Genomic DNA, 56,907 nt, shown 5'->3' with positions numbered 1-56,907 from the left:
TGCTAAGAGAAACTTTTGATGGTTTGGTGATACGGCAGCTTCTGCTCTGACAAAATCCTTTCCGGGATATGGATGACTGCCCGCACGGTTGAGGTAAGCTAAGCGGGGAAAGTCTGAATGACTGCTGTGACTTCCTTTTTGCGCCTTGATATCGACACGGGCGATTTGCTTATCCCATTTGTTCTTACGGGTATTTGTTTTCTTGACACCAATGAACCACTTGTTCGCCATACCAGCATATTCCGAATTCAAAAACATATCCATTAATATTCAAGTGAACACTAATGAACATATTCTTGTCCTCTAGCTGAAGCTAGAGGATTTTTTAGGCTTTTTCACGGGGAAATGCCTTGTGCGCTCAGTTGTATGTACCTCCACTAAAGTTTCCCTTAGCTTCTGATACTTTTATCATACGCACAGTCAAAGAGTTCGCCATATTTTGCTTAACAGAACCCGAAAGCTCAGTCTCACAAAACGGGCAGGAATATATCCTAAGTTTCCCTAGTGCCGAGGCTCTAGGGCAGCGCCCAGTCCATGACTTGAAGCAGGGACGAACCCACGCTTGTGACGCTTTGATTGATGGACTATGCCATCACTAACTGTTTGTTTGCGTAACGGTCTTCAAGAATCAACTTAACATTCTTGTATGGCATGTATTTCGTTATTTCTTTGTCATCCACTCTTTGCAAAATATTTACCGCTGCGGCTGTATTTGCGTTCATTTCTCCACAATTTGGACAGACAGCCATTTCATGATGTGCGCCTTTTCTTTCACTGAAATGTGCACCACATCTTGGACAGAACTGAGACGTATATGCTGGATTAACGTCAATGGTTTGAATTCCCAGACTGCCGCATAAATACTCGATACGTTTATCCAGTCTTCCTTTAGTCCATGACGATAACTTCCGTCTCACTTTTGCTTCATAGCGGTTTGATGCTTTAGGCAACTTTTCCTTAGCAAAAGTCAGATCTTCCTTGACAAGAACATCTGGATCTTCTGCCACAAGCATCTGTCTAATGCTTGTGTTTATCACCCGCTCCATATTGCGTTGCTTTCTTTCGTGTTGGCGGTGGTAGAGCTTGTTGCCAAGATGGTGTTCTTCAAGACGAGCAATTTGGCGCTCAAGACTTCCAATGCGGTGTTTGATACGTTTCTTTGTCTTAGCTGAATAATCCTTGGCTAACTTTTCTTGCAAAGCAGACTTTTCTTCTCTTAATTCCTTAGCTGACTGTATGTACTCATTACGATTTGTATTGCGGTTATCGATCCGCTCAACTTCAGCACCTACCAGCTTGCTGAAATCTGCTCCATATTCTTGATCACTGCTGCATGAGATGAGAGTTGCCAATCCCTTGTCCATACCCAGTTTCTTCCGTGGCTTGCGGATCTCATGAGCAACAGCTTTAATAGCACGATGAACTTCCAGCCGCTTCTTGTCTCGATCAAGAATGAGCTGGATGTCGCCACGTTTCTTCTTGTTGGCATAGCAGTATGGCCCTGTCAGCTTAAACTGCTTTTTCTTTCTGCATTTTGCCGTCATGATTTCTAGGTAGCTTGAGCCATCTTTTTCAACAACTCTCCACATCATTTCGTCACAGAGCATGCATCGTGCAGCCGTTGAATGAGGGTAGGGTTTATGTTTTCTGGTGAGGCGTCTGATATATCCAAAGCAGTGCCGAAGCTTTTTTTCGGATAAAGCAGCTCTTAGTGCAGGATACTGGCTCTTTTCTTCATTTGGCTTTGCTTCATTCTCACGTCTCTGCAGAATGAGTTGCCAGTAATATGGGGAGGTGAAGACGTAATTGAGGTACTGGCGCTCAGCATTAGCCAGTGCATCGTTAGCTTGAACCATCCTTTTCAGTTTAAAGCCAAGATTTGACCACATGGAATTGAGATTCATGCACACGTCTTTAACCGCTTCTGTTACATGCCGGCCCTGAATTCCAAACTGCTCGCTCAGAAGCTTTTGCTTTGAGAGTCTGACCGTTCTTGAATCGGGAGATTTCAATCCTTGATCTTTATTCTTCTTATAGGCCTTTTTCCAGTCTTTGACCGCTTTGCGGGCTTTCTTGATTTCACCGTCATGCTCGCGGATTTTATCTCTAGGGCCATACCAGTTAGCAACATCAGTCATGTGATTGATGCCGCACAACTGTGAATAAAGGAAGTCTCTGCATTTGCCGTAAGCAGTGAACAGCTCATCCAATTCTTTTAGTTCGTCACCAGTTAACTTTACAGTATAAGCTCTGACTGTCTTAGTTTGGTTTCTTCTCTTTTTTCTGGTCATTTTTGGAAACGACTTTCTTTTTACGATCTTACGTTCGCGTCTAGCCGTATTATATCACAACAGCTCGTCCAAATACATTGATAACATGACCTAGAATATAAAAGACTACAAATAAGCATTAGTAGTCTTTTATTGCTATTTTTGACTATATATTTTTACAGCTGTTGACTTCCTAAGTTTGCGTGTGGCCTGCAGCGACATCACTCAAGTGTAAGATGGTCTCAGTCATATCACCAGTTTTACCGCGTACGACGTAGGTGTCTTCTTGCTTGTTTCTCAACTGAAGGCAATAAATGTAAGTTGAACCAACATTAGCTTTTTGAACGGCTGAATGATGGTGTGGATTCAGCTCTACTGTCTTCTTGAGCGAAATGCTCGTGGTTTCTTTAAATTTAACCATAAAAATTAGTCCTCCTATCATAAATTTGTACACTGGCTTCTGCCGGGTACAATGTAATTTTAGCACAAAAGTTTAGTTAAGGCAACAAGTGTTCGAGAAAACAGAATAAGTCACGATAAGGTGACTTATTAGTATAGATCAGTCGTCTTGCTTACTCTTTTGAGTCTTAGCTTTCTCAGCTTTTTTATACTTGCTTTCTTGCCAATTGATATCGAGTATGTTGATTCGATAGTTAGGATGGTTATCTTCTTCGATGTCCCAAAAAAATATATCGCTATCTTTTTTTCGTAAATTGCCCAAAAGGATATACGTTCCTGTATAGCCATGACCGGTGCCTTTTAAACGTGCATAGTATGGCTGGTCGGCATCCCAGAAAGGAAATCCATCACTGTCAGTGAATTGCCTAAGGCCATCGACCATGACGTAATCACCGTATTTATATTTCTTTTTAAGATTAGTGATTTTCTTGGTTTTGCTGTTAAATTTAAATGCGTATGTAGTTTCATCAATCATGGCTTTTTCGCCATTTGAATATTGAGAATGGTTGTTGATCTCTGAAACGTTTCTGGCTTTAATATAGGCTCCATGGCCAATGTAGTAAAAGTAGTGGCCATTGATTTTCTTATAAGGCAGCCAGTATTTTTTGTCAATTTCATAGGTATGATATTTTGTACTATGGAGGAAATAATAGCGGACGTCTTTGTCTGTCCGTTCAACCTTTTTTCTGGTTGTGTAGACGTAACTGCCCTTCTTTAGATAGCCGAGGGGACCATAAAGCCCGTTAAACCAAGGCATCCGGTTGCCATAACGGTCATAGACATAGCTGTTACAGTTTAACTGCAGTACGACTTGGCCTTTTAGGTAGGGCGTATCGTATGCGGCCTGCACAGTGTTTGCAATTAAAGCAGAAAAGCCTAGCGAAAAAGTTAAGGCAAACAGTGTGTTACGTAGCTGTTTGAGCATGATTATCACCCCTTTTGCAAAAAAACGCTTTCTTAATATAATTATAACGCAAGGGCGAAGAAAAAAGGCACGATAAGGTGACTTGCTTTCTTCAGATTAGTTATTGGCTTTCTCCCTAACATTTTGTGAGTGGAGAAAGTTTTTATTTCTTTTTTTCTTAGTATCGGTATAGTAATCTTCGAGTCTGTTAATATCTACTAAGTTAATCCGATAATTCGGATTACTTCCTTCTTCTGGATCTGAATAGAAAGTGTAGAGCTCCTTAGCTCTTAAAGCGGCAACATCGATATATGTTCCCGTAGTGCCGTGGCCTGTTCCTTTTAACCGAGCATAGACTGGTTGATCGGTGTCCCAGAATATAAAGCCATCACTGTCCGTAAATTGCCGCAGTCCATCTATTACTACGTATTTACCTGCTTTACATTTTTTGGTCAAATCTTTTATTTTCTTGGTTTTACTGTCAAATGTAAAAGGATAACCGGACATTTCAATCATGGCTTTTTCACCATTTGAATATTGGGGCAGATCGTTGATCAAAGAGACGTTTCTTGCCTTGATGTAGGCACCATAGCCGATGTAGTAGAAATAATGTCCGTTGATCTTTTTATATGGCAGCCAATACTTCTTACCTACGAAGCCATAATTGTATTTAGTAACGTGGTATTTGGTGAATAAGGTAAAGTAGCGGACGTCTTTGTCAGTCCGTTCAATTCTGTTTCTGGTTGTGTAGACGTAACTGTCCTTCTTTAGGTAGCCGAGAGGTCCGTAAAGCCCGTTAAACCAAGGCATCCGGTTGCCATAACGGTCATATACATAGCTGTTGCAGTTTAACTGCAGTACGACTTGCCGTTTGATATATTTGGGCGTGTATTTTGCTGAACTTGCTGCTGAAACTGTATTTTGAGTTGCCGCCAAAGTCGTAAAACTCAGTATGGCAGCTAAAGCAAACAGTGTGTTACGTAGCTTTTTAGGCATGGTTGTCACCTCTTTTATAAAAGCGCTTTCTTAATATAATTATAACGCAAGGGAGAAGAAAAAAGGCACTCATCGAATGATGAGTACCTTTAAAAAATCTGCTGTTTGAGATTACTTCAAGTCGCTTACGCTTTCAGCAACCTTAACCTTGCCGTTCAAGATTTGCTTGCGGGCTGCTTGAACCTTGCTCCAAGTCTTGGAGTCGATGTTGCCCTTGGTTACAGAAACACCATTGCCTTCAAGAGTGTAGACAAAGTGCTTGCCGCCTGGGAACTTGCCTTGGTATGCCTTTTCAGCAAGACGTTCAACAGCAACGTCCAGGCCCTTCAGAACTGAAGTCAGAACGAAGTTGCTCTTCTTGCCGTCCTTGGAAGTGTAGCTACCCAGGTTTGATTGGTCAACGTCAACACCGATGACCCAAACCTTCTTGGAAGCCTTGCGGTTCTTGTTGATGTCCTTGGCTTCAGTGAAGACCCCGTTACCAGCGTTGCCGGCTGCGTGGTAGATGATGTCCGCGCCGCTGGCGTACATTGATTGAGCGATTGACTTGGCCTTGTCAGTTGAAGTGAAGTTACCGATGTATTGATCGTCAACCTTGATCTTCTTGCCCAAAGCCTTGGCACCTGCTTCAACACCTTGCTTAAAGCCGGCTTCGAACAGTTCCAGGGTAGCTGACTTGGCACCACCGATGTAACCTACGTGGTTGGTCTTGGTAGTGTAAGCAGCAGCGACACCAGCAAGGTATGATGCTTGGTTGCTTTCGAAGGTAACTGAAGCAACGTTCTTTTGGCCGCTGATCACGTCGTCGATGATCACGAAGTTCTTCTTAGGGTTCTTCTTGGCAGCGGACTTGATGGCGCTGGTCAGTTGGTAGCCGACACCGAAGATGGTTTCAAAGCCGGAGCTGGCAGCTTCGTTGGCGTTAGGAGTAAAGTCGGCGGCTGATGAAGATTCAAAGTATTGGTAGCCACCCTTGCCTTGCTTCAGACCGTGCTTCTTACCGAAGGCCTTGAAACCATTCCAGGCAGCTTCGTTGAAGGAGTGGTCGTCAATGGCGTTGTTGTCAGTGATAAGCGCGATGCTGTGCTTGGTGGTCTTAGTACCAGTTGAAGATGATGACTTCTTGCCTTGGCAGGCAGTCAGCAGAACTGAAACTGAAACAGCAGCAGTAGCGATGGTTGCTAACTTTTTAAATTTAGAAACAGACACGTGATTTCCTCCGTTACAACACGAATGTTTGTGTGACAATCGCGAAAGATGTTTATTTTTATCTTAGTTTATTATAGTGTAAAAATAGAAAAAAGCAACAATATAAACGAAATTCCGAACTGTTTTTTGATAGCGGTTAACAAAAAAGCGAAACCTGGCTCTCGCAGGCTTCGCTTTCGCGGTTTATTTGAGCTTGAATTTAACCGTATTGTTGTTCCAAATTGAGGTCTTGTACTGCAGCTGCAACTTTTTGGCGGAAGTCTTTGCTTCGCCAACCAAATTTCTTAAAGATCAAGCTGTCTGTTAGGACAAAGTGATAGTGAAATCAAAATCGTGGTCTAAAGAATCATCACTAAAGTCTTGGCCACTCGCGTCAAATTTCACGCGGACACTGTTGACGTTTGAAATCTTTTCGACTGGGACAGTTACTGTTCCTTGCTTTGTTACGTTCTTTGAAATATCGCCATCCCAACTTTCAGTGGAATCTGCTCCGTGCTGTTCACCATTGGAGTAGATATATGTTCCTTGAGTCGGGTAAACTGAAACATCAGCTTTGGTCTTAATTACGTAATGAATCTGCATGAAACCTTGAATAGTAAATTTGCCATCGTTGGCACTATCATAATTGTAGGCCTTGGCTGTCTTGTACAAAGTAATGCTGTCGACAGATACGCTGCCGCCGGCCCAGCTGTTATTCGTATAGTTCGGCTTAAAGGTCTTTTCCGAAGAAATTTCGTAATTTTTATAGCTGACAGTCAGAGTTTTCTTAGCATTATTTTTCCCAGAAGACTTGTCGTCAGTAGTGCTCTTAGAAGAACTCTTTGATGAACTGGCTACAGAGGCTTCGTCACTGGAGTCGTCACTCGAAGAAGCGGCAGAGCCGAAGATGTAGCCGACAAAAAATACGAAAATGAAGGCGATGGTCACAGCCCACCATTGCTTGTAAAATGGCTTTTTATTGGACTTCATGGCAAGATCCCCCCGGCTCTAAGACTCAGAACTATTCAGCTTGTTGTTAACGCTTAAGAAGCCGAATCCCGACAACAGGGCGGCAAGAGCGCCGACAATACATGCTACGCCAATATCACCGAACATCATCAGCCCGATGGCAATACCAATAACGCCTAAAATGATTAACAGAATTCCAACTACTTTCATCTTATCCTCTCCTTAACCAAGTGACTTAATTGATGCTGAAAGCTGAAAGTCTGCTAGCACACATTCCATTTTTGCCTAAAGCGGCTCAAGCAGAATTCTCAGCTAAAAAAGTCTCCATCTTGCATGGGTCAGCATCCAGTTTAAGTGTAGACTTTTAAAGAGAAGGATTGGTGGGCAGGCAGCCCACTAATGGCCAAAAGATGAAATCGCTACCGATAAGGCGGCTAAAGCCGTGGTCAAAACCGTGGCCACAAGCAGGTAGCTGATGATGATCCCGCAGGCCCGGGTAAATTTGGACTTGGATGAATGGAAAAGGCACATGCTCTTGATATTGCGGTAGTTGCAGGCAAACAGGACGATCAAGAAAAGAACCATGAAAAAGGACAGGCGGAGCAGGAAACGGTCAGCCGCTGAGTCGCTCTTGGCGTCCATATTAAAGGAACTAAACAGCATCAATAAGTAGCCGCAAGCAGCTGTAAGCATGCGGGCGGGCTGATGGCCGCGGAAGCCTGGCAAAAGCCAGCTGGACCGACCTAAGCCAATAATCGCGTCCTTAAATTCCTGGGCGCTTTGGTAGCGTTTCTGGCTGTTGATATGGGTGGCTTTTTCAATGATTTCCCGTTCAGGCCCTTGATAAAGCTGAACGCTGGGCAGGCAGCCGGTATACAGAACGTTCATCAGCACCCCGACTGCATAGAAATCGCTGGCTGGCCCGCTCTGGCTGAAGCCGAACTGCTCCGGGGCCGCGTAGCCCAGTGACCCCAGGACGCGGGTGTCACGGGCGGCATCTTTCTGCATGTTCCGGGCGATATCGAAGTCGGCCAGGATCAGCTTTTTGCCATCATAAAAAATATTCTCCGGCTTGATGTCCCGGTGAATGATCGGCGGCGTCTGCTGGTGCAAGATCGCGAGTACGTCCAGCAGCTGGCAGATCAAGTCGTGGATCTGGGCAGAAGTGAGCTTGTGGGTCTCTAAGTACTGGTCGAGACGGGGAGAGTCGATGTATTCTTCAATGACGGTCAAGCGGTCGCTTTTTTCCAGGCAGACAATCTTGGGAATCGCGGTGTCCAGCTCAGCCAGCTGTTCATATAAAGGAGCGTACTCTAAAGGAAGGACCCGCTCGATGTAAGGGGTCGGGACCAGCTTTTCAACTTTGAAAATTGCTTTGTCGTCCGTTATCTTAATGGGAACTGGATTAACGTAATCGCTTATTTTTCCTTGCTTCATCTTATATAAAATCTTTCTGCCATAATGGTAACAATGGGGGTAAAAATGGAAACTGAAAAATTACTTGCTGCTTTGAAAGCAGATCATATTTCTAATGTACTAGATCAAGTGGCTGATTACAATTTTGCCGGCTACCTGAACAAGCTGATCGAAGACAAGGGGGTCAAGAAGAGTGAGCTCTTCAATGAGGCCATGATCGAACGCAGCTATGGCTATCAAATTTTGAAGGGGCGGCGCCTGCCATCAAGGAATAAGGTTTTGTCCCTGGCCCTCAGCTTGAAATTGTCTCTGGCTGAAACCAACCGACTGCTGTCTTTGAGCGATAATGGTGCGCTTTATGCCAACGTAAAACGGGACGCGGTCTTGATCTACTGTTTGGTTAGGGGGATGTCGGTGATCGATACTGACCAGCAGCTGGCAAATTACGGCTACCAGAGCTTGAACGAAGAAGAATAATAGAGTAGGATGGCGGATATTAGTTGTTGGAGGAGGAAAGGGTGAAAATGGAAGAGCTGGTATTGATTGCTTTAGCAGCTGTTTCAGCTTTGTTTGAGCTGACAAGTTTGGCTAGATTAATGCATGTGAGTTGGAAAATAGAAGACCTGCTGACGGCCGCGGGCTTGGGTGTCTTGACTTTTGAATTTATTCTGGCGAAAGAGGCAGACCAGCAGGTCGCCTTGTATCTGGCAAACATTGTTTTGCTGCTGTCGGCTTTTTACTTTTACCATCGGCAAAACTGGCAAATGCTTCTGTTTTATGGCTTGAGCGTGGCTTTGGGGAACCTGCTGCTTTTACAAGCGTTTCTCAAAGCTGGAAGGAGCTCTTTGCTGCTTATTCTGGCTTACGCGGTTTTGGCATTAGCGGCAGAAGGCTGGCGGCGGCTGAATGAAAAAAGGCATAAGCAGCCGGATTATCTGCTGAAAATATATCTGCTGTCTAGTCTTTTAGCTTGGGATTTCAGCTTGTGGCTGTTTGGCTGGTCAGAGGCCAGCCTTTTGATCTTGCTGCTTTTGCAGGGCTGCTTGACCCTGCTGGTGTTATTGGCCAATCAGCGGGACTATGAACGGCAGCTGGCTGACCAGGAAAGAGAGAACTTGCGCAGCTATCTGCAGAGTGTCAGAAAGAGCGAGGAAGAATTGCGGCGCTTTAAGCATGACTATCAAAACATGCTGCGCAGCTTGGAGCTTTCTTTAAAGAATGACCAGGCTTCAGCTGCCTTGGACAGCTTGAAAAAGTACTCTGATGACATTTTGGAAAGAGAAGAACTGTGGCAGTTCAAGGACGTTGACCGGATTGCTGACCTGCAGCTGCAGAGCTTGGTGATTGCCAAGCTGCAGGAACTCCGCCGCCAGCAAATCCGCTATGTTTTCGAAGCTCGGCAGATGATCGAAGTCCCAGCTGGAATTGACGTATATGACTTGATCAGAATCGTTGGGATTGCTTTTGACAATGCCATTGAGGAAAGCATTTTATACAAAGCTGGTGGACAGGTTCCTGTTGTTGAGATCATGTTTTACCGGGATCAGGAAAATTCTCTGGAATTTACCATAAAGAACAAGCTGCGTGACCAGCAAAAGGAAGATTTACCGGTTTTCAGCCAGGCAAACTTTACCAGCAAGCGGGGACACGCGGGTTTGGGGCTGAGCAATGTGCAGGAGCTGCAGAAGAAATACGCGAATTTGTTTGTTGAGTATCGAATTGAAGGAGACAAGTTCATTTTCGCGCTGACTATCGCGTGATTAGGGGGAAAGATGACTGAAATTCTGGTATGTGATGACGACCTGTTACAGGCTCGGTCTTTGGCAAAGACGGTCAAGCTGGCGGGAGAATTTTTAGCGGAGGATTACGGACAAAGCGTTTCTGTTTCAGCAATGGGATCTCCGCAAGAAGCTTTGGCTTACGCTGCTGACCGGCAGCTTCAGCGGGGAATCTATTTCTTGGATATTGAATTTGCCAAGTCAGAAATGGACGGCTTGGACTTGGCTGAAGCGCTCTTGCGTCTTGACCCACAGGGACAGATTGTTTTTGTAACCACGCATTCGGAGCTGGCCTTGCAGACTTTTCAGCGAAGAATCGGTACGCTGGACTATATCGTAAAAAATGCTGATTTGGATAGTCTGCAGGAGAGGGTTGTGGCAACTTTGCGCCTGGCACTGGAGAGGCTTACAAGGCTGAATTTGGTCAAAAAGCAGACTTTTACCTATAAAGTCGGCCGGCAGCTTAGAAATGTCAACACTGATGACGTCTACTACGTCGCGACGACGCCATTTCCACATAAGCTGCAGCTAGTCGCGAAAAATCTGCGGGCGGAGTTTGTCGGCAACCTTAAGCAGCTTGACCAGGAATGTGATTTTTTGCTGAAAATCTCCCAATCTTGCTTGATCAATCCTAAAAATATAGCTGAGGTAGACCTGCGCGCCAGGACTATCACTTTATTTGACGGGGAGAAGCTGAAATACGCGCGGAGCTGTGGCCGCCAGCTGCGGGAGCTGAAGCAGAATTGACCGATTATGACGGTTAAATGACTGGATTTGAATTTCTTGCCCCTCTTTTTTGCGCTGAAACTATAATTCTGATTAGGCCGAAAGGATAGTTCGGATGTAAAAGGGAGGAAAGAAATGAATAGCTTGTTTTGGGTAAATTTGTTGATCGGCTGCGGGATGCTGCTGAGCGGCTTTAAGCAGTTGCCGGTGACTTTTAGCTGGCGGAAATTGGCGGTGATTTTTCTGGCAAGCGGGAGTCTACTCCTGGTTGAAGGGATGCTGGTCAGAAAAGAGTTCGAAACGGCGCTGGTACTTTTTGTGATCGCGGCTCTCTATTTGCTGCTGGGCCTTGCCGGCTTGGTCATGATATTTGTTAAAAAGGACCGGCAAGCTTTCACCAGCGAAGATTGGCGCGATTTCGCGGCCGTCTTGATCATCAGCGCCTTGCTGGCCTTCTACTTTTTGCGGGATGCTGCTTTTGACTTATCCAGCATGCTGTTGCCAGAAGCAATGTTTCTCGCTGGCCTGCTCCTGGTCTCTTGGGCTGTTAAAGCCGGGAAAAATTAATAGATGGAAAAGTGCTGAGCCTCTGCCCAGCACTTTTTATATCCGTTTTATAAAAAAGATACCATTTGCACGAAAAAGGAGTATACTTTCAGTAAAGAATGAAAAGTTAAAGCAAGGTGAGTGAACAATGAAAAAAGAAATTCCAACCCTGCCCTTCAATTCCTCGCAAGGAATGATCATGCTGGCCGCCAGCATCTATAGCGTAGCCCTGTCCTTCATAGTCCAGGAGTATGTTTCCAGCCCCGCGGTCAACAGCTTGGTCAACAACATCAGCGTTGCCGTAAGCGTGGCCTTTGCCCTGGCTATCGGCAGCTTCGTTGACCAGCATGGTGCCTGGCGGATCCTTTTTTTCACCACCTTGCTTTCTGGAATAGCCTGCCTGCTTCCGCCGCTGATTTTTGACCTGGACAAGGCGGCCTTCATCGGCGTCTTGATTGTCGTCGACATTGTCATTTCCGTTATCAGCGAGTTCGACAACGCCGCCAGAACCGTCTATATCGTCCGCAAGGAGAACCGGGAGGCCATTCCTTTGGTGCAGCAGGGGATCAGCTCGCTGAACTCTATCGCCTCAATTGTCGGTTATCTGCTGGTTTTCGTGACCCTCAGCTTCGTGGCTTTGCCCAACTATCTCTACCTCTGCGCCGCCCTTTACCTGCTGGCCCTTTTAATCTGGCTGCGGGTGCCGGCTGACCAGGTTGTGGCTGATGCCCAACCCTCCTTCAGCTTTTCCATCTTGGCCCGCGACATCCGGGAATCAGTCAGCATCGTCTTTAAAAAAAGGCATTGCCTTGATCTTTGCCGCCGAAGTCCTTTTTACCTGCCGGAACCAACTGGTCATGAGCCTGGTAATTTTAAAAATCGGCCGCTATGATCCCAAGTTCAAGTCAATCCTGGTGATTGGCCTGGGCATCATCTTAGCCGTGGCTGTCGGTGCTGGCCTCAACCGGGCCGTGGTCAGCCTGCCTGCTGGCCACAAAAAGCTCTCTGTCCTTGCCTTGATCGTCCTTTCTGCAGGGGCAACCTACCTAAGCGGCGGGGCAGGCCGCCAGCTGTCTCCCTTTGTTTTCGGCCTCCTGCTTGGCAGCATTTTTGGTACCGACATCCCCGTCTACACCTACCTGGAAACCAGCCGGATCATGAAAACTCCCGCCGCCTACCAGGGACGGAGCACGGCCTTGCTCCGCTTCGTGGGCATCTTTTTGACCTTGATCATGGCCCTGGCCCTTAGCTTCTTTGAAGGCCGGGTAAAGAGCAGCGTGGCCCTCTACTTCTCAGCTGGCGCCATCATCCTCCTCGTCACCTTCTGCCTGGTATTGCTCCAGTCCAGCCGCGAAAAAAACGCCTAATACGCAAAAAATCTCTGAGCTGCTCGCTCAGAGATTTTTATTTGCTTACTTGCTTGGGTGGCTTGGTACAGAAACCTTGCCGGCCAGAATCTGGCTGCGGGCAGTTTGTGCCTGCTTCCAAACTGAGTCAGCCACGTAGCCCCGGGTCAGGTAGACACCGTTGTGCTTCAAGCCGTAAACCAGCTGTTTGCCACCTGGGAACTTGCCCTTGGCTGCCTTGGTGGCGATGTCCTTGACTGCCACGTTGACCCCAGTCATCACGCTGGTCAGGCAGAGGTTGGACTTCTTGCCGTCCTTGGACTTGTACTTGCCCAGGCTGGACTGGTCAGAGTCGACCCCGATGACCCAGACCTTCTTGCTGGAGTTGGCAGCCAGGCCTTCGTTGACTGACTTGGCTTCACTGAACAAGCCTTGGCCGGCTGAACCTGAAGCGTGGAAGATCACGTCCGCCTTCTTGGCAAACATAGCCTTGGCAATTGACTTTTCCTTGTCAGCAGCCGTAAATGAGCCGACGTATTGGTTCAAAACCGTGATCTTCTTGCCCATCTTCTTGGCCGTGTCTTGCACGCCCTTGGCAAAACCAGCATCAAACAAGTCGACGATGTCCCCGTGAACCCCGCCAATGAAGCCAACCACGTTGGTCTTGGTGGTCCGGGCCGCAACTACCCCGGCCATGTAGGAAGCATCCTGGGACTTGAAGTTGGCGGAAGCCACGTTCTTTTGCCCCTTGATCACGTCGTCGATAATGACGAAGTTCTTGTCAGTGTGCTTCTTGGCTGCTGAAGCAATCGCGCCCTTAAGTGAGTAGCCAACGCCAAAAATAGTCTTGTAGCCGGCCGCAACCGCCTGGTTGATGTTTGGCGTAAAGTCAGAAGCTGAACTTGATTCAAAGTATTGGTAGCCGTTGGTACCACGCTTTAAGCCTTGGGACTTGCCGTAAGCCACCATCCCTTCCCAGCCGGACTGGTTGAAGGAGTGGTCGTCAACCCCGGCAATGTCAGTGATCAAGGCCACGCTGGCTGAGCTCTTCTTGTTGGAGCCGCCGCCGTTTTGCTTGGCCCCTGAGCAGGCTGTCAAAGCAATCCCCGCTGCCAAAACAGTACCAGTGGCCAAAACTTGCTTGAATTTGATTTTCTTCACGATAAAATCCCCCTTAAATTTAACACGATTACGATCTTATCAATATTTGGTAGTTGTGTCAAAAGGGTACCCACTAGATAAAGTGTTGATTTGACGGGATTCCTGTTTTTGCCAAAATGCCCTCAAGATATATGGCTCTAAGCTGGAAGGGCATACTAGAAAAAATAAAAAATTACCTGGATTTTCCCAGGTAATTTTTAAAAAGTTAAAAAACGTTTAGCAGTTTGCAAATTGCCAAGGCAATGTAGCCGGCCACGATTAGGGCCATCACGGTAAAGTGGCGGAGCCGGTTCATGACGAACATCCCGGCAAATTCCCGCAAAACCGCGTTGGGCAGGTAGTAAGGGCGGGTGTAAGAGCCAATCCCGTTGGCGTCCAGCCCCGCCTGCTTGGCAAAAATTGCTGCCCGGAAGACGTGGTAGTTGCTGGTAAAGAAGCAGGCCTTGAAATTGTCATTGCCATAGTCGTTGTAGGCCACGATCTGGGAGAATTCCATGTTCTGCTCAGTATTTCTGGACTGGTCTTCCAGCAGGATCAGTTCCTTTGGGACTCCCCGCTTGATAGCGTAAGCGGCCATGGCTGCCGCTTCAGAGATTTTTTCATTCGGACCCTGGCCGCCGGACATGATGAACTTGGGCAAGGGCTGGCCCTTTTCCTGCTGGTGGTAGGCAAACTGGATGGCCCGGTTGATTCTGGCCGCCTGGATGTTGGAAATCTGGTCCCCATGGATCAGGCCCGCTCCCAAAACGATCAGGTAGTTCTGGTGGTAGCGGCGGGGAACGATCTGGTAGAGCAGGAGGTTGACCAGGAAGTTGTACATGACGGCTGCCAGGTAGACCGCGACCGTCGGGAAAATGTCCAGGATGAGGCGTAGGCCGGTCGGCGTGCTGCGGGTGAAGTGGCCGATGAAAATGAAGATCCAGAGGCCCAGCATGGCTACCGCCAGGATCAAGGTCAGCAGGTTGGGCAGGGTGTGGCTCTCATGCTTCAAGACCACGTAGGAGTTCCATAAAAGCAGGATCCAGGAGAAGGAGACGATGACGGCCACGGTGATTGCCAGGATCGCCAGGACCCAGAGGTAGACCTTGCGGAAGCTGGGCAGATTGGTGGCATAGACCAGGAAGGTGAACCAGGCCCCCAGCGAAGCGATGAAAAAGGTGAAAAAGACCCCGTTGATCAGGCGGCGCGGGTCGCTCAGCCAGGAGAAAATAAAGGTTACCGCGGCGATCGCCACCAAAATGGTGAAGTAGCTGAAAGCCCGGTTCTGGCTGAACAGAAAGAGCAGGGTATTTAATCTAGATGGCATTTTTTAGGTCCTCGTCCATATCATTTAGAAAATTGGTCAAACTTTATTATAATAGAGGATAAGAATTTTTTTGAGACAACAAGGTGACAAACGTGAAAAAAATTGGGCATTATCTCTTTTACCTGATCGAAATCGCAATCGTGTTCGCGCTGTACACGACCCTGCAGGAGTTTTACTTCTACCCGGACATCTTTGGCTTCGGATCGGCTGAGGCCTTTATTCTGGCCCTCTCGACCGTCCTGGTCTTCTGGTTCAGCTTCTGGCTCTATAAGGGGCAGCTGGATGACAAGAACGAATGGGGCTTCAGCCAGGACTTCCACTGGGATTGGCGGAAGCTGGCCACCTCAGTCGGGGGCTTCTTCTTGATGCAGCTGCTTTACATCCTCTTGATGAACCTGATCGGCGGCGGGGTCTCCGTCAACCAGCAGAACCTGGATGACCTCCAGCAGACGGCGGGCCCGACCTACAATATCATGGTGGTCCTGGTTGCCCCGGTTATGGAGGAAATCATCTTCAGAGGGATGTTCTTCAACCTCCTCTTCAACCATGCCGGCAAGGTTGCCAAGTGGGCTGGGATCCTGGTTTCCGGTTTCTTCTTTGCCTTTGCCCACAATCCCTTCTGGTCACCATATCTCCTGGTTTACTGGATGATGGGGTCAGTCTTGGCCTGGGTCTACATGACCACCAAGGACCTGCGCTACTCCATGGCCACCCACATCATGTGGAACATGCTCAGCTTGTTTGGCTAGGCAAAAAGAGAAAAGATAACTATAAAGATAAAGAGAAAACTATCTATATACATAAAAAGCAACGAAGCAAAGCTTCGCTGCTTTTTAGTTTTACGCTTCTTCTTTTTTGATGTAGTGGTTGAGCATGATTGGGGAGATAACCGTCGTCAAAATGATGACCAGAATCAAGCTGGAGTAGATGTCCTTTGGAAAAAGGTGGTGGGCAATCCCGATCTGAGCCACGATCAAGGCTACTTCCCCCCGGGAGACCATCCCAGCCCCGACGATGCTGCCTTCCAGGGGCTTAAGGCCAAAGGCTTCTGAAGAGTACTTGCCGGCCCAGTACTTGGACAGAACGCCCAGAATGGTCATAACTACGATGAAGAGGAAGTCCTTGCCGATGGAGGCAAAAGTCATCGACAGGCCAATGTTGACGAAGAAGGTTGGAATGAAGACTGAGTAGCCGATTGCGGAAACTGAGGAGTTGACTTCAGCTTCCTGCTTGGTCTGCCGGATGGCCAGGCCGCCGAAGAAGGCCCCGACTACGGCGCTCAAGCCGACTAATTCAGCAATGTAGGCCATGCCCAAAGACAGAATCAAAGAGGCGATGACCACGGAGTAGTTGACGTTGATTTTTTCCGCCAGCTGCATAAACTTCGGCGCGATGAACTTGTAGACCAGCCAGACGAAGACAAAGTAGAGGGCTTCAAAAAGCAGGTTCAAGAAGAAGTTGTCGGTCAAACCCGACTTGCCGCCTTCATGGCTGAAGGTGGTGAAGAGGCTGAGGACGATCACCGCCAGGATGTCATCGACCACCGCTGCCCCCAAAATCGCCGTTCCGGCCTTGGTCTGGAGTTTCCCGGTGTCACGCAGGACTTCTACTGAAATGGAGACGCTGGTGGCCGCGAAGACGATCCCGATGAAGAGGGCTTCCAGGAACTGCATCCCGAAGAGCATGGAGGCTCCGCCAATGAAAAGGATAGGGAGGATAACCCCGACCGTGGCCACCGTGAAGCTGATCTTAAAGTACTTCTTCAAGAGGTCCAGGTCGCTTTCCATCCCGGCTAAAAACATCAGCATGATGACCCCGATGTCGGAAAAAAGCGACATCGTTTCATTAGGGTGGATCCAGCCCAAAAGAGCCGGTCCCAGCAGGATCCCCGATAAGAGCTGCCCAATGACCGGGGGCCAGTTGAAGCGGGCAAAGACTTGCCCCAGCAGGGTCGTCATCAGCAAGACCAGTATCAGTTGTCCAATAAATTCCATATTGACCTCCGTTTCAAAAAAGGGCTGGCAAGCAAAAAAACTCCCAAGAAAAAGCTTCTTGACCCAAAGAAGCAAATTCTTGAAAGTTTTGAAACTCCAACCTCTGAAAGTGTTATGTTAACTAATAATACTTTAGCAAGAAATTGGAAAAAAGACAAATTTTACAAACCGGTCTGTTTTGGATTCTTCGGTTCGGTCTTGGCCAAAAGGGCTAAGCAGATGGCGATCATGTCGACCACTTCCTGCAAAACAGCGCCCCAGAAGGCTGGGATAAGACCCGTGAAGGCCACCAATTCCAAAAGGATAACGACTACGATGGCAGTGATGACGTCGACTTCGGCCACTTTCATGGTGTGCTTGGAAATGGCCACGGCATCATTGATCTTGCTCAAATCGTTGACCATGATGACCGCGTCGGCGCTTTCGCTGGCCGCGGTGGCACCCTTGGCCCCCATGGCAATGCCGACATCAGCAGCCGTCAAGCTTGGCGCGTCATTGATCCCGTCCCCGGTCATGACGACTGGGCGGTTTTCAGGCGCCACGTTCTTGATGGCTTCAATCTTTTGTGCTGGCAAAAGGCTGGCCCGGACATCATCGACGCCGGCCACGTCAGCAATCGCTTGGGCCACGTCCTTGTTGTCCCCGGTCAGCATCATGATGTGCTTTGCGCCTTGCTTGCGCAGGCGGGCCAAAGTTTGCGGAGTTTCTGGCCGCAACTGGTCCTTGAAGGTGATGCAGCCGGCGTACTTGCCGTCAACAGAAACGTAGACAGCAGTAGTCTTGGCCTTGTTTACGTTAGCGTCTGGCGCCACGTAGGAAAGCTTGCCGACCATGACGGTCTTGCCGTCAACGGTCCCGCTGACCCCGTTACCGGTTGATTCCTGCAGGTTGCTTACGGCTTGGATCATGGACTTGTCAGTCCCTTGAACCAGGGAGTTGGCGATAATGTGGCCGGACTGCTGTTCCAGGCTGGCCGCGTAGCTTTGGATGGTTTCCTTGTCAAAGCCATTTTCCGGCAGAACGTCTTGGATGACCAATTGGTTCTGGGTCAAAGTACCAGTCTTATCGAAGGCAAAAGTCTTGGCCTTGGCAAGTTGTTCCAAGGTTGGACCGGACTTGACGATGATGTGGTGCTTGGACATGGAGCTCATCCCCGCTACCAGAGCAACTGGAGCGGCGATCAAGAGCGGACATGGGGAAGCAACGACCATGACTTCCGCGAAACGGGTGAAGTCGCCGGCCGCAACCCAGGCAATGATCCCGATAGCTAAGGAAATGATGGTAAACGGCACGGCGTAGCGGTCGGCCATCTTGACGAACTTGGCCGGCTGGGCGGCGGAGGACTTAACCAGTTGTACGATAGACTGGTATTCAGAGTCCTTGGCCAGTTTCTTGACTTCCATGGTTACGGCAGTTTCACCATTAAGTGAACCGGACATCAGGTCATCGCCGACCGTTTTGTCAACTGGCACTGATTCACCAGTTAAGGATGACTGGTCAAAAGCAGAGCTGCCTTCGATGATAGTCCCATCAACTGGCACCTGCTGGCCTGGCTTGATCAAAACATGGTCGCCGATCTGCAGGTCGTCAACCTTGACTTCAACCACCTTGCCGTCAACCAATTTGCCAGCTACCCGCGGGTTCTTGTCCAAAAGGGCCCGCAGTTCACGGTCGGCTTGGCCGGTCGCGTAGTCTTCCAGGCTTTCGCCACCAGTAGACATGACCAGGATCATCCATTCAGCCCAGTAGTCCCGGGTAATCATCATGGAAATGACCGCGATCAGGGCCAGGACGTCGATGCCCCAGTGTCCTTCTTTCAAGTCATTAAACATTTCCTTGGCTAAGGAGAAGCTGACGTATGCACCAGCAATGTCGAACAGAACTTCCGCGATTCCTGGAATGTGCAGGACATTGTCAGTGATCAGCCCAATCGCCCCGAGAACCAGGACGACAATGAATTTCCATTGGCGTTTCATGATTTATTCCTCCCATTAAAAGTAAGGAGTGTGAACACACACACTTTTTTATCTTAAAAGACAATATATCTTATTAGATATATTTTAACACAAATTGGATGTCTTACACTGGAAATGCTTATGATTGTATTGTTAATTTTCTGCTTCAAGCTTGAGGACCTGCTTTTTGTCAATCGTGACATAGTGGTCGTCAAAAGTATGGGCCAGGTAGTTGAAGGCCTTAAACCATTCCCGCCGGGTGATCATCCCTTGAAAGACTCCCTGGTCGTCGACGACAGGGAGGAAGTTGTTGTCAACCAGCAGGTGAAGCTGGGTCTCCATGTCTTTTTCCGTAAAGTTGACGGAAACGAAGTCGGTTTCCATGACGTCCTTGACCTTGTACTTGTTTAAGGCCTTGACAGAAATGCCATCCAGGTCCAGCATCTTGTCGGTGATCATGGCCAGGCTCAAAAGGCCGGTGATCTGGCCTTTCTTGTTCAAGACGGGAATTTTGGCGTACTTGACCTTGGTTAAGATCAAGAAGGCATGGTAAAGGGGATTGTCTTCTTCAACGATGGCAATCTTGCTGGCCGGAATCAAAAAGGAACCGGACTTTTCCGCGATAACGCGTTGAATAGCTGCTGAAATCATCAACCTAATTCCTTATATTTTTTCTATGCTAAAAAACGTTTTGACATAATTTAAGTATAAGACTATTTGGGAAAAGAAAAAAGAAAAAGGCCTGCTCGCGCAGGCCTAATTGGTTTTCATCTACTTTGGAGGAGTAAGAATGAATGAAATAAAAAAGTGGGAGTATTTGTAACGAGTTCTACCAGCTCGTTACATTGTTTATCATACAGGGTAATTCTCAATAAAGGGTTTGGAATTCCTTAACAAAGAGTAAAGAATTGCTTGCGGATCTATAAAGAACGAAAAAGGCCTGTCAAGGCAACAAAAAAGCTCACGCAACGCACGTGAGCCGAAAGGGATAGATATGAATCGACTATGGAGTCAGTCGATATTTTTCATTTACTTTGGAGGAGTATGAATGAAAAACAAAAAGTTGAGTGTAGTAACAAGCTCTCGCTTGTTACAGCTATTATATTATACTGGAAATGTGAACAAAGTATGACGTTTGGCAAAAAAGTTCAAAAAAAGCCAAAAAAATTGCTTCGCCCCTGGCCAGGCTTGTTAAGATAGAGGGGAATTTTCTTTTTTAGTGGAAAAACTTGCAGAAAAGAGGCTGAAAGGAGGGCCAATGGGTAAAAAAGACAGAAAAAGCGGAAAAAAACTAGTCAGCCGGAAGAAGCATCACTTCCGCCGGAAGCTGCGCCTGCTGATTTTTAACCTTATCCTGCTGGCTGGTCTGGCGGCCTGGGGCTACTACTGGGCCTACCCGACTTACAGCAAGTGGCAGATGAAGCAGGCCATGCTGGCGGCCCGACCCAAGGTGACCAAGGCTAAGGACGGGACCAGCACCAGTCCGGCCTGGCACAAGCTGAGGGCCTACCGAAAGGCGATTAGGGACAATTACAGCTTTGTCTACCAGGCCGCCTACCAGACCCCGAAAAGGACGACGGTGGGCCAGGACGTGGTCATTCCAGGTTTGATCTCGACGCGGAGTTATGACTACCAGACTAAAAAGATCAGCGCGACTAACGCCATGACTCCCCAGGGGATCGCCGTGGTCTACAAGTATCTGCTGATCACGGCCTATGACGGCCAGCACCGGCATGCCTCGGTCATTTATGTTTTGGACAAAAAGACGGGGAAGTTTTTGAAAACGGTCCGCTTGCCCGGCCGCCAGCACTTGGGCGGGATTGCCTACGACCCTAAAGGGATGCAGATCTGGCTGACCGGGTCAAAGGACGGGCAGTCGGCCTTGATGTCTTTTTCCTTGGCCAAATTGATTGAATACGTGGCCAGCGCCAAGACCAGCGATCAACTTGTTTATGACCATGAGATTCCGATCAACTCAATCGCCAAGGCTTCAGCTCTGACTTATTACGATGACCAGCTCTTTGTCGGCTACTTCAATGAAAATGGCCACGGCAAGGTTGCCAGCTACAAGCTTGCCCGGTCCGGCCAGTACAAAAACACCATCACCACCAGCGAGATTTCCAGCATCAACGAGTCCGTTTCCTGGTCTGACCCGGACGGGACGGCCAGCATGAACAAGCAGATCCAGGGCCTGGCCATCTACGGGGATAAGATCTTCCTCAGCCAGTCATATGGCCGCAAGGATTCCAAGCTCTACATCTTCCCGATCACGGCCGTGAACAACCTGGACGAGTCAAACGCCGAGCAGGTGGTCAGGATGCCGCCATACTTAGAGCAGATCACGGTCTACAAGGGCCAGCTGCTCTGCCTTTTTGAATCGGCATCCAGCAAGTACGCCCGCCAGGATATCACGGTCATGGACCGGACCTTGTCGGTCAATATCGACGCCCTGCTGGACAATAATTAACAGACAGCAAATACAAATAAAGGAGACAATATTATACATGGATAGTAAACTTGCCAAAAAAATCATCATCGACGTGCGGATTTCCGGCTGGTCCTGCTTGCTTCCGGCAAGCGGCCTGCTCTACCTCTACCAGGTCACCCACTACGCCAGCTTCTTGTGGGGCCTGGCCCTGGTCGTTTTGTACGCGGCTTACGTGCTGGCGACCGCCAAGCTGGACAAGTGGCATTCGCCAAGCTACGTCTTGCGGATGAGCTTGATTGCCATGTTCTTCGTTGGCTTTCTGCCTTCGATTCCGCTGTTGTTTTGCTACAGCCAGGAGCGCAAGGCCGGGCTTAAATAGCTTTTTGCAAAAAAATAACGGGAAAATGTTGCTTTTTGTATTTTTTAATACTTTAAGAAATGGTAAAATGTCAGAAGACTGTGAACGAAATATGAATAATGTGTTACAGTTTACTGTAATCACGTAAGTGAGTTGTGTTGTTTCATTCTGTTGGGATAGCAGACCTGGTGAAAAAGAAGAGGAGATGAGCTTGATGGAAAACAAGACACCAGCCAGCCGGGGGAAGATCATCCGGTCCTTTATTCTGCGAACCTTGCTTTACAGCCTCATTTTATTAGGCTTGGTTTATCTGTATGAATATTGTGGCTTGGGTTCAACCGGCTTTATTTACAATGAATTTTAGGAAAGTTGAGTGGAAATGGAAATGAGAAATATTGTCAAGACGATCGATGAGATCGCGCAAAGAGAACCAGACCGGGTAGTTTACGACTACCTGGGTCAAAAGAACACCTACGCTGACTTGCTCAAGCGGGCTAACGCCTGGGCCGCCTTGTTAAAGGAAAAGGCAGCGGCCAAGGTACCCGTCATGATTTGGGGCGGGCAGACTTTTGACATGCTGGCTTGCTTTTTAGGTTGTGTAAAGAGCGGGCACTGCTACGTGCCAATCGCTGACTATTCAAACGCTGAAAGAATCGACCTGGTCAGAGAAGTCTCTGCTTCCCCGGTCTTGATCGCCATCAGCGAATTGCCAGAAGTTGACTTGGGCGACTTGACCCTGCTGATGCCAGACGACGTTCCAGAAGAAGGGCAAGCTGACGAAGCAGACTACGTCAAGGGCGACGAAAACTTCTACATCATTTGTACTTCCGGGACGACCGGTAAGCCCAAGGGGGTTCAGATCAGCCACGACAACCTGGTCAGCTTCGTTGACTGGGAACTGAAGGACTTTGACCTGCCAGAGCATCCGCGCTTCTTGGCCCAGGCCCCTTACTCCTTTGACCTGTCAGTCATGAGCATCTACCCGGCCCTGTTGAGTGGCGGGGAACTGGTCGTTTTGCCGCACGAAGTGACGGAAAACTTTGCCCAGCTCTTCAAAGCCCTGCCGGAAACCGACGTAAACGTCTGGGTATCAACTCCGTCCTTTGCTCAAATGTGCTTCCTGGACCGGACTTTTGCTTCCAGCCACCACGCCGGCCTCAGCCACTTCCTCTTCTGCGGGGAAGAACTGCCCCGCAAGGAAGTTGAAATGCTCAAGAAGCGCTTCCCGGACAGCCGGATTTTTAACACCTACGGGCCAACTGAAGCCACCGTGGCGGTCACCCAAGTGGAGATCACCCCGGAAATTCTGGAAAAATACGACCGCCTGCCAATCGGCTACGTCAAGGAAGACACGGAAATCACTATTGACCTCAAACAGGGTGATGACGGCAAGAGCGGGGAAATGATCATTGCCGGTCCGTCAGTCTCCAAGGCCTACATCAACAACCCGGAAAAGACTGAAGAAGCCTTCTACCAGGAAAACGGCGTGCAGCACTACCGGACCGGGGACGTGGGCTACTTTGATGGGAACCTGCTCTTCTACAAGGGCCGGATCGGTTTCCAGATCAAGTTCAACGGCTACCGGATCGAACTGGAAGAAATCAACTTCTACATGAACCAGAACCCTTTGGTCCGCCACGCGGTTGCCGCCCCGATCTACAAGCCTGACCACACGATCAAGCAATTGGTGGCCGTGATCGAATTAAACGACGGGGTCAGCCGCAAGTACGATGAAGGGGAAATCACCAAGCAGATCAGAGACGGCCTGACCAAGGACGTAATGCCGTACATGATCCCGCAGCGCTACCTTTACCAAGAGGCCCTGCCGATCTCCCAGAACGGGAAGGTCGACATCAAGGCGGTCATCAAGGAGGTTAACCAGGCGTGATAAATCTGCAACCATATGAAAACCCGCAGTACTTTGTCTACCTGCTGGTCGCGCTTTTGCCTCTGATCATCGGCCTTTACTTCGGCAAGCGCTACAAGTGGTACGAAGCTCTGGTGTCTTTGGCTTTCATCTTCCTCATCTTCGACGCGGACAAGTGGCAGCAGGGGGTAACCTTGATCTGCTACATCGTCTACCAGTTCCTGGTGACTTTTGCCTACCAGCACTACAGGCAGAAGACGGGGAAGGCCAACAAGACCTGGGTCTTCTGCCTGGCCGTGATCCTGGCCATCCTGCCTTTGGCGGCGGTCAAAATCTGGCCGGTTGTTCCTCACAAGCAGGGGATTGACCTCGGCTTCTTAGGGATTTCCTATCTGACCTTTAAGACGGTCCAGGTGGTCATGGAGCTGCGCGACGGGACGATTAAGCAGGTGGATCCGGTAATGTACGCCCGCTTCCTCCTGTTCTTCCCGACCATCTCCAGCGGCCCGATCGACCGCTACCGCCGCTTCGTCAAGGACTATGACAAGGCGCCGAGCCGGGAAGACTACATCAAGGATCTGTCCTACGCGGTCAGATACCTCTTCCAGGGCTTCTTGTACAAGTTCCTTTTGGGCTGGTTCTTCGGGACCTACTGCCTGCCATACCTTGAGCAGCAGGCCATCCTAGCCGGGCGGATGCATCCCCTGCACCTGTCCTGGTGGCTCTTAGGGGTCATGTACTGCTACTCAATGTACCTGTTCTTTGACTTCGCGGGCTACTCCCTCTTCGCCGTGTCGATTTCCTACTTTATGGGCATCCACACGCCGATGAACTTCAACAAGCCTTTCGCGGCCCACAACATCAAGGAATTCTGGAACCGCTGGCACATGACTCTGTCCTTCTGGTTCAGAGACTTCATCTTCATGCGCTTCACCTTCTTCGCGATGAAGAAGCGCTTGATCAAGAACCGGAACCGGCTTTCCCAGGTGGCCTACCTGGTCAACTTCATGGTGATGGCGGTCTGGCATGGTCTGACCTGGTACTACATCGTCTACGGTCTTTACCACGCCCTGGCCATCATCATCAATGACATCTGGCTCCGCTTCAAGAAGAAGCACAAGCTGGTCAAGCACAACAAGTTCACTGAAGCAGTGGCGATTTTCGTGACCTTCCACGTGGTCTGCCTCAGCTTCTTGATCTTCTCAGGCTTTTTGAACAACCTGTGGTTCAATGTGCCGCTGGGCAAGTAATTTTTTAAAAAATCAACAGAAAACAAAACAGAAAAAGAAACAGATCTAGAGAAATAGATTGAAAAAGAAAGAGGAAAATCATGGATATTCAAAAGCAAATCGTTGACATTTTAGCTGAAGCAACTGGTGAAGACTTCTCAGACAACATGGACCAAGAACTCTACGAGAGCGGGATCATGGACTCCATGTCCACTGTGCAGATGCTCTTGACTCTGCAGGAAACCTTCGACATCACCGTTCCGGTTTCTGAATTCAACCGCGACGACTGGAACACCCCAAACAAGCTGGTTGAACAGGTGAAGAAACTGCAAGATGAAGAATAAGACAAAACTTTGGCTGATCTTTGGGCCAGTCATCTGCGCGGCACTCTTGCTGATCGGGATCTTCTCCCTGCCTTGGGAGCGGACCTTTTCAGCGGGCAGCCTCTTCCAGGCAGCCGCTTCGCAGACCACGACGGTCTTCAAGGGCAAGGCCATGCGGCAGAAGGCCTATAAGCAGGGCTACGTGCCTTTCTATGGGTCAAGTGAATTGTCGCGTTTTGACAACATGCACCCGACTGTCCTGGCCACCAAGTACAAGCGCTCCTACACGCCTTTCCTGCTTGGGGGAGCGGGCAGCCAGTCTCTGGCCCAGTACTTGGGGATGCAGGACGCGCCAAGCAAGAAAGCCGTGGTGATTATTTCGCCGCAGTGGTTTACTGCCCAGGGGCAGAACCCGGACGCCTTCGGTCTTTACTACTCGCCTCTGCACGCCAGCGACTTTATTTTGAACGCCAAGGACACGGAAGCTGACCGCTACGCGGCCCGCCGTCTGTTGCAGATGCCGAGCGTGAAGAGCGAGCACGTGATCAACCACGCCCTTTTGGAAATCGCGGCTGGGGTAGGGATCTCTAAGAATGAGCGCTACTACCTCCGCTGGCGGCGGCGGATGTATTCCAATGAAGACAGCTTTTTCACTTCCCTGCAATTGCGCGACCGCTTGCCAAAGATCGAGCAGCAGGGGAAGAAGTTGCCGGATACTTACTCTTACGCGGGCTTGAAGAAGGCCTCAGAGAAGGAAGCCAAGAAGAATACCAAGGGCAATCCTTTTGGCATCCGGACCGGTTTTTACAAAAAGCGCCTGAACGCCAAGCTGCTCAAGAAACTGAAGGGGAGCCAGAAGAAGTTCAACTATGTTGAATCTCCGGAATACTCCGACTTCGAGCTGCTTTTAAACCAGTTCGCCAAGGACAAGACCCAGGTCCTCTTCATTATTCCGCCGGTTAACGCCAAGTGGCAGAAGTACACTGGCTTGTCACAGAAGATGTACAACACGGCCACGACTAAGATCAAGCACCAGCTGATCAGTCAGGGCTTTGACAACATCTACGACCTGTCCAAGGACGGCAAGAAGAAGTACTTCATGGAAGACACCATCCACCTGGGCTGGAACGGCTGGCTGGCCGTTGACCAGGCTGTCAAGCCGTTTATGGAGCAGAAGTACACGGAACCTGAGTACGCGATCAACGACTACTACTTGACCCAGGCCTGGCGGAAAAAGAAAAAGCTGCCGACGGTGGCTTTAACTAACAAAGACGTCCTGGCAAAACTAAAAAAATAAGCTTTCGGGCTGAAAAGATTGTCCGAAAGCCAGTTTGAGTATATAATCTATCTTGTGTCAAATGCTTAGGCTGTTTTCTCCGGTAGCGAAAGCAGCCCTTAATATGTGGTTTGCTTTGGCACGCACTGTGTGAGCCTGATTCCAATGTTGGTGGAATTGGGCTTTTTTGTTTGCTATTCAAGCCAGTCGTAGCGGCTGAAGAACTGTTCCAGCTGGTAGTCGCTGCCGTTTTCGCTGTCCTTGAGCAGCTGGGCGATCCGTTTTTTACCCAGCTTTTTGACCAGCAGATTCTTGATGGCCTGGTTGATGATGGCGTCCTTGTCTGTCCCGCTTTCCTCCTGGTAGGATTCAAGCAGGATGGCCAGGTCGTCGTCCAGGTTGAATTTGACTTTAGTCATGTGGCTTACCTCCTCACTGCTTTTAGGCAAATTATAACATTCTTAAGCATTTTCCCGCCTTTTTGGCAAAGAAAATTGACTTGGATCAATTTTTGCTGAGAAAAAACTTGCTATACTTAAACTATCAAAAAATAAGTGAGTTCGATGGGGAGGTAACAAATATGGTTAAAATGACTTTCAGCCCGGAAGCTGGGGAATTTTTGCAAAAGAAGCGGGGAGACAAGACAGTCTTGCTCCTGGCCTTGAATGACGGGTCAAACAAGTACTCGCTGCAAGGCGGGACTTGCACGATCGGGGCCAACTTCCAGTTCGTCGCTTTGGACCAGGCTGACCCGGACTACCAAATCAAGATCGACAACGCTTTGGGTTTGGACCTGTACACGGGCCAGGCGGAAATGGGCTTCTTAGATGACAGCTTGAGCGTTGGCGAACAGTACGGGATGCTGTCCTTGAGCGACGGCAGCGGCCTGATCGACAGCGCGGTCGGCGTCAACGTTTACGTGCCAAGTGAACTTACCGCTGAACAGATTCAAAACGGCGCCAGCTGCTAAAGAACGTTAAAAAACATGACTTCGGAACTTGCCGGGGTCATGTTTTTTGATTTGGTCAGATTAATTTTTTCTAGGCAGGTTGGTGTCGTTTTCGGCTTCCTTGATGGCGATTTCGTTGGCGCGGAGAATTTTGATCCGCTTCTCCAAAGTTTCCCTGGTGTAGTCAATTACCAGTTTGGTGAAGGGGGCTTCGTTGCCGTTTTCCTGGTAGTCGCTTAAGGCTAGCATGTACTGCTCCCGGGAATTAGCGTCGGGCTGGATGTTGATTACCGGGTAGCCGCTCTCTGTCAAAGCAAAGTTCATCAAAAGGCGGGCGGTCCGGCCATTGCCATCTGAGAAGGGATGAATGCTGACAAATTTCCGGTGCAGGTCAGCCGCGTACTGGACGGGATGCTCTGCTTTTATCGCGGTTCGGGCCCAGTCGATCAGGTCAGCCATGGCTTTATCTTTTTCCAAAGTAGCTAGCCGGTTCAAGTCTCTGACTACGGCCTGGGTCAAGGGTTCCTTTTGCGTAGCCAAGTCGATCATGTAGTCGTAGGCTTGGCTCAAATTTACGGCTTCAAGGGTTTCGGTCAAAGATTTGCCATGGATGGTAATGCCGGCATTGATGATGGAGTCGGTCTCATACCTGGTAAGCGTGCTGCCTTCAAGAGCGTTTGAGGTCCAGACGTGTTCCAAGCGGATGTCTTGGTTCAGCAGGTCAACTTGTTCTTTGCTCAAGGGCCGGTATTTGGCCATGTCATTTTTTAAAGCTGTCAGCTCAGCCAGTTCTTTAGGAAAAAGTTCAGTCATGCTTGTCCCCTTCTGTTTTTACTGGAATTAAGTCATTCTACCATCATTTTAACCGAAATACGGGGTCATGTTTTTTGTTTTTGCTTGACAGAAGCTGGGAGAGGGATTATTATGACAACATGTCATATGACAAGTTGTCATATTTTTGCATAAGGAGACGGATAGATGACTGTTCTTGAATTAAAAGACGTCAAAAAGTACTACAAGATGCCGGGCGGGGGCCAGTACGAGGCCCTGCGCGGGGTCAATGCGAAATTTGACGCCGGGGAAATGGTCGCCATCGTCGGGGAATCAGGGTCAGGCAAGTCAACCTTGATGAACACGATCGGGGGCCTGGACTCTGACTTTGAAGGGGCCATTTTATACGAAGGGAAGAACCTGCGGGATTTTTCCCAGAAGGAAATGGTCAACTACCATAAGAAATCAATCGGTTTTATTTTTCAAAACTTTAACTTGATCCCTCACCTGGACTTGATCGACAACGTGTCAATCGCCATGACCCTGTCCAACGCGGATGAAAAAACGCGGCGCGACCGGGCAGAAGAACTTTTAACCCAGGTGGGCTTGAAGGATCACATGCACAAGAAGCCAGACCAACTGTCCGGCGGGCAGAAGCAGCGGGTGGCCATTGCCCGGGCTTTGGCCAATGACCCGGACGTGATCATCGCTGATGAACCGACTGGGGCCCTGGACGCGGACACGACTGACGTGATCTTAAACATGATCAGAGACATCGCGGCTTCGGGCAAGCTGGTCTTGATGGTGACCCACTCAGACAAGGTGGCCAGCCACTGCAGCCGGGTTCTGCGGATCGACCAGGGGCAGATCGTCAGTGACCAGGAGCAAAAGCCACTTGACCACCACCTGGAGCAGAGAACTGAAGTCAAGATCCAGCAGATGAGCCTCTTTAAGGCGATCTCTTTGGCTTTTAAGAACATGAAGGCCAAGTTTGGCCGCAACGCCCTGGTTTCAACCGGGATGGGGATCGGGATCATGTCCGTGATTCTCATGCTCAGCCTGGGCAAAGGGGTTACCTCTTACGTCAGCGGGCAGATGAACACCTACTCTAACCCTTTGGTCGCGGAAATCCAGAAGACTTCCAGCCAGAAGATGCGCCAGCAGGGGATGCAGGCCCAGCAGACAGGGGACAGGGCAGCTTTGGCCAAGCAGCAGCAAAGCAATATGGCCTCTTTGTCCGGGACCAGCAGCGCTTCGGCTTTTAGCAAGAAGGATTTGAAGAAGCTGGAGAAGATTTCCCATGTCAAAAAGCTGCAGAAGGGCTACAGCGCGATTTCCCTGGGGACTAACCAGCTGAAATATGGCAAGAAGACGGCCAGCATGATCTACCTTAAGACGGTCAATGACGGGATCGCCAAGTCAGAGATCAAGAAGGGCCGCCTGCCTAAGGCTGGAAAGAACGAAGTCATGATTGACAGCGGCAGCGCCGACAACTTGAGCAAGAATATTTTAGGCAAGAAGGTCAAGGCGACTTTGCAAATCGGAACCAAGACCATCACCAAGACGGTCAAGGTAGTCGGGATCTATGAAGCTTCCGGCTCCGGCCAGGTCAGCACCCTGCTTTTGCCTTACAGTGATCTGAAGAAGATTTTCAAAGACAATGGCTTGACCTTGAAGCCAAACGTGGTCTACTTGACGGCAACTGACAAGCAGTACACTTCTTCCATCAAGCAGGCAGCCAAGGACAAGGGCTTTGCCGGCTCAATGCAGGAGCAGATGACGGAAATGTTTGACAGCATCTTGAGCGTTTTGACTTATGTTCTGACGGCTATCGCGGCAGTTTCTTTGCTGGTTTCAGCTATCATGATTCTGGTTGTCTTGAACATCTCTGTAGTCGAACGGACCCAGGAAATCGGGGTCATGAAGGCCCTGGGTGCCCGGCGCAAGGACATCCGGCGGATCTTCTCCAGCGAAGCCTTTTTGCTGGGCCTGGCTTCCGGGATTGTCGGCATTGCTTTGACCTGGCTTTTGGCCCAAGGGATCAACAGCTTCACCCAGTCAGCCTTTAAGGCGGCCGTGGTCAGCTTGACTCCGCAATACGCCTTGACTGGTTTGATCATCAGCATCGTCATCAGCATGATCGCCGGGATCCTGCCAGCCAACCACGCTTCCAAGCTGGATCCCGTTGAAGCTTTGCGGAAGGAGTAAAAAATGCCCAGCCAGACTTTTTTCAACCTGCCTAAGGAAAAGCAGGACCGGATTATGGCAGCGGCCCGGGAGGAATTTTTCACCCACAGCTTCGATGAAGCTTCAATCAACCGCTTGATCAAGGCGGCGGGGATTCCCCGGGGGAGCTTTTACCAGTATTTTGACGACAAGGAAGACGTGTACTTTTACCTGGGTGACCAGATTCAGCGGAAAATGCTGGCGGAAAGCCACCAGCAGCTGAAGGATTATGATTATGACCCGATAAAAATGGCCCGGGAAGTCCTGCCTTTGTGGCTTAAGGAAATTTTTTACGGGGAAAACAAGATGTTTTTCTACCGGCGGATTGACTTGCTCTACCAGCAGCATCTGCCGCATCCGCAGGCAGGAAATCATCCTATGGACCCGCTTGACTGTCTCAGCGAGGAAGAACTGGAGAAGATGGCGGAAAAAGTCAATCTGCAGGACCAAGGGGATTTGAAGTTCCTCCTGCACGCCCTGCTTTTAACGATGATCAGCTGTATTACTGAAGGAGCAGCGGATTACAAGGCCGGCAGGAAGGTTGACTTAGACAAATTGAAGCAGCAGCTTGACCGCCGGATCAGCTATCTGGAAAATGGCTTTAAGAAGAAAGCAGATTAAAATAAGAGCAAGAACTAAGAACCGTGGATTTAATCCGCGGTTTTTCTTTTTTACCAGGAAATAACATTTTTTTGAAAAAGTTTTCTGGTAAAAATGACCTAAAAGCGAACTAAGAAGCAGCTTTTGCTGGTATAACCAAGATAAAATTAAACAAAAGCAAAAAGAAAGAAAAAACAAAAATGACAACGAAGCCGTGTGTTCACATAATAAACCGAATAAACTAGCCGATTTGACGAAAGGATAAAAAGAAGGTAAAGTATTATTTGTCTTGAAACGAGCCAAGTGCTTGAAGCAAGACAAAAAATAAATATCAAAAGCTTGTTGACAAGAATCAAACAAGCGAGTAAGATATAAAACGTTGCGTCACTTGACGCAAGTTGGTACTTTGAAAACTGAACAAAGTTTCGCAGTGTGCGGGTCAAACATTGTTTGATCCAAGCAAATAAGCGAAGTCAATTCGCAAGCAAATAATCTGGAGCAGATTAAAAAGAGCTCAATTTTCAAATTGAGAGTTTGATCCTGGCTCAGGACGAACGCTGGCGGCGTGCCTAATACATGCAAGTCGAGCGAGCTGAATTCAAAGATTCCTTCGGGATGATTTGTTGGACGCTAGCGGCGGATGGGTGAGTAACACGTGGGCAATCTGCCCTAAAGACTGGGATACCACTTGGAAACAGGTGCTAATACCGGATAACAACATGAATCGCATGATTCAAGTTTGAAAGGCGGCTTTTAGCTGTCACTTTAGGATGAGCCCGCGGCGCATTAGCTAGTTGGTGGGGTAAAGGCCTACCAAGGCAATGATGCGTAGCCGAGTTGAGAGACTGATCGGCCACATTGGGACTGAGACACGGCCCAAACTCCTACGGGAGGCAGCAGTAGGGAATCTTCCACAATGGACGCAAGTCTGATGGAGCAACGCCGCGTGAGTGAAGAAGGTTTTCGGATCGTAAAGCTCTGTTGTTGGTGAAGAAGGATAGAGGCAGTAACTGGTCTTTATTTGACGGTAATCAACCAGAAAGTCACGGCTAACTACGTGCCAGCAGCCGCGGTAATACGTAGGTGGCAAGCGTTGTCCGGATTTATTGGGCGTAAAGCGAGCGCAGGCGGAATGATAAGTCTGATGTGAAAGCCCACGGCTCAACCGTGGAACTGCATCGGAAACTGTCATTCTTGAGTGCAGAAGAGGAGAGTGGAACTCCATGTGTAGCGGTGGAATGCGTAGATATATGGAAGAACACCAGTGGCGAAGGCGGCTCTCTGGTCTGCAACTGACGCTGAGGCTCGAAAGCATGGGTAGCGAACAGGATTAGATACCCTGGTAGTCCATGCCGTAAACGATGAGCGCTAGGTGTTGGGGACTTTCCGGTTCTCAGTGCCGCAGCAAACGCATTAAGCGCTCCGCCTGGGGAGTACGACCGCAAGGTTGAAACTCAAAGGAATTGACGGGGGCCCGCACAAGCGGTGGAGCATGTGGTTTAATTCGAAGCAACGCGAAGAACCTTACCAGGTCTTGACATCCTGCGCTACACCTAGAGATAGGTGGTTCTCTTCGGAGACGCAGAGACAGGTGGTGCATGGCTGTCGTCAGCTCGTGTCGTGAGATGTTGGGTTAAGTCCCGCAACGAGCGCAACCCTTGTCTTTAGTTGCCATCATTAAGTTGGGCACTCTAGAGAGACTGCCGGTGACAAACCGGAGGAAGGTGGGGATGACGTCAAGTCATCATGCCCCTTATGACCTGGGCTACACACGTGCTACAATGGGCAGTACAACGAGAAGCGAACCCGTGAGGGTAAGCGGATCTCTTAAAGCTGTTCTCAGTTCGGACTGCAGGCTGCAACTCGCCTGCACGAAGCTGGAATCGCTAGTAATCGCGGATCAGCACGCCGCGGTGAATACGTTCCCGGGCCTTGTACACACCGCCCGTCACACCATGGAAGTCTGCAATGCCCAAAGTCGGTGGGATAACCATTTTGGAGTCAGCCGCCTAAGGCAGGGCAGATGACTGGGGTGAAGTCGTAACAAGGTAGCCGTAGGAGAACCTGCGGCTGGATCACCTCCTTTCTAAGGAAAACAGATGGATGGAGAGCAGAAATGCTAAGAGAAATCCATCAGTTACGGAAGCACACTGCAAAAGAAACTTTGTTCAGTTTTGAGAGTACCAACAATAAGAACTTGGGCCTGTAGCTCAGCTGGTTAGAGCGCACGCTTGATAAGCGTGAGGTCGATGGTTCAAGTCCATCCAGGCCCATTGAAATGCAAAGAAAAGTCTTTACATTTCGGCCAAGATGGAGTAACATCTTAAAAGTTGATATTTACGGGGGCATAGCTCAGCTGGGAGAGCACCTGCTTTGCAAGCAGGAGGTCATCGGTTCGATCCCGTTTGCCTCCATTGGCCGCAAGGCCAAGTTTGTACGTTGAAAACTGAATATCTTAATTCCAAGAAAAAACCGAGAATCATTGAGATCAATGAAAACATTGCAAAGCGACCGAGAGAGTTCGAAAGAACAAAACTTGCAAGGTCAAGTGAAGAAGGGCGCACGGTGAATGCCTTGGCACTGGAAGCCGATGAAGGACGCGACTAACCGCGAAAGTCTTCGGGGAGCCGTAAGTAGGCTTTGATCCGGAGGTCTCCGAATGGGGGAACCCAGCATGTGCAGACATGCTATTCTTGTGTGAATACATAGCACAAGAAAGGAACACGCAGTGAACTGAAACATCTAAGTAGCTGCAGGAAGAGAAAGAAATATCGATTTCCCAAGTAGCGGCGAGCGAACAGGAAAGAGCCCAAACCGGCAGATTTATCTGCCGGGGTTGTAGGACTGAGACATGGCACTTCAGAGGATAGCAGAAGCGTTTGGGAAGACGCGCCAGAGAGGGTGAGAGCCCCGTAAGCGAAATCCAAAGAAGGCCTATCAGTATCCTGAGTAGGGCGGGACACGTGAAATCCCGTTTGAATCCGCGAGGACCATCTCGCAAGGCTAAATACTAACCAGTGACCGATAGTGAACCAGTACCGTGAGGGAAAGGTGAAAAGAACCCCGGGAGGGGAGTGAAAGAGAACCTGAAACCGTGTGCCTACAAGTAGTCAAAGCCCGTTAAGGGGTAATGGCGTGCCTTTTGTAGAATGAACCGGCGAGTTGCGTTAGTCAGCAAGGTTAAGTCAGAAAAGACGGAGCCGCAGCGAAAGCGAGTCTGAAGAGGGCGAGCAGTTGGCTGACGCAGACCCGAAACCAAGTGACCTACCCATGACCAGGTTGAAGGCGCGGTAAAACGCGCTGGAGGACCGAACCCACGTAAGTTGAAAATTGCGGGGATGAGTTGTGGGTAGCGGTGAAATTCCAAACGAACTTGGAGATAGCTGGTTCTCTCCGAAATAGCTTTAGGGCTAGCCTCGCAAAGAGGATGCTGGAGGTAGAGCTCTGTTTGGACTAGGGGCCCGTCAAGGGTTACTGAATTCAGATAAACTGCGAATTCCAGACATTTATGTGCGGGAGTCAGACTGCGAGTGATAAGATCCGTAGTCGAAAGGGAAACAGCCCAGATCACCAGTTAAGGTCCCAAAATTCATGCTAAGTGGAAAAGGATGTGGAGTTGCGCAGACAACTAGGACGTTGGCTCAGAAGCAGCCATCATTCAAAGAGTGCGTAATAGCTCACTAGTCGAGTGACGCCGCGCCGAAAATTTACCGGGGCTAAGCATGATACCGAAACTGTGGATGTGCGCAAGCACGTGGTAGGAGAGCGTTCTAGCGGCGGTGAAGCATGACCGAGAGGACATGTGGAGCTTCTAGAAGTGAGAATGCCGGTATGAGTAACGAAAGACAGGTGAGAATCCTGTCCGCCGCAAGACTAAGGTTTCCTGGGGCAGGCTCGTCCGCCCAGGGTAAGTCGGGACCTAAGGCGAGGCCGAGAGGCGTAGTCGATGGACAACAGGTTGAGATTCCTGTACTGCACCGAATCGTTATGAGCGATGGAGGGACGCAGGAGGCTAGCAGCGCGTGGTGCTGGATACCACGTTCAAGCGTCAAGTCTGAGAGCGAGTCAAATGCTTGCTTTCATAAGGACAAGGCGTGATGAGGAGCGAAATTAAAGTAGCGAAGGCTGCGACGTCACACTGCCGAGAAAAGCTTCTAGCCAGAGACGGTGCACCCGTACCGCAAACCGACACAGGTAGTCGAGGAGAGTATCCTCAGGTGAGCGAGAGAACTCTCGTTAAGGAACTCGGCAAAATGGCCCCGTAACTTCGGGAGAAGGGGCGCTGGTCGCAAGATCAGCCGCAGTGAAAAGGCCCAAGCAACTGTTTATCAAAAACACAGGCATCTGCAAAATCGTAAGATGAAGTATAGGTGCTGACACCTGCCCGGTGCTGGAAGGTTAAGAGGAGAGCTTAGCGCAAGCGAAGGTTTGAATTGAAGCCCCAGTAAACGGCGGCCGTAACTATAACGGTCCTAAGGTAGCGAAATTCCTTGTCGGGTAAGTTCCGACCTGCACGAAAGGTGTAATGATTTGGGCACTGTCTCAACGAGAGACTCGGTGAAATTATAATACCCGTGAAGATGCGGGTTACCCGCGACAGGACGGAAAGACCCCATGGAGCTTTACTGCAGTTTAATATTGGGTATCTGTCAAGCATGTACAGGATAGGTAGGAGCCGGAGAAGATAGGACGCCAGTCTTATCTGAGGCGCTGTTGGGATACTACCCTTGCTTGACGGATGCTCTAACTCAGGCCTGTGATCCAGACCGAGGACAGTGTTTGACGGGCAGTTTGACTGGGGCGGTCGCCTCCTAAAGTGTAACGGAGGCGCCCAAAGGTTCCCTCAGAATGGTTGGAAATCATTCGCAGAGTGTAAAGGTAAAAGGGAGCTTGACTGCGAGAGAGACAACTCGAGCAGGTACGAAAGTAGGGCTTAGTGATCTGGTGGTACCGCATGGAAGGGCCATCACTCAACGGATAAAAGCTACCCTGGGGATAACAGGCTTATCTCCCCCAAGAGTTCACATCGACGGGGAGGTTTGGCACCTCGATGTCGGCTCGTCGCATCCTGGGGCTGAAGTCGGTCCCAAGGGTTGGGCTGTTCGCCCATTAAAGCGGCACGCGAGCTGGGTTCAGAACGTCGTGAGACAGTTCGGTCCCTATCCGTCGTGGGCGCAGGAAATTTGAGAGGAGCTGTCCTTAGTACGAGAGGACCGGGATGGACGCACCGCTGGTGTACCAGTTGTCTTGCCAAAGGCATCGCTGGGTAGCTATGTGCGGACGGGATAAGCGCTGAAAGCATCTAAGTGCGAAGCCCCCCTCAAGATGAGATTTCCCATTTCTTCAAGAAAGTAAGACACCTCAGAGACGATGAGGTAGATAGGCCGGGAGTGGAAGAAGCGTGAGCTTTGGAGCGGACCGGTACTAATCAGTCGAGGACTTGACCAAAAGAGTGAAGCAATGAAGGTTTTGACTAGGAAGAGATATTCAGTTTTGAGCGTGCAAGCTCAAAGAGAGTGCGGTGGCAATGGCAAGAAGGATACACCTGTTCCCATGCCGAACACAGCAGTTAAGCTTCTTAACGCCGAAAGTAGTTGGTGGGAAACTGCCTGCGAGGATAGGAAGCTGCCGCGCGAGACAAGAGTCAGACGGAAGTCTGGCTCTTTTTGTTTGAAAGTAGGCAGTTACCATGGGTAGTCAGCAGCTGTAAAAATATATAGTCAAAAATAGCAATTAAAGACTACTAATGCTTATTTGTAGTCTTTTCTATTCTAGGTCATGTTATCAATGTATTTGGACGAATTTCTGTGATATAATACGGTTAGACGCGAACATAAGATCGTAAAAAGAAAGTCGTTTCTAAAAATGACCAGAAAAAAGAGAAGAATCCAAACTAAGACAGTCAGAGCTTATACCGTAAAGTTAAATGGTGACGAACTAAAAGAATTGGATGAGCTGTTCACTGCTTACGGCAAATGTAGAGACTTCCTTTATTCACAGTTGTGCGGCATCAACCACATGACTGATGTTGCTAACTGGTATGGCCCTCGAGATAAAATCCGCGAGCATGACGGTGAAATCAAGAAAGCCCGCAAAGCGGTCAAAGATTGGAAAATGGCCTATAAGAAGAATAAAGCTCAAGGATTGAAGTTTCCCGATTCAAGAACGGTCAGACTCTCAAAGCAAAAGCTTCTAAGCGAGCAATTTGGAATTCAAGGCCGGCATGTAACAGAAGCGGTTAAAGATGTGTGCATGAATCTCAACTCCATGTGGTCAAATCTTGGCTTGAAACTGAAAAGGATGGTTCAAGCTAACGATGCATTGTCTAATGCTGAGCGCCATTATCTCAATTACGTCTTCACTTCTCCGTATTACTGGCAGCTCATTCTACAGAGACGTGAGAATGAAGCACAGCCAAATGAAGAAATGAGCCAGTATCCTGCACTAAGAGTCGCTTTATCCGAGAAGCAGCTTCGGCACTGCTTTGGATATATCAGACGTCTCACCAGAAAACATAAACCCTACCCTCATTCAACAGCAGCACGATGCATGCTCTGTGACGAAATGATGTGGAGAGTTGTTGAAAAAGATGGCTCAAGCTACCTAGAAATCATGACGGCAAAATGCAGAAAGAAAAAGCAGTTTAAGCTGACAGGACCATACTGCTATGCCAATAAGAAGAAACGCGGCGATATCCAGCTCATTCTTGATCGAGACAAGAAGCGGCTGGAAGTTCATCGTGCTATTAAAGCTGTTGCTCATGAGATCCGCAAGCCACGGAAGAAACTGGGTATGGACAAAGGATTGGCAACACTCATTTCATGTAGCAGTGGTCAAGAATATGGAGCAGATTTCAGCAAGCTGGTAGGCGCTGAAGTTGAGCGGTGCAATGACCGCAATACAAATCGCAATGAATACATCCAGTCAGCCAAGGAATTAAGAGAAGAAAAGTCCGCTTTGCAGGAAAAGTTAGCCAAGGATTATTCAGCTAAGACAAAGAAACGTATCAGACACCGCATTGGAAGTCTTGAGCGCCAAATTGCTCGTCTTGAAGAACACCATCTTGGCAGCAAACTTTACCACCGCCAACATGAAAGAAAGCAACGCAACATGGAGCGGGTGATAAACACAAGCATTAGACAGATGCTTGTGGCAGAAGATCCAGATGTTCTTGTCAAGGAAGATCTGACTTTTGCTAAGGAAAAGTTGCCTAAAGCATCAAACCGCTATGAAGCAAAAGTGAGACGGAAGTTATCGTCATGGACTAAAGGAAGACTGGATAAGCGTATCGAATATTTATGTATTGGTCTGGGAATTCAAACCATTGACGTTAATCCAGCATATACGTCTCAGTTCTGTCCAAGATGTGGTGCGCATTTCAGTGAAAGAAAAGGTGCACATCATGAAACAGCCGTCTGCCCAAACTGTGGAGAAATGAACGCAAATACAGCAGCAGCGGTAAATATTTTGCAAAGAGCGGATGACAAAGAAATAACGAAATATATGCCATACAAGAATGTTAAGTTGATTCTTGAAGACCGTTACGCAAACAAACAGTTGGTGATGGCATAGTCTATCAATCAAAGCGTCACAAGCGTGGGTTCGTCCCTGCTTCAAGTCATGGACTGGGCGCTGCCCTAGAGCCTCGGCACTAGGGAAACTTAGGATATATTCCTGCCCGTTTTGTGAGACTGAGTCTTCGGGCTTTGTTAAGCAAAATATGGCGAACTCTTTGACTGTGCGTATGATAAAAGTATCAGAAGCTAAGGGAAACTTTAGTGGAGGTACATACAACTGAGCGCACAAGGCATTTCCCTGTGAAAAAGCCTAAAAAAATCCTCTAGCTTCAGCCAGAGGACAAGAATATGTTCATTAGTGTTCACTTGAATATTAATGGATATGTTTTTGAATTCGGCTTACTGACACTCATCATCGGTTTGGTAATGCTGGTTAACCCCACATTGGCAACTGAGACAGCTAACAGTGTTGAATAAATACATTTCTTTTGTTACTTTTTTAAACCGGGCCAGGAATTGGTCCGGTTTTTGTTGTGAAAAAAAGCGGAGAAAAATTTGCTCATTCGTGATTCGAATTTGTATAATTAAGGTAGTTTTTGTGGGGGGAAGAGTAAATGGATAAATTAGCCAAGTGGTGCATCTGGTTGCGCCGCCGCTCCTTTTTCAGAGTGGCCCAGCGGACCTTTGCCGTTCTGATGCCGATCGCGACGGTCGGGGCCTTTTTCCAGGTTTTGCAGGACAGCATTTTTGCGCCGGAAAGTTTTATCTACAATTTATTTGATTTTGACAAAATCATGAGCGACCGTTTCTGGGACATCGGGACCAGCCTGTCGCAGTCCGTGGTTGAAGTTATCTTCGGCCTTTTTTGCCTGTTCACGGTTTATTTCTCAGCATCTTTTACGGCCAAAATTTACCGTAAAGATGCCACGATGGCCGGAATCAGCGCGCTGACCAGTCTCTTGGTCATGGTCTACCTCTTTCAGCTGGGCCTGACTGGGCGGATTTCTTTGCTCTCTGGGGGCTATTTAGGCTTCCAGTACGCCTTCTTTGCCCTCTTGCTGGGTTATGGGGTAGGGCAGGTCTTTCACTGGCTGGGAGCCGATTATGAGTCTGTCAACTATGAACACACCAAATTAGTTCAGGACCGGGCGATCAAGGCCTTGAAGCCGACTCTGGTCACTGTAATTGGCGGCGTCATTGTCGGTGGGATCCTCTATGCCGTCATCAGCAAGGTTAAGGCTAACTTCAGTCTCAGTGCCATGACTTCAACCGTTGAAAATTCCAACAACCTGCTTATGACCGTACCATCGACTGCTCTGGCCTCCTTCCTCAGCTGGCTGGGTATCGATGCCCCGATTCTCAATTTGAGCAATGTTGAAAATTCAGCCGCGGCAACCGCCAACTTGACTTACGTCTTGCGGCGGGGGTCAATCTGGAAGATCCCGTACCCATATCTGGGCGGATCCTTGATCTCGACTTACGGGGTCATGGGCGGCTGCGGGGCTATTCTGGCTTTGGCCGTAGCCATCTTGATCTGGGGCAGACGCAAAGAACCGGAAACCGTAGCCAAGATGAACCTCTGGCCGCTTTTATTCAGCTCTCCCCGGGGCTTTTTGGTTGGATTGCCGGTAATCCTCAACCCGATCTATGTTCTCCAACTGGTCTTCGTGCCAGTCGTGAACATGCTGATCGCGGCTTTGGCGATTTCCTTGCACATCGTGCCAACGCCGGTTTACCCGATTTTGACTGGGACGCCGGGGCCCTTGGTGCCGTTTTTTGCTACTAACGGCAACTGGCCAACCTTGATTTTCAGTATCTTCCTCTTCTGCCTGGACGTCGTCTTGATGATTCCAGCCGTCAAGCTGGACAACCGGACCAAGGCCCTGCTGAAGGACTATGAAATGGAGGATGACCGTCATGTTTAAGAGCCGCAACTGGAAACTGATCGTCATTGCCTTGACGATCATCATTTTATTGGCCATTCCAGGCTATTCCTGGATGAAAAAGACCAACAAGGAACACGCTGAGCGGCAAAGGTCCCAGCTGTCGCCTTTAATCATGGTTCCCGGCTCAAGTGCCACCGTCAACCGTTTCAACGAACTGGTTGACCTGCTTAACGAGAACACTCCTTACAAGCACAGCCTGCTCAAGGTCGAAATTAGTGAAGACGGGACCTTGACTTACTCTGGCTCAATTAAAAAAGGGGACAATGAACCCTTTATCGTGGTCGGCTTCCAAAACAACCATGACGGCTACAGCAACATCAAGAAGCAGGCCGGCTGGCTGGACGATGCCTTTTACGAGATTGCCAAGACTTACAAGTTTAACAACTTCAAGGCTTTTGGCCACTCAAACGGGGGCCTCATCTGGACCTACTGGCTGGAACACTACTACAGCGACTATTCAGACGAAATCACCATCAAGCGTTTGATGACCCTGGGCTCGCCATACAACTTCAGTGAAAAGAGCACCAAGTACAAGACACAAATGCTGACGGACTTTATCAAGTACCGCAAGCGCCTGCCGAAAAATCTGATCGTCTACTCCCTATCCGGCGGGGAAAACTACGAATCTGACGGGATCGTGCCGGAAAGCAGCGTGGAAGCCGGCAAGTACATCTTCCAAAACCAGGTCAAAGGCTACACCATGATGACCGTCACCGGGGCTGAAGCCCAGCACTCCAGTTTGCCGCAGAACAAGCAGGTGGTGAAGATGATCCAGCAGTACCTGCTCAAGCAGCAGACTAAGCCGGGCCCAAGCAACAGCCAAAACACCAAGCACAAGTCAACTAGTGCAAGTGACTAGGAGGCAGCCGCTTTTTGCCGTAAAATAGTAGCAAAGATGAAAGGATACATGCATGAAGATTAAATTGATCGCGGTGGACCTGGACGGGACTCTGCTGACTTCCAGAAAGAAGGTCAGCCCTAAGACCCTGGCGACCTTAAAGAAGGCCCGGGAAAAGGGGATTTACGTGGTGCCCCTGTCCGGCCGGCCCCTGCCTGGCGTCTTGAAGGTCTTTGAGCCCTTCAAGCTGGACCCGGCAGACAACTTTGCTATTTGCTACAACGGCGGCCTGGTCCAGCGGATGGACGGGGAAGTTTTGAGTGCCAGCCCCTTGACTGACGAAAACGTCAAGCACCTGCTTAGCTTGAAGCAAAAGGGGATTTTTGGCCCTTACTTCATGGACACGGAGGACTTTTACGTGGCGCCCGGCGCCAGCACCTTCATCGTTGGCTTTACCGCCCGGGCCCGGAACATGGGGGTCAAGCGGCTTGAACCTGGCAAGCACTACGAATTCATCAAGGGTGAGTTCGTTTCTCTGCCAAGCAAGATGAAGAAATTCAAGGCCAGCTTCAGTCCGGAAACTGAGCGGGAGTTCGAAATCTCTGCTTCCGGCCGCCAGTGCCTGGAATTCAACACACCTGGTACCTCTAAGGGCAAGGCACTGACCACTTTGCTGGATCTGTTGAACATCAAGCCGGAAGAAGCCATGATTTTTGGCGACAACAACAACGACCTCTCCGGTTTCCAATTGCCTGGAGTCTTTAAGGTGGCCATGGGCAACGCGATCGACGAAATCAAGGCCGCGGCTGACTACGTCACGGCCAGCAACAACCAGGACGGTATCGCCTTGGCGGTGGAGAAGTTTGTAGACATGGGAGAATAAAAAATGGCAAAAGCAGTTATCGGAATCTCTGGTTCAGAAGTCACGATCCAGGCTGGTCCCTTCATGGGCGAGCCCCGGACCTATGTCAATGCCGCCTACGTGGACTCAGTCCTCAAGAACGGCGGGATTCCCCTGGTAATTCCATTTACCGCTGGCGGGAGCGAGATGGCCTTTCAGCAGCTGGATCTGGTTGACGGTTTGATCCTGTCCGGCGGCCATGACGTTGACCCTCACCTGTACGGTGAAGAAGTTGACCAAAAGAGCGGGGAAACCTGGCCGGACCGGGATGCCTTCGATATGGCCCTGTTAAAGCGGGCAGAAGAGACCGGCAAGCCAGTCCTGGGCATCTGCCGGGGTGCCCAGATCATCAACGTGGCCCACGGCGGCAGCATGTGGCAGGACCTGTCACTGCGGCCAGGTCATACTTTAAAGCACATGCAGGCTACCCGGCCGGACGTGGGCACCCATGTGGTCAAGATCAAGAGCGGAACCACCCTGGAAAAAATCATGGGCGAAAGCAGCCTCATGACCAATTCCTTCCACCACCAGCTGATCAAGGAAGTGGCCCCAGACTTGACTGAATCAGCCAGCGCCGGCGACGGGGTGCCGGAAGCCTTGGAAAGCACTGACGGCAAAATCATCGCCGTTCAGTGGCACCCGGAAGAAATGCACGCTAACCCGGCCCCGGAAGCGACCATCATGAACCGCCTCTTCAAGTACCTAATTGATAAGGCAGAAGAAGAGAAGAAGTAGCAGAAATAAACTCAAGCAGCGTTTTCGCTGCTTTTTCTTTTGCCTTTTTTAGAAAGAGACTAACAAAAATCTCATAAAGCTGTCATAATGTAAAAGGATCTGTCTTTTTCAGACAGAAATAGAATGTTACACGTGAAACGATGACGGTGAAGAAGATGAAAGACAAGCATTTGGGAATCCTGTTGGCAGTTATTGGTGCTTCCTTGTGGGGAACCTCGGGGACCGCGGCGGAAATGCTCTACCAAAACCCCAACATCAATACCTTCTGGCTGGTTGACGTCCGGTCTTGGCTGGCTGGGGCAAGCCTCTTGCTCATCTCCTTGGTCCACAAGGGGAAGGGGACCTTTGCCATTTTCAAAAATCCCCGCGACCTGGTTTACGCGGCCGTGTTCTCCATATTGGGCATTACCGGGGCCCAGTTCACCTACTTCTATACGGTGGCGGCCTCAAACGCGCCGACAGCCACCGTCCTGGTCTTCCTGGCCCCGGTCTTGATCATCTGCTTTATGGCGGCTAAGACCCGGCAAATGCCCCGGAGAATCGATTTGATCGCGGTCTTGCTGGCAGTGGTTGGGACGGTGATTTTGGTGACCAATGGCAATTTATCTCATTTGGCCGTTACCCCCAAGACCCTGGTCTGGGGCTTCTTCAGTGCCTTGACCCAGGCGCTAGCGATTGCCATGCCGGCCAAGCTTTTCAAAAAGTACGGGACCATCACCATTCTGGCCTGGGGGATGCTGCTGGGCGGGATTATCCTCAGCCCGTCTTTGGCCCTCATGCCGGCCAAGGGCGTTACGGTTAAGGAGTGGAGCCTGGTGATCTACATCGTGATTGCCGGTACGGTTTTCGCTTACTCGCTCTATTTGTCCAGCGTCATGTACATCTCAGCCGGCCTGGCCAGCATGCTGGAAGCCTTTGAACCACTAGTAGCGACGATTTTATCGGTTTCTCTTTTAGGCAGCGACTTCGGCATCATGAAGATGATTGGCGGGCTCTTGATCATCTTGGCCACCTGCCTGCAGGTCGTGCCCAGTCCCTGCCGGGGCAAATTGCAAAGAAATCTTTAGAACTTTTTATGCATATTGCCGAAAAAGCCCGTCAGCTCAAGGGAAACTGTGTTAAAATCAAAGCAATGATTTGATCATTAACATGGGGGAAAAACAATTGAACAATGTATTAGACGCCAAAACCGGGGTCAAGGATACCCTGCCGACCGTGCTCGGCTACGTGGGGATCGGGACCGCTTTTGGCATTATCGCGCATACCAACGGCTTTAGTCCCTTGGAGACTTTTGTCATGTCCTTGCTGGTGTACACGGCTTCGGGCGAGTTCGCCCTGGTCAGCATGCTTCCAGCCGGCAGCAGCCTGTTTTCAATCTTCGCGGCCACCAATTTGATGAGTGCCCGGATGCTTTTGATGACCATGACTTTGGCACCGAAATTCAAGGACGAGAAACTGGTCAAAAATCTCTGGCTGGGCAGCCTGGTAACTGATGAAACTTTTGCTTTGGCAATCACCAAGCTCAACTACACTAAGGGTAAGCTGAATTACGAATGGCTGAACGCGGCCAATATCGTGGCTTATGCCGCCTGGTGCCTGTCCAGCCTATTTGGGGCTTTGATCGGCAGCGTGATCACCGATACCAAGGCCCTGGGCCTGGACTACGCGGTGGTCGCCATGTTCCTGGGGCTGCTCTATCTGCAGCTGATCACCGACCAGTCGGTCAAGATTGAGCTGCAGCTGGTCATGATCGGGGTAACGATGGTTCTGACCTACTTAGGTCTGATCTTCCTGCCGGCCAGCGTGGCCACGATTGTGGTGACGGTAGTCGGTTGTTTAGTGGGGATGGTGATCAAGCATGTCTTTTTCGAGTAAATTACTGATAACTTTTCTGGTCTGCGGGGGCGGGGTAACTCTCTTGCGAATCCTGCCTTTCTTGATTTTGAAAAAATTCTGCCTGCCCAAGTGGATGGTGGAATTCCTGCAGTTCGTGCCGATCGTCATCATGACCACCTTGTGGTTCGGCAGCCTTTTTACGGCCAGGCAGGGGCATTTGCCCAAGGTCGACTGGCAGTATCTGACCGCGACTCTGCCGACACTTGTCGTGGCCTATTTCACCAAGAGCTTGATGTGGATCGTGGTCACCGGGGTGGCCAGCGTGGCCCTTTTGCGGCTGATTTAAAATTTTTTGGACAAAAAGCTTGCATTTAGCTGAGAAAAGTATTAGATTATAAACAAGTTAAAAAACGAGTTGAAACACTGAAAAGAGCAGAGTAGCCCTGGACATAAGTCTCACAGAGAGCCGCGGTCAGCTGGGAAAGCGGCAGACGGGTCCAAGGCGAAAGTAGGCTCTGAGTGGTTGGCGCGACGTCTTTGCGAAGTGTCAAATGGGTTCGCCCTTTACAGCGACAACGTCTTGGCCGACGGGCCAGCACGGGGTAAGGCCGTTTTGGCGACAAAGCGGTGAAGCAAAGGTGGTAACACGCGCAAGCGTCCTTGTAGAAACAATCGTTTCTGCAAGGACTTTTTTTTACTCGTTTTTTAGCAACTCGAGATTAGCGCTGATCTCCGGATATCATTAGTGATTGCAAGGAGATTCATCATGAAAAAGTTAACTAGCAAACAGTATTTGATCATCGCCTCTTTGATTTTTGGCATGTTTTTCGGGGCCGGGAACCTGATCTTCCCGGTTCACCTGGGGCAAATGGCCGGCAAAAACTGGCTTCCCGCCGCCATCGGCTTCATCATTTCCGGGACCTTGATCCCCCTGGCCGCCTTATTGGCCCTGGCCGTTACCCGGGCTGATGGGATCTTCGGTTTAGCCCGGCCGCTGGGGAAAAAGTTCGCCCTGGCCTTTTTGATCTTGGTTCACCTGACCCTGGGGCCGCTCTTCGCGACTCCGCGGACGGCAACTGTGCCTTTCTCCATGTTTTCTGACCACTTCTCAAAGGGGATGCAGCCTTGGGCTCTTTTGATCTACTCAGCCATCTTCTTCGGCATCGTTTACTACTGCTCTTTGAGCGAAGGGAAGATCACCGACCGGGTTGGCAAAATCCTTAACCCAGCCTTCCTGGCCCTGCTTTTCATCATCTTTTTGATCGCCATCTTTAAGCCAATGGGGGCTGCCAGCAGCACCCAGGCAAGTGCCGACTACCTTACTGCTCCTTTGACCAACGGCTTCCTGCAGGGCTACAACACCTTGGACGCTTTAGCTGCTTTGGCTTTTGGGATTACGGTCGTTACGGCCATCAAGGGCTTCAAGCTCAAGGAAGGCAAGGAAACTTCCCTGGCCCTGGCCAAGACTGGTGCCATCGGCTTTGCTGGCATCGCCATCATCTACCTTATCTTGATTGCCCTGGGCGCCAGCAGCCTGCACTACTTCAAATTGTCTGAAAACGGCGGGATTGCTTTTGCCCAAATCGCCCGCCACTACCTGGGCACTTTCGGGGAAGCCCTCCTGGCTACTTTAGCCACCATCACCTGCATGTCCACGGCCATCGGCCTGGTAGTTGCCTTCGCCCAGGACTTCCATAAGCGTTTTCCAAAAATTTCCTACCGGACTTTCCTGACCTTCAACTGCCTGCTCTCATTTGCCATTGCCAATGTTGGCCTGACCACCATCATCGCCTGGTCAACTCCGGTTTTGATGTTCCTCTACCCGCTGGCCATCGCCTTGATTTTCTGCGGCTTGACCAGCAAGCTTTTCAACAATGATCCGGCAGTTTACAAGTTTGCGGTTTACTTCACCATCATCCCGGCCCTCTTTGACGGTTTGAACGCGGCCCCAAGCGTAATTTCCACTACTGCTTTTGCCAAGGCCGCCCTGGCCTTTGCCGGCCACTACCTGCCCTTCTTCTCACTCGGGCTGGGCTGGCTGACTTTTGGCATTGCCGGCTACCTGCTGGGCCTGGGTATCCACCTGTACAAAAGCAAGGCCAGCAGCCGGGCAGTCGAATTAGCCGACTAAAATAAAGTATTTCCTTGCAAAAAAACAACAGATAAAAATACAGCGTGAAAGCAAATTAAGCTTACACGCTGTTTCTTTTTGTTAATAATAAGCAGGCTTGTATGGACTGCCGCAGCTGCCCTTGCGGCCGTTTTTCTTAACCTGGTAAAGGTTGTGGTCGGCCAGGCGGATCATGCTCTTGATTTCATCGCTGTTGTGGGCGATCCCGTAGGTATAGCCGGCAGAGACGGTGATGTTCATGTAGAGGTCCAGGATCTGCACATGCTCCAGTTCGATCCGCAGCTGCCGGTCTTGCTCTTTAACCGTGTCAATATCGGTAAAGTCGCGCAGAATCAAGAATTCATCGCCCCCATACCGGTAGCAGTGGCCGATTCCGTAGATCTTGAGCAAAAGCTGGCTGAGTTTCTTCAAGACCTCGTCGCCATAGCGGTGGCCAAAATTGTCGTTGAACTTCTTGAAGTGGTCGACGTCCAGCATCATGACCAGGATCGGCTTGCCGGTAAGGTAGTTGAAGTCGCGGGCAAAATTGTGCCGGTTTTTCAAGCTGGTCAAGTCGTCTCTGGCGGCTTCATGTTCCAGCTGGTTGATCCGCTTGCTGGTGTTGGTCACGTCCGTAAAGAAGCCAAGCAGGCCGACGATCTGTCCCTTGTCATAAACAGGCGCTTTAAAGACCAGGATTTCCCTGACCCTTCCCCGGGCCAGGGTCTTGCCCAGTTCTCTGATTGGGACCCCGTCACGCAAAAGCTGCTCTTCGCTTTCCTGGAAGTTTTCCGGGTGGATGTTGAGGCCCAGCTCATTATCATTATGGCCGATTACTTCAGGCAAGGACAAGCCATAGTAGTTTAAAAAGTGCTGGTTGGCCCCCATGAAATTGCGCTCTTTGTCCTTCCAGAAAAGGCCGAGCTTGATCTGTTGGGTGATAGCGTCCCAAAGGTTGTCCGTCTTGATTTTTCCTTTGTCCTTGTCCAAAAAGACTGGATTACGGACTGGCTGCCCATCCATGGTTGAGAGGAAGGCCTTGGTCATGCCGTTTTCCGCCACCAACTGCAGGAGAATCCGGTAGTGGAAGTGTGGCCCCGTTAAGACGTAAGAAGAGCTGTCGCCGATTTCCGTGCAGCTTTTGACCGCGTCCCAGAAGCGAAGGCTATTGCTGTCTTGACCCAGCTCCAGTTCATTGACATAGTCTTTTTCCGTCCCATTGACCTTGGCCACCCAGTCCTGGGCGGGCGGGTTGAGATAGGCCAGGCGGACCTGGTTGCCATCAATCAAGTAGACGGCCACGGGAACGGAGCTGCCCAGGCCAGGCTTCTTATGGTCAAAGAAGCGGTAGGCTGGATCTAGCAAGTCGATTTGGTTTATCTCTTGATAGAAGGTCTGCTCCTCATGGCCTTGAGCTGAATATCCCTTTTGCCCGAGCAGCTTCAAGCTGTCCTTGAAAGGCGTGGCTGGGAAGAGGCAGTTGCCTTGGACCAAGACCGCGCCGATGGACTTGAGGAAGTCCAGCTGGAGCTTGTTTTCCACATTTTTAAAAATCGGCCGGATTCCCAGCTGCTTGCAGGCGCTGACCAGGTTGGACAGAACCGCGGCTTCCTTGGAGCGGACCGGGTTCAGCGAAAGCAGGTCAAACTTCATGAACTCAAAAGAGTAGTGGGTCAAAAAGTTCGTGGTCGGGTAGCTGCTGCTGGCGCAGTCAAAGGCACAGGCGTAGTGATTGTCTTCCAAAGCGGCTAAAAGCTGCTTGATCGTTTCCGGCTTGCAGGAGCTGGAAACGGCCAGGTCAAAGATCAGCTGGCTGTGGGGCAGCTGGTATTTCTGCATCAGCCGGTTGACTTCTTTAAGGAAAAGCTCGTTTTCCAGGTCATCGGTGGACAAATTGATCACGAGGGGGACGATCTGCAGATCTTGTTTCCGGCGACAGGCGTAGATTTTGCAGGCTTCTTCCAAAACATGCAGGTCCAGCAGGTGGGAGAGCTGGCTTTCTTCCAGCACCGGCAGAAAGTCTTCTGGATACATGATCCCGTAAACCGGATCCTTCCACCGGGCAAGGAGTTCAAAGGCCGCGATCTTGTGATTCATCAAGTTGATGACTGGCTGCACGTCAGAGTTGATCCAGCCCTTCTGCAGGGCTTCAGTAAAGTGGCCCAGGATGTAGTCGCGCTTATTTACTTTTTCCTGGACCTTGGCCGTGTAGTAGTTGCAGACCCGGTTTGAATTGCGGGAGGCAAACAGGGCAAAGCGGGCCTTGTCAACGGCGGCCAGGGCCAGCTCCTTGTCTTCATCTGCCAGGTAGATCCCGCAGTGAATAGTGGCCAGGTGGCCTTCAGAAAGTGCCTTGACCTTCAGATTCAGCTTGACCAGCTGGTTGTCAATCTGGCTGGAGTCAGTAATGATGACAAACTGGTCTTGGAAGTAGCGGGCCAGGTGGGCATCCGGGAATTCCTTTTTCAGCAGCGTGGCCAATTGGCAAAGGAAGGCGTCACCCTTGAGGTAGCCAAAGCGGTTGTTGTAGACGTGCATGTTGTTGACGTCCAGAATAACCACGGCTGCCTGGCCGCGGTCCTTGATGATCTCGCGCAGGTAATGGCCGCCGCTTTCGTTGAAGTTGGTCATATTGGCCAGGCCGGTCAGCCCGTCGATCAAGTCATGCTTTTTAGGAGCTTTGAGATAGGGATCCAGGCTGTCGATTAAGTCACTGCCGCCTGTCGTCAGATCAAAATAATGGACGACCAAGAGCTTTTGACCAGTTTTAGTTATTTGTGATTTGCAATAAGCTAAAAGCTGGTGATAATGACCGCCGATCGACAAGCGGTAGGTCATCTGTCCGCTGGCTTGCTGGCCCATTTTTCTAGAATAGGCCAGCAGCCGGTTCCGGTCATCCGGGTGGATCCGGTTGAAGCTGCGTTGGTTGAGATAGTCCAGCATTGATTCCCGGTCTGACTGGACCATCTGGCAGTAGCCATCTGATAAGAGAATGACTTTGTATTGCCCGCCAATCAGTTGGTAGATTAGGATGGGAAAAGGAGAGCGTTCGTAAGTTTCCCGCGCGTCTTCACTAAAATCGTACAAATTATCTGGCATATAGCAACCTTCCGTAAGCGTTCTTATATTACCTATTGATTATAATACAAAGATCTGAACAAAAGCAAAAAAGGCAGTCAAAAGACTGCCTTTTTTATGATTATGCAAATTGGTTAAAGAAATGAATTACTTGTCTTCACTGATTTCAAGAGCCCCGTCGACCATGTCAGCCTTCAGCTTCTTGACATCCAAGTGGTCCAGGTAGTAGTCGGTGACTTTGTCACGGATTTCCTGCTCGATGACTCTTCTCAGTGGCCGTGCGCCCATAGCTTCGTCGTAGCCTTGTTCAATCAAGTAGTCCTTGGCGCTTTCACTGACAGTCAAGCTGATGCCCTTCTTGGCCAGAGTCTTGTTTACGTCAGCCAGCATCAAGTTGACGATTTCCTTTAAGTCTTCCTTGGTCAGGTGGCTGAATTCGATGACCGCGTTGAAGCGGTTGAGGAATTCCGGTCTGAAGTAAGGAGCCAGCCGGTCCATCAGCTTTTCGTCCTTCTTAGCGTTGCCCATCAGCTTTTCATTGCCAAAGCCGGCGTTAGAGGTAGCGATAATGATGGTGTTCTTGAAGTTGACCGTATTGCCTTGCCCGTCAGTTAAGCGGCCGTCATCAAGCACTTGCAAGAGCAGAGTGATGACCTGCGGGTCAGCCTTTTCAATTTCGTCCAAAAGGATGATTGAGTAAGGGTTGCGGCGAACTTTTTCAGTCAAGGTGTTGGAGTTGTCATCGTAGCCCACGTAGCCGGCGGTGGTCCCGATCAGCTTGGAAACGGCCGTCCGGTCGGAGTATTCAGACATGTCCAGGCGGATGATGGCATCCTTAGAGCCAAACATGTCCAAGGCCAGCTGCTTGGCCAGTTCCGTCTTGCCGACCCCGGTCGGGCCGACGAAGAGGAAGGAGCCAATTGGCCGGTTGCCGTCGTCAAAGCCGGCCCGGTTGCGGCGGATAGCCTTGGCTACAGCTTCAACGGCTTCGTCCTGGCCGATGACCTTGCCCTTTAAGCGGCTGCTGAGCCCCTTCAGGCGTTCGATGTCGCTGGCGCCCATCTTGGAAACCGGAATCCCGGTCAAGCGTTCAACGGCAGCGGCCACGTCAGCTGGAGTAGCCACGGTCTTTCTTTCTTCGTGGTTTTCACTCAGCTGCTTTTCCAGCTTTTCAGCCTTGGTCTTGTGTTCCAAGGCGGCTTCGTAGTCTTCCTTTTCAGCGGCCTTTTCCTGGGCCTGCTTTTCTTCCTTGATCTGCTTTTCGATGGTCTTGGCATCGGTCACCGGGTGCTGGGCAGCCAGGTGAGCGGCGGTCATGTCCAAAAGGTCGATGGCCTTGTCAGGCAGGGACCGCTGCGGAATGTACTGGACTGAGTAGTCGATGGCGGCCTTCAAGACGTCGTCTGGCAGTTCCACATTGTGGTGCTTTTCATAGAGGGACCGGATCCCCATCAAGATCTTGAAGGTGTCAGCCGGACTTGGTGCGTTGACCGTTACTTCATTGAAACGGCGGGCCAAAGCGGCGTCCTTCATGATGGTGTTCCGGTATTCGTCTTGGGTGGTGGCCCCGATTACGGTGATTTCACCTCTGGACAAGGCCGGCTTCAAGATGTCGCTCATCCCCTTGGAGCCATTGCCGTCGCCCATGCCGCCGGCGCCGAGGATCTGGTGGATTTCGTCAAAGAAGAGGATGACATTGCCTCTGTCCTTGACCTCCTTGACCAGGTCCTGGATGTTCTGCTCAAAGGAGCCCCGGTACTGAGTCCCGGCTTCCAGGCTGGAGATGTCGATGGAAATAATTTCCTTGTTCTTGATTGCTTCTGGCACGTCCCCATGGACAATCGCCTGGGCTAAGCCTTCAACGACCGCGGTCTTGCCGACCCCGGCGTCCCCGACCAGAACTGGGTTGTTCTTGGTCCGGCGGGAGAGGATTTCCGCCGTTTCCTGGATTTCCTTGTTCCGGCCGATGACCGGGTCGAGCTTGCCTTCCCGGGCTTCAGCGGTCAAGTTCCGGCCTAATTTTTCCAAAATGCCGTTGGCCTTCTTTTGCTTGCCCTGGACATTCTTAGCTTGTCCTTGCCCTGGGAGTTGCCCGGTCTTTTGGTATTCAGCGAATTCTTCCGGAGTTACCTGCCGGCCGTTGATCAAGTAGCGGCGGTTTTCGGAATTGAAGCCGCCCATGCCGTTCATTAAGTCTCTAAAAAGATCATCCATATCGTTAAAGTTGTCGTAAGCCATGATTTTACCTCTTTCTGAGTAAAATAAGGTGCTGGTTTTAGGCTAACTAAAAAGCCCTTCTGCATCAATCGAAATCAACACAATAGGACTTGCTCAGCGGTTAAACCAACCTTCGTATTTAGTTTAGTCATCATCGTCATCGCTGAGATAATCATTCTCCAGCTCACGCAGAACCTGCCACATCGCCACGTGCTGGGCCCGGGCGATCGCGTCGAGATCGCGCAAGTTGATTGACGTCGCATTTGATTGCTGCTTGTTAAATGACTTGTGAAGGGTAGTGTAGCCATAGCCCGACTCTTTCGCCACCCGGTAAATGGTCAGGTGCTTGTCGTCGAGGTATCGAATAATATCGATCTTCATCGTTCTCACTTCCCTACGACAATTATTATACCACATCTGTGGTATAGCACAAGTGTGAAATAGTAAATTTTTTTAAAAAATCGCGAAAAAAAGACCAGCTCCTAAAAAAGCTGGTCAAAAAGCTGTCTTATTGGGCCACGCGGGCAGCATGCCGGTCTAAAATCATGTCCACCAGGGCGCTGGCGACATTCTCATTCTTAAGCATCGGGCCGTGGGACCAAGAGCCGATGAAGTTCTTGTAGCGGACCCCGTCTTCCTTTTCCTCATGGTTGTTGCCGTAGCCTTCAACCACCTTGGCGAAAGGCTTGAGCATTTCCCGGTCGTCCAGGAAGGTCTGGCCGGAGTGGTTTTCAAAGCCGATGGTCGGGCCCCATTCAGTTTCGTACTTGGTGTCGCCGATCATCCGCTTCTCCGGGTCAAATTCCGTGTGCAGGGGCAGGATCCCCAGGCCCTTGATCTTGGTTCCGGAAATGGTGTTGTAGTAGGTCCCCATCAGTTCGTAGCCCCCGCAGATGGCCAGCATGGGGTTGCCGGCCTGGATGTAGTCGTTTAGGGTTTCCTTGAAGCGTTGCAGGTCCTTGGCCACAATGCTTTGTTCATAGTCCTGGCCGCCGCCGAAGAAGACAAAGTCATAGTCAGCCGCGTTGAACTGGCTGCCCAGGGAAATGTTGTCGATTTGGGTCTGGTAGCCTTTTTTATGCAAAAAGTAGCGGAGGATCTTGACGTCACCAGAGTCCCCGTAGGTGTTCATCAAGTCTTCGTAGAGGTAGGCAATGCGAATCAAATTATCAGCCATAGTCAAATTCTTCCTTATCGTAATCAATTACACTGATTATAAACTAAAAGGGAGAAAAATAATAATCTAAAGACAGGTCCTTTTAGCTTGCATTTTTCACAAACTGGCTTAGACTTAAATGGTAAGCGTTTTCGCAAAAAGACGGCGAAAAAGCAGTAAGTAAAGCAAAAAATGATAAGTTTAAAAGGAAGAAAACATGAGCGAACAATACATTTTGGCAATCGACGAGGGGACGACCTCAACCAGGGCAATCATCTTCAACCATGCCGGCCAGCAGGTGGCCAGCGTGGCCCGGGAATTCACCCAGTACTTCCCCAAGCCCGGCTGGGTAGAGCACCAGGCTGAAGAAATCTGGAACGCGGTCCAGATCACGACTTCAACGGCCTTGATCAATTCAAGCATCCGGCCGGATCAGCTGGCGGCCATCGGGATCACCAACCAAAGAGAAACCACGGTGGTCTGGGACAAGGAGACTGGCCGGCCAATCTACCCGGCTATCGTCTGGCAGTCCCGGCAGACCAGCGAGATCGCGGAGAAGCTGGTTAAAGACGGCTATAGCGATATGATCCGGCAAAAGACGGGACTGGTGATCGACCCTTACTTTTCCGCCACGAAGATCCGCTGGATTTTAGACCATGTGGAAGGAGCCCAGGAGCGGGCAGAAAAAGGGGAGCTCCTTTTTGGCACGATCGACACCTGGCTGGTCTGGAAACTGACCCGGGGGCGGGTCCATGTAACTGACTGCACCAATGCCAGCCGGACCATGCTCTTTAACATTCATGACTTGACCTGGGACCAGGAGATCTTGGATTTGCTGAAGATTCCGCGGGTCATGCTGCCGGAAGTTAAATCAAATTCTGAAGTTTACGGGGAAACCGACCCTTACCAGTTCTTCGGGGGCAGAGTGCCGATTGCCGGGATGGCCGGGGACCAGCAGGCTGCCTTGTTTGGCCAATTGGCCCTCAAGCCGGGGATGGTCAAGAACACCTACGGGACCGGGTCCTTCATCGTGATGAACACGGGGGAGGAACCGATCGAATCCAAGAACAATTTGCTGACGACGATTGGCTACAAGCTGGGCGAGCAAGTAAACTATGCTTTGGAAGGGTCCGTCTTCGTGGCCGGGTCAGCCATTCAGTGGCTGAGAGATTCAGTCAAGCTGCTGAACTCAGCCCCAGAATCTGAGCAGGCAGCCCTGGAATCAAAAGATGCCAATGAAGTCTACGTGGTTCCTGCCTTTACCGGTTTGGGGGCACCATACTGGGACAGTGAAGCCCGGGGGGCGATTTTTGGCCTGACCAGAGGCAGTAGTGACAAGGACTTGATCAAGGCGACCCTGCAATCATTGGCCTACCAGACCAGGGATGTGGTCGATACCATGCAGAAGGACTCGGGGATTGAAATTCCAGTTCTCAGAGTCGACGGCGGGGCTTCAAACAACAACTACCTCCTCCAGTTCCAGGCTGACCTTTTAGGCAAGAAGATTGAGCGGGCAGCGGATTTGGAAACCACTGGCCTGGGGGCAGCCTTTTTGGCTGGTTTAGCCGTCGGCTACTGGGAAGATGTAAGCAGCTTGAAGGAGATTGCCAAGACCGGGGCCGCCTTTGAACCGAAGATGGAAGCAGAGGAAAGAGATCGGCTCTATGCGGGTTGGCAGCGGGCGGTTCTGGCCACCCGGGTCTTTGCCCACGGGAAAGATTTTTAGTTTTTGACAGGATGAAGGGATAAAAATGCCAAAGCGGATCGTAAAATTGGAAGCCGGCTACAACTGCCGGGATTTGGGCGGCTACAAGAGCCAGGACGGCCGGACTGTCAAGTGGGGCCGGCTCTACCGGTCGGGTTCCTTGAGCTACTTGACCAAGGCTGACCAAGCTGAACTGGCCCGGCGGAAGATTGTGGTGGACTGCGATCTGCGCTCCCGGCATGAGCAGGACAACTTCCCTGACAAGCTCTGGCCAGGGGCAAAACTGATCGACGCCCACTTTTACAGCGAGAGCGGGGATGAAGAGGAAGAAGCTGAGGCGGCCTGGGAGAAGTATTCCAGCAAGCTGCCCAAATTGTCCTACCTGGCCATGATCTACCAGCAGAATCTTGTCGCTCCCAGAACGGGCCTGGTGATGCGGGAGATTTTTAAGGAGATGCTGGCTCTGGAAGATGACGATGCCTTGCTCTACCACTGCTCCATGGGCAAGGACCGGACCGGGATGGTATCGGTGATCGTCTTGATGGCCTTAGGCCTGGATGACCGGGAGATCCTGCGGGACTACCTGCTCAGCCGGGAATACAGCCGAGACTGGGATGAGGCGGATGAAAATGACCGCTTGGGCAAGCAGATTGCCAAGATGAACCAGACCCAGGTCAGCCAGACGGCTTTTTACGGGATTACGGAAACGATCCGGCAGACCTGGGGCGGCTTTGACCGCTACTTTGCCAGCCTGGGCTTTGGCCAAGGAGACTTGGACCGGCTTAGGGACAAGTTTTTGGAATAGAATTTTTTACCGCTCCGCCTTTGGCTGGGGCGGTTTTTTTGCCAAAAAATTACGGGAAAACTAAAATGGAAGGGAGAAGAAATTTTCGCGTTTTTTTGGAAAAGAGGGATGCAGGATGGAGATGCAAAGGGTGATTGAGCTGGACATGCCGGTCAACTTCCGTGACCTGGGCGGCTATCAAGGCTTGGACGGCCGCCGGGTCAAGTGGCGGAAGATCTACCGGTCGGCGGCTTTAAACGAGCTGTCGACCAAGGACCGGGTGATTCTGGCCAACCTGCACATTACGGTGGACTGCGACCTGCGGTCCAGCCGGGAGCAAAAAGGGTATCCGGACCAGACCTGGCCGGGGGTCCGTTTTGTGAATATTGGCCTTTACGCTGAAGGTGACCGCTTCAACCAGGCCCATCCTTTCTTGCGCTTTTTCCACCATCTGCCGGAATTTGACGACTACCTGCCCAAGATCTACCAGCAGGTTTTGTTGAATGAGCACTCAGAAGAGGGGATCAAGCGGGTCTTTGAGGAGCTGCTGAAATTGCCAAAGGACCAGGCCCTGGTCTACCACTGCGCGGCTGGGAAGGACCGGACGGGGATCATCAGTATTTTGATCTTGATGGCCCTGGGCGTGGACGACAAGACGATCGCGGAGGACTATTTGCTGACGGATGAGCTGTACGATTTTTCCATTGAGAAGCAGCATCCGACTAATGAGAAGCTGTCGCAGGTGATCGCGAAGATGAACGTGACCCGGGGTGAAGGACCGGCGGTTAAAGGAATCACGGAGACTATCCGGCAGGGCTGGGGCAGTTTTGACAAATTTTTTACCAGAAAACTGGGCTTCAAGCAGGCTGATCTGGAAAAGTTCCGGGAAATGTACTTAGAGGAGGGCGAAGAGGACTAATGAATTTGGAAATCTGGCAAGGAGATATCACGACTTTGAAGGTGGACGCGATCGTCAACGCGGCTAACCGGGAACTGCGGGGCGGTGGCGGCGTCGACGGGGCCATCCACCGGGCAGCGGGACA

Annotated in this window: 50 protein-coding genes, 2 tRNA genes, 3 rRNA genes, 1 pseudogene and 1 other annotated feature (2 of these 57 cut by a window edge); of the genes and pseudogenes, 35 read left to right on the top strand and 21 right to left on the bottom strand. The window is 50.2% G+C overall.

Features of this window, described 5'->3' with window-relative positions:
* The 10 genes and pseudogenes from ACYVUU_RS10675 to ACYVUU_RS10630 form a co-directional block, all read right to left on the bottom strand.
* A protein-coding gene (locus ACYVUU_RS10675; protein WP_484500867.1) for a helveticin J family class III bacteriocin crosses the window boundary here: on the bottom strand, positions 1 to 231 show its start. The gene continues 492 nt to the left of window position 1, outside the view; the window shows 231 of its 723 coding nt (coding positions 1-231); it begins with the start codon at positions 229 to 231; its stop codon lies off the left edge, out of view.
* 353 nt (positions 232 to 584) lie between these two features.
* The gene (locus tag ACYVUU_RS10670; protein WP_484500866.1) at positions 585 to 2,291 is read right to left on the bottom strand and encodes an RNA-guided endonuclease TnpB family protein; all 1,707 of its coding nucleotides are present in this window, start codon (positions 2,289 to 2,291) and stop codon (positions 585 to 587) included.
* A gap of 172 nt (positions 2,292 to 2,463) precedes the next feature.
* The gene (locus tag ACYVUU_RS10665) at positions 2,464 to 2,691 is read right to left on the bottom strand and encodes a hypothetical protein (RefSeq protein WP_484500865.1); all 228 of its coding nucleotides are present in this window, start codon (positions 2,689 to 2,691) and stop codon (positions 2,464 to 2,466) included.
* Between the two features lie 138 nt (positions 2,692 to 2,829).
* Entirely contained in the window at positions 2,830 to 3,654 is an 825-nt protein-coding gene (locus tag ACYVUU_RS10660) for a hypothetical protein (RefSeq protein ID WP_439775205.1), read from the bottom strand.
* A gap of 96 nt (positions 3,655 to 3,750) precedes the next feature.
* Entirely contained in the window at positions 3,751 to 4,629 is an 879-nt protein-coding gene (locus tag ACYVUU_RS10655) for a hypothetical protein (RefSeq protein ID WP_439775204.1), read from the bottom strand.
* A gap of 111 nt (positions 4,630 to 4,740) precedes the next feature.
* Positions 4,741 to 5,838 carry a BMP family lipoprotein gene (locus tag ACYVUU_RS10650; RefSeq protein ID WP_201331776.1) on the bottom strand — a complete coding sequence of 366 codons (1,098 nt, stop codon included), beginning with the start codon at positions 5,836 to 5,838 and terminating at the stop codon, positions 4,741 to 4,743.
* A gap of 183 nt (positions 5,839 to 6,021) precedes the next feature.
* Positions 6,022 to 6,120, bottom strand: a pseudogene (locus ACYVUU_RS10645) (DUF4352 domain-containing protein); the annotation flags it as partial.
* 21 nt (positions 6,121 to 6,141) lie between these two features.
* Entirely contained in the window at positions 6,142 to 6,807 is a 666-nt protein-coding gene (locus tag ACYVUU_RS10640; protein WP_439775203.1) for a hypothetical protein, read from the bottom strand.
* 18 nt (positions 6,808 to 6,825) lie between these two features.
* A complete protein-coding gene (locus ACYVUU_RS10635) occupies positions 6,826 to 6,996 on the bottom strand; it encodes a hypothetical protein (RefSeq protein ID WP_002878348.1) in 171 nt (56 codons plus the stop codon).
* A gap of 186 nt (positions 6,997 to 7,182) precedes the next feature.
* Positions 7,183 to 8,223 (bottom strand): serine/threonine protein kinase, encoded by a 1,041-nt coding sequence (locus tag ACYVUU_RS10630; RefSeq protein ID WP_484500864.1) that lies wholly within the window; start codon positions 8,221 to 8,223, stop codon positions 7,183 to 7,185.
* 45 nt (positions 8,224 to 8,268) lie between these two features.
* Here ACYVUU_RS10630 and ACYVUU_RS10625 point away from each other — a divergent pair, with 45 nt between their 5' ends.
* From ACYVUU_RS10625 to ACYVUU_RS10600, 6 genes are all read left to right on the top strand, one after another.
* Positions 8,269 to 8,679, top strand: coding sequence for a hypothetical protein (locus ACYVUU_RS10625; protein WP_484500863.1), 411 nt, complete (start codon positions 8,269 to 8,271; stop codon positions 8,677 to 8,679).
* A gap of 47 nt (positions 8,680 to 8,726) precedes the next feature.
* Complete coding sequence (locus ACYVUU_RS10620) at positions 8,727 to 9,962, top strand: GHKL domain-containing protein (protein WP_484499359.1); 1,236 nt, start codon at positions 8,727 to 8,729, stop codon at positions 9,960 to 9,962.
* A gap of 12 nt (positions 9,963 to 9,974) precedes the next feature.
* Positions 9,975 to 10,727, top strand: coding sequence for a LytR/AlgR family response regulator transcription factor (locus tag ACYVUU_RS10615; RefSeq protein ID WP_484500862.1), 753 nt, complete (start codon positions 9,975 to 9,977; stop codon positions 10,725 to 10,727).
* Between the two features lie 114 nt (positions 10,728 to 10,841).
* The gene (locus tag ACYVUU_RS10610) at positions 10,842 to 11,273 is read left to right on the top strand and encodes a hypothetical protein (RefSeq protein ID WP_439775198.1); all 432 of its coding nucleotides are present in this window, start codon (positions 10,842 to 10,844) and stop codon (positions 11,271 to 11,273) included.
* Between the two features lie 127 nt (positions 11,274 to 11,400).
* A complete protein-coding gene (locus tag ACYVUU_RS10605) occupies positions 11,401 to 12,144 on the top strand; it encodes an MFS transporter (protein WP_439775197.1) in 744 nt (247 codons plus the stop codon).
* The gene (locus tag ACYVUU_RS10600; RefSeq protein WP_484500861.1) at positions 12,110 to 12,619 is read left to right on the top strand and encodes a hypothetical protein; all 510 of its coding nucleotides are present in this window, start codon (positions 12,110 to 12,112) and stop codon (positions 12,617 to 12,619) included. Before ACYVUU_RS10605 ends, ACYVUU_RS10600 begins: the two co-directional genes overlap by 35 nt.
* A gap of 45 nt (positions 12,620 to 12,664) precedes the next feature.
* Here ACYVUU_RS10600 and ACYVUU_RS10595 read toward each other — a convergent pair whose 3' ends face one another.
* Together ACYVUU_RS10595 and ACYVUU_RS10590 are read right to left on the bottom strand one after the other, a co-directional pair.
* Entirely contained in the window at positions 12,665 to 13,759 is a 1,095-nt protein-coding gene (locus ACYVUU_RS10595; protein WP_300617656.1) for a BMP family lipoprotein, read from the bottom strand.
* Between the two features lie 205 nt (positions 13,760 to 13,964).
* Positions 13,965 to 15,065, bottom strand: a complete 1,101-nt coding sequence (locus ACYVUU_RS10590; RefSeq protein ID WP_484500860.1) for a YdcF family protein — start codon at positions 15,063 to 15,065, stop codon at positions 13,965 to 13,967.
* A gap of 92 nt (positions 15,066 to 15,157) precedes the next feature.
* On the opposite strand from ACYVUU_RS10590, the gene ACYVUU_RS10585 reads away from it, so the two are divergent.
* Positions 15,158 to 15,814, top strand: coding sequence for a CPBP family intramembrane glutamic endopeptidase (locus ACYVUU_RS10585; RefSeq protein WP_484500859.1), 657 nt, complete (start codon positions 15,158 to 15,160; stop codon positions 15,812 to 15,814).
* 90 nt (positions 15,815 to 15,904) lie between these two features.
* On the opposite strand, the gene ACYVUU_RS10580 is transcribed toward ACYVUU_RS10585, so the two are convergent.
* The 3 genes from ACYVUU_RS10580 to cbpB all read right to left on the bottom strand — a co-directional run bounded on the left by ACYVUU_RS10580 (position 15,905) and on the right by cbpB (position 19,665).
* Positions 15,905 to 17,059, bottom strand: coding sequence for a cation:proton antiporter (locus ACYVUU_RS10580; RefSeq protein ID WP_439775192.1), 1,155 nt, complete (start codon positions 17,057 to 17,059; stop codon positions 15,905 to 15,907).
* Between the two features lie 53 nt (positions 17,060 to 17,112).
* Positions 17,113 to 17,161, bottom strand: a sequence feature (sodium ion sensor (DUF1646 type); this cis-regulatory element may regulate processes involved in with the transportation of sodium ions).
* 59 nt (positions 17,162 to 17,220) lie between these two features.
* Entirely contained in the window at positions 17,221 to 19,035 is a 1,815-nt protein-coding gene (locus tag ACYVUU_RS10575; RefSeq protein WP_439775191.1) for a heavy metal translocating P-type ATPase, read from the bottom strand.
* A 132-nt stretch (positions 19,036 to 19,167) separates the two neighbouring features.
* Positions 19,168 to 19,665, bottom strand: a complete 498-nt coding sequence (gene cbpB, locus ACYVUU_RS10570) for a cyclic-di-AMP-binding protein CbpB (protein ID WP_439775190.1) — start codon at positions 19,663 to 19,665, stop codon at positions 19,168 to 19,170.
* Between the two features lie 607 nt (positions 19,666 to 20,272).
* On the opposite strand from cbpB, the gene ACYVUU_RS10565 reads away from it, so the two are divergent.
* The 7 genes from ACYVUU_RS10565 to dltD all read left to right on the top strand — a co-directional run bounded on the left by ACYVUU_RS10565 (position 20,273) and on the right by dltD (position 26,516).
* A complete protein-coding gene (locus ACYVUU_RS10565; RefSeq protein ID WP_484500858.1) occupies positions 20,273 to 21,481 on the top strand; it encodes a YncE family protein in 1,209 nt (402 codons plus the stop codon).
* A 37-nt stretch (positions 21,482 to 21,518) separates the two neighbouring features.
* Positions 21,519 to 21,821 (top strand): hypothetical protein, encoded by a 303-nt coding sequence (locus ACYVUU_RS10560; protein WP_439775188.1) that lies wholly within the window; start codon positions 21,519 to 21,521, stop codon positions 21,819 to 21,821.
* A gap of 193 nt (positions 21,822 to 22,014) precedes the next feature.
* Positions 22,015 to 22,164, top strand: a complete 150-nt coding sequence (locus ACYVUU_RS10555) for a teichoic acid D-Ala incorporation-associated protein DltX (protein ID WP_439775187.1) — start codon at positions 22,015 to 22,017, stop codon at positions 22,162 to 22,164.
* A gap of 21 nt (positions 22,165 to 22,185) precedes the next feature.
* A complete protein-coding gene (gene dltA, locus ACYVUU_RS10550; protein WP_484500910.1) occupies positions 22,186 to 23,688 on the top strand; it encodes a D-alanine--poly(phosphoribitol) ligase subunit DltA in 1,503 nt (500 codons plus the stop codon).
* Complete coding sequence (dltB, locus tag ACYVUU_RS10545) at positions 23,685 to 24,917, top strand: D-alanyl-lipoteichoic acid biosynthesis protein DltB (protein WP_484500857.1); 1,233 nt, start codon at positions 23,685 to 23,687, stop codon at positions 24,915 to 24,917. The genes dltA and dltB overlap by 4 nt, the downstream gene beginning before the upstream one ends.
* 80 nt (positions 24,918 to 24,997) lie before the next feature.
* Entirely contained in the window at positions 24,998 to 25,240 is a 243-nt protein-coding gene (gene dltC / locus ACYVUU_RS10540) for a D-alanine--poly(phosphoribitol) ligase subunit DltC (RefSeq protein WP_035162154.1), read from the top strand.
* Positions 25,230 to 26,516: a D-alanyl-lipoteichoic acid biosynthesis protein DltD gene (gene dltD / locus ACYVUU_RS10535; RefSeq protein ID WP_439775185.1), complete on the top strand. Its 1,287-nt coding sequence runs from the start codon at positions 25,230 to 25,232 to the stop codon at positions 26,514 to 26,516. The genes dltC and dltD overlap by 11 nt, the downstream gene beginning before the upstream one ends.
* 173 nt (positions 26,517 to 26,689) lie before the next feature.
* Here the strand turns inward: dltD and ACYVUU_RS10530 are convergent, their stop codons facing one another.
* Positions 26,690 to 26,914, bottom strand: a complete 225-nt coding sequence (locus ACYVUU_RS10530; protein WP_484500856.1) for a hypothetical protein — start codon at positions 26,912 to 26,914, stop codon at positions 26,690 to 26,692.
* A gap of 161 nt (positions 26,915 to 27,075) precedes the next feature.
* On the opposite strand from ACYVUU_RS10530, the gene ACYVUU_RS10525 reads away from it, so the two are divergent.
* Positions 27,076 to 27,465, top strand: a complete 390-nt coding sequence (locus ACYVUU_RS10525) for an iron-sulfur cluster biosynthesis family protein (protein WP_439775183.1) — start codon at positions 27,076 to 27,078, stop codon at positions 27,463 to 27,465.
* A 60-nt stretch (positions 27,466 to 27,525) separates the two neighbouring features.
* On the opposite strand, the gene ACYVUU_RS10520 is transcribed toward ACYVUU_RS10525, so the two are convergent.
* Positions 27,526 to 28,257: a Fic family protein gene (locus ACYVUU_RS10520; protein WP_484500855.1), complete on the bottom strand. Its 732-nt coding sequence runs from the start codon at positions 28,255 to 28,257 to the stop codon at positions 27,526 to 27,528.
* Positions 28,258 to 28,422: 165 nt separating this feature from the next.
* On the opposite strand from ACYVUU_RS10520, the gene ACYVUU_RS10515 reads away from it, so the two are divergent.
* From ACYVUU_RS10515 to brnQ, 16 genes are all read left to right on the top strand, one after another.
* The gene (locus ACYVUU_RS10515) at positions 28,423 to 30,423 is read left to right on the top strand and encodes an ABC transporter ATP-binding protein/permease (protein ID WP_484500854.1); all 2,001 of its coding nucleotides are present in this window, start codon (positions 28,423 to 28,425) and stop codon (positions 30,421 to 30,423) included.
* Between the two features lie 3 nt (positions 30,424 to 30,426).
* Entirely contained in the window at positions 30,427 to 31,062 is a 636-nt protein-coding gene (locus tag ACYVUU_RS10510; protein ID WP_484500853.1) for a TetR/AcrR family transcriptional regulator, read from the top strand.
* Between the two features lie 501 nt (positions 31,063 to 31,563).
* Positions 31,564 to 33,127 (top strand): 16S ribosomal RNA (locus ACYVUU_RS10505).
* 113 nt (positions 33,128 to 33,240) lie between these two features.
* A tRNA-Ile gene (locus ACYVUU_RS10500) sits at positions 33,241 to 33,314 on the top strand.
* Between the two features lie 68 nt (positions 33,315 to 33,382).
* Positions 33,383 to 33,455: transfer RNA gene (locus ACYVUU_RS10495), tRNA-Ala, on the top strand.
* A 128-nt stretch (positions 33,456 to 33,583) separates the two neighbouring features.
* Positions 33,584 to 36,489 (top strand): 23S ribosomal RNA (locus ACYVUU_RS10490).
* Positions 36,490 to 36,558: 69 nt separating this feature from the next.
* Positions 36,559 to 36,675 (top strand): 5S ribosomal RNA (gene rrf, locus ACYVUU_RS10485).
* The 16S, 23S and 5S rRNA genes sit together here with 2 tRNA genes alongside, the layout of an rRNA operon.
* A 231-nt stretch (positions 36,676 to 36,906) precedes the next feature.
* Positions 36,907 to 38,613, top strand: a complete 1,707-nt coding sequence (locus ACYVUU_RS10480) for an RNA-guided endonuclease TnpB family protein (protein ID WP_484500852.1) — start codon at positions 36,907 to 36,909, stop codon at positions 38,611 to 38,613.
* Between the two features lie 559 nt (positions 38,614 to 39,172).
* Positions 39,173 to 40,483, top strand: a complete 1,311-nt coding sequence (locus ACYVUU_RS10475; protein ID WP_484500851.1) for a PTS sugar transporter subunit IIC — start codon at positions 39,173 to 39,175, stop codon at positions 40,481 to 40,483.
* Entirely contained in the window at positions 40,476 to 41,363 is an 888-nt protein-coding gene (locus ACYVUU_RS10470; RefSeq protein WP_439775048.1) for an alpha/beta hydrolase, read from the top strand. Before ACYVUU_RS10475 ends, ACYVUU_RS10470 begins: the two co-directional genes overlap by 8 nt.
* A gap of 52 nt (positions 41,364 to 41,415) precedes the next feature.
* A complete protein-coding gene (locus tag ACYVUU_RS10465; protein ID WP_484500850.1) occupies positions 41,416 to 42,225 on the top strand; it encodes a Cof-type HAD-IIB family hydrolase in 810 nt (269 codons plus the stop codon).
* Positions 42,226 to 42,228: 3 nt separating this feature from the next.
* Positions 42,229 to 42,978: a gamma-glutamyl-gamma-aminobutyrate hydrolase family protein gene (locus tag ACYVUU_RS10460; protein ID WP_484500849.1), complete on the top strand. Its 750-nt coding sequence runs from the start codon at positions 42,229 to 42,231 to the stop codon at positions 42,976 to 42,978.
* Between the two features lie 155 nt (positions 42,979 to 43,133).
* Positions 43,134 to 44,045, top strand: coding sequence for a DMT family transporter (locus ACYVUU_RS10455; protein ID WP_484500848.1), 912 nt, complete (start codon positions 43,134 to 43,136; stop codon positions 44,043 to 44,045).
* Between the two features lie 97 nt (positions 44,046 to 44,142).
* Positions 44,143 to 44,853, top strand: coding sequence for an AzlC family ABC transporter permease (locus ACYVUU_RS10450; RefSeq protein WP_484500847.1), 711 nt, complete (start codon positions 44,143 to 44,145; stop codon positions 44,851 to 44,853).
* A complete protein-coding gene (locus ACYVUU_RS10445; protein ID WP_439775052.1) occupies positions 44,837 to 45,160 on the top strand; it encodes an AzlD domain-containing protein in 324 nt (107 codons plus the stop codon). The genes ACYVUU_RS10450 and ACYVUU_RS10445 overlap by 17 nt, the downstream gene beginning before the upstream one ends.
* A gap of 420 nt (positions 45,161 to 45,580) precedes the next feature.
* Positions 45,581 to 46,945 carry a branched-chain amino acid transport system II carrier protein gene (gene brnQ, locus ACYVUU_RS10440; protein ID WP_484500846.1) on the top strand — a complete coding sequence of 455 codons (1,365 nt, stop codon included), beginning with the start codon at positions 45,581 to 45,583 and terminating at the stop codon, positions 46,943 to 46,945.
* A gap of 81 nt (positions 46,946 to 47,026) precedes the next feature.
* On the opposite strand, the gene ACYVUU_RS10435 is transcribed toward brnQ, so the two are convergent.
* From ACYVUU_RS10435 to ACYVUU_RS10420, 4 genes are all read right to left on the bottom strand, one after another.
* A complete protein-coding gene (locus tag ACYVUU_RS10435; protein ID WP_484500845.1) occupies positions 47,027 to 50,023 on the bottom strand; it encodes a diguanylate cyclase domain-containing protein in 2,997 nt (998 codons plus the stop codon).
* A gap of 126 nt (positions 50,024 to 50,149) precedes the next feature.
* Positions 50,150 to 52,240: an ATP-dependent Clp protease ATP-binding subunit gene (locus ACYVUU_RS10430; protein ID WP_439776282.1), complete on the bottom strand. Its 2,091-nt coding sequence runs from the start codon at positions 52,238 to 52,240 to the stop codon at positions 50,150 to 50,152.
* Positions 52,241 to 52,363: 123 nt separating this feature from the next.
* Positions 52,364 to 52,600, bottom strand: a complete 237-nt coding sequence (locus tag ACYVUU_RS10425; protein WP_270449283.1) for a transcriptional regulator — start codon at positions 52,598 to 52,600, stop codon at positions 52,364 to 52,366.
* A gap of 127 nt (positions 52,601 to 52,727) precedes the next feature.
* On the bottom strand, positions 52,728 to 53,396 hold the full coding sequence (locus tag ACYVUU_RS10420; RefSeq protein ID WP_484500844.1) for a type 1 glutamine amidotransferase: 669 nt from the start codon (positions 53,394 to 53,396) through the stop codon (positions 52,728 to 52,730).
* A 196-nt stretch (positions 53,397 to 53,592) separates the two neighbouring features.
* On the opposite strand from ACYVUU_RS10420, the gene glpK reads away from it, so the two are divergent.
* The 4 genes from glpK to ACYVUU_RS10400 all read left to right on the top strand — a co-directional run.
* Positions 53,593 to 55,101 (top strand): glycerol kinase GlpK, encoded by a 1,509-nt coding sequence (glpK, locus tag ACYVUU_RS10415; RefSeq protein ID WP_484500843.1) that lies wholly within the window; start codon positions 53,593 to 53,595, stop codon positions 55,099 to 55,101.
* Positions 55,102 to 55,126: 25 nt separating this feature from the next.
* Positions 55,127 to 55,885, top strand: coding sequence for a tyrosine-protein phosphatase (locus ACYVUU_RS10410; RefSeq protein ID WP_439775902.1), 759 nt, complete (start codon positions 55,127 to 55,129; stop codon positions 55,883 to 55,885).
* A gap of 115 nt (positions 55,886 to 56,000) precedes the next feature.
* Complete coding sequence (locus ACYVUU_RS10405; protein ID WP_484500842.1) at positions 56,001 to 56,783, top strand: tyrosine-protein phosphatase; 783 nt, start codon at positions 56,001 to 56,003, stop codon at positions 56,781 to 56,783.
* On the top strand, positions 56,783 to 56,907 hold the start of the coding sequence (locus tag ACYVUU_RS10400; RefSeq protein ID WP_484500841.1) for an O-acetyl-ADP-ribose deacetylase. Its footprint extends 376 nt past the window's final position; only the first 125 of its 501 coding nucleotides appear in the window; its start codon is at positions 56,783 to 56,785; its stop codon lies off the right edge, out of view. Before ACYVUU_RS10405 ends, ACYVUU_RS10400 begins: the two co-directional genes overlap by 1 nt.

It is taken from the genome of Lactobacillus sp. WILCCON 0058, assembly GCF_057198005.1.
Note: the sequence above shows the minus strand (reverse complement) of the source record. Positions and strands in the feature narration are given on the sequence as shown.

What these genes read in the sequence shown, in the direction of transcription:
- ACYVUU_RS10670 (WP_484500866.1), bottom strand. Translation starts at nt 2,291, where the DNA reads ATGACCAGAAAAAAGAGAAGAAACCAAACTAAGACAGTCAGAGCTTAT.
- ACYVUU_RS10665 (WP_484500865.1), bottom strand. Translation starts at nt 2,691, where the DNA reads ATGGTTAAATTTAAAGAAACCACGAGCATTTCGCTCAAGAAGACAGTA.
- ACYVUU_RS10660 (WP_439775205.1), bottom strand. Translation starts at nt 3,654, where the DNA reads ATGCTCAAACAGCTACGTAACACACTGTTTGCCTTAACTTTTTCGCTA.
- ACYVUU_RS10655 (WP_439775204.1), bottom strand. Translation starts at nt 4,629, where the DNA reads ATGCCTAAAAAGCTACGTAACACACTGTTTGCTTTAGCTGCCATACTG.
- ACYVUU_RS10640 (WP_439775203.1), bottom strand. Translation starts at nt 6,807, where the DNA reads ATGAAGTCCAATAAAAAGCCATTTTACAAGCAATGGTGGGCTGTGACC.
- ACYVUU_RS10635 (WP_002878348.1), bottom strand. Translation starts at nt 6,996, where the DNA reads ATGAAAGTAGTTGGAATTCTGTTAATCATTTTAGGCGTTATTGGTATT.
- ACYVUU_RS10630 (WP_484500864.1), bottom strand. Translation starts at nt 8,223, where the DNA reads ATGAAGCAAGGAAAAATAAGCGATTACGTTAATCCAGTTCCCATTAAG.
- ACYVUU_RS10625 (WP_484500863.1), top strand. Translation starts at nt 8,269, where the DNA reads ATGGAAACTGAAAAATTACTTGCTGCTTTGAAAGCAGATCATATTTCT.
- ACYVUU_RS10620 (WP_484499359.1), top strand. Translation starts at nt 8,727, where the DNA reads ATGGAAGAGCTGGTATTGATTGCTTTAGCAGCTGTTTCAGCTTTGTTT.
- ACYVUU_RS10615 (WP_484500862.1), top strand. Translation starts at nt 9,975, where the DNA reads ATGACTGAAATTCTGGTATGTGATGACGACCTGTTACAGGCTCGGTCT.
- ACYVUU_RS10610 (WP_439775198.1), top strand. Translation starts at nt 10,842, where the DNA reads ATGAATAGCTTGTTTTGGGTAAATTTGTTGATCGGCTGCGGGATGCTG.
- ACYVUU_RS10605 (WP_439775197.1), top strand. Translation starts at nt 11,401, where the DNA reads ATGAAAAAAGAAATTCCAACCCTGCCCTTCAATTCCTCGCAAGGAATG.
- ACYVUU_RS10600 (WP_484500861.1), top strand. Translation starts at nt 12,110, where the DNA reads ATGAGCCTGGTAATTTTAAAAATCGGCCGCTATGATCCCAAGTTCAAG.
- ACYVUU_RS10590 (WP_484500860.1), bottom strand. Translation starts at nt 15,065, where the DNA reads ATGCCATCTAGATTAAATACCCTGCTCTTTCTGTTCAGCCAGAACCGG.
- ACYVUU_RS10580 (WP_439775192.1), bottom strand. Translation starts at nt 17,059, where the DNA reads ATGGAATTTATTGGACAACTGATACTGGTCTTGCTGATGACGACCCTG.
- ACYVUU_RS10575 (WP_439775191.1), bottom strand. Translation starts at nt 19,035, where the DNA reads ATGAAACGCCAATGGAAATTCATTGTCGTCCTGGTTCTCGGGGCGATT.
- cbpB (WP_439775190.1), bottom strand. Translation starts at nt 19,665, where the DNA reads ATGATTTCAGCAGCTATTCAACGCGTTATCGCGGAAAAGTCCGGTTCC.
- ACYVUU_RS10565 (WP_484500858.1), top strand. Translation starts at nt 20,273, where the DNA reads ATGGGTAAAAAAGACAGAAAAAGCGGAAAAAAACTAGTCAGCCGGAAG.
- ACYVUU_RS10560 (WP_439775188.1), top strand. Translation starts at nt 21,519, where the DNA reads ATGGATAGTAAACTTGCCAAAAAAATCATCATCGACGTGCGGATTTCC.
- ACYVUU_RS10555 (WP_439775187.1), top strand. Translation starts at nt 22,015, where the DNA reads ATGGAAAACAAGACACCAGCCAGCCGGGGGAAGATCATCCGGTCCTTT.
- dltA (WP_484500910.1), top strand. Translation starts at nt 22,186, where the DNA reads ATGAGAAATATTGTCAAGACGATCGATGAGATCGCGCAAAGAGAACCA.
- dltC (WP_035162154.1), top strand. Translation starts at nt 24,998, where the DNA reads ATGGATATTCAAAAGCAAATCGTTGACATTTTAGCTGAAGCAACTGGT.
- dltD (WP_439775185.1), top strand. Translation starts at nt 25,230, where the DNA reads ATGAAGAATAAGACAAAACTTTGGCTGATCTTTGGGCCAGTCATCTGC.
- ACYVUU_RS10530 (WP_484500856.1), bottom strand. Translation starts at nt 26,914, where the DNA reads ATGACTAAAGTCAAATTCAACCTGGACGACGACCTGGCCATCCTGCTT.
- ACYVUU_RS10525 (WP_439775183.1), top strand. Translation starts at nt 27,076, where the DNA reads ATGGTTAAAATGACTTTCAGCCCGGAAGCTGGGGAATTTTTGCAAAAG.
- ACYVUU_RS10520 (WP_484500855.1), bottom strand. Translation starts at nt 28,257, where the DNA reads ATGACTGAACTTTTTCCTAAAGAACTGGCTGAGCTGACAGCTTTAAAA.
- ACYVUU_RS10515 (WP_484500854.1), top strand. Translation starts at nt 28,423, where the DNA reads ATGACTGTTCTTGAATTAAAAGACGTCAAAAAGTACTACAAGATGCCG.
- ACYVUU_RS10510 (WP_484500853.1), top strand. Translation starts at nt 30,427, where the DNA reads ATGCCCAGCCAGACTTTTTTCAACCTGCCTAAGGAAAAGCAGGACCGG.
- ACYVUU_RS10480 (WP_484500852.1), top strand. Translation starts at nt 36,907, where the DNA reads ATGACCAGAAAAAAGAGAAGAATCCAAACTAAGACAGTCAGAGCTTAT.
- ACYVUU_RS10475 (WP_484500851.1), top strand. Translation starts at nt 39,173, where the DNA reads ATGGATAAATTAGCCAAGTGGTGCATCTGGTTGCGCCGCCGCTCCTTT.
- ACYVUU_RS10470 (WP_439775048.1), top strand. Translation starts at nt 40,476, where the DNA reads ATGTTTAAGAGCCGCAACTGGAAACTGATCGTCATTGCCTTGACGATC.
- ACYVUU_RS10465 (WP_484500850.1), top strand. Translation starts at nt 41,416, where the DNA reads ATGAAGATTAAATTGATCGCGGTGGACCTGGACGGGACTCTGCTGACT.
- ACYVUU_RS10460 (WP_484500849.1), top strand. Translation starts at nt 42,229, where the DNA reads ATGGCAAAAGCAGTTATCGGAATCTCTGGTTCAGAAGTCACGATCCAG.
- ACYVUU_RS10455 (WP_484500848.1), top strand. Translation starts at nt 43,134, where the DNA reads ATGAAAGACAAGCATTTGGGAATCCTGTTGGCAGTTATTGGTGCTTCC.
- ACYVUU_RS10445 (WP_439775052.1), top strand. Translation starts at nt 44,837, where the DNA reads ATGTCTTTTTCGAGTAAATTACTGATAACTTTTCTGGTCTGCGGGGGC.
- brnQ (WP_484500846.1), top strand. Translation starts at nt 45,581, where the DNA reads ATGAAAAAGTTAACTAGCAAACAGTATTTGATCATCGCCTCTTTGATT.
- ACYVUU_RS10435 (WP_484500845.1), bottom strand. Translation starts at nt 50,023, where the DNA reads ATGCCAGATAATTTGTACGATTTTAGTGAAGACGCGCGGGAAACTTAC.
- ACYVUU_RS10430 (WP_439776282.1), bottom strand. Translation starts at nt 52,240, where the DNA reads ATGGCTTACGACAACTTTAACGATATGGATGATCTTTTTAGAGACTTA.
- ACYVUU_RS10425 (WP_270449283.1), bottom strand. Translation starts at nt 52,600, where the DNA reads ATGAAGATCGATATTATTCGATACCTCGACGACAAGCACCTGACCATT.
- ACYVUU_RS10420 (WP_484500844.1), bottom strand. Translation starts at nt 53,396, where the DNA reads ATGGCTGATAATTTGATTCGCATTGCCTACCTCTACGAAGACTTGATG.
- glpK (WP_484500843.1), top strand. Translation starts at nt 53,593, where the DNA reads ATGAGCGAACAATACATTTTGGCAATCGACGAGGGGACGACCTCAACC.
- ACYVUU_RS10410 (WP_439775902.1), top strand. Translation starts at nt 55,127, where the DNA reads ATGCCAAAGCGGATCGTAAAATTGGAAGCCGGCTACAACTGCCGGGAT.
- ACYVUU_RS10405 (WP_484500842.1), top strand. Translation starts at nt 56,001, where the DNA reads ATGGAGATGCAAAGGGTGATTGAGCTGGACATGCCGGTCAACTTCCGT.